This is a genomic window from Shewanella sp. NIFS-20-20, assembly GCF_019209865.1.
Taxonomy (GTDB): Bacteria; Pseudomonadota; Gammaproteobacteria; order Enterobacterales; family Shewanellaceae; genus Shewanella.
Genome location: NZ_JAHUTT010000035.1, coordinates 1 through 41,600 on the forward strand (window position 1 = coordinate 1; position 41,600 = coordinate 41,600).

At 46.1% G+C, this 41,600-nt stretch carries 33 protein-coding genes and 4 tRNA genes; 25 read left to right on the forward strand and 12 right to left on the reverse strand.

What is annotated here, in order from left to right:
• Window positions 1-155: 155 nt before the first annotated feature.
• A complete protein-coding gene (pyk, locus tag KU855_RS11790) occupies window positions 156-1,595 on the reverse strand; it encodes a pyruvate kinase (RefSeq protein ID WP_218530488.1) in 1,440 nt (479 codons plus the stop codon).
• A gap of 251 nt (window positions 1,596-1,846) precedes the next feature.
• Complete coding sequence (locus KU855_RS11795) at window positions 1,847-2,701, reverse strand: MurR/RpiR family transcriptional regulator (protein WP_218530489.1); 855 nt, start codon at window positions 2,699-2,701, stop codon at window positions 1,847-1,849.
• 316 nt (window positions 2,702-3,017) lie between these two features.
• On the opposite strand from KU855_RS11795, the gene zwf reads away from it, so the two are divergent.
• The 4 genes from zwf to KU855_RS11815 are packed head-to-tail and all read left to right on the forward strand — an operon-like array spanning window position 3,018 to window position 7,694.
• A complete protein-coding gene (zwf, locus tag KU855_RS11800; protein WP_218530490.1) occupies window positions 3,018-4,484 on the forward strand; it encodes a glucose-6-phosphate dehydrogenase in 1,467 nt (488 codons plus the stop codon).
• A 7-nt stretch (window positions 4,485-4,491) separates the two neighbouring features.
• Window positions 4,492-5,196 carry a 6-phosphogluconolactonase gene (gene pgl, locus KU855_RS11805; RefSeq protein ID WP_218530491.1) on the forward strand — a complete coding sequence of 235 codons (705 nt, stop codon included), beginning with the start codon at window positions 4,492-4,494 and terminating at the stop codon, window positions 5,194-5,196.
• Window positions 5,197-5,206: 10 nt separating this feature from the next.
• Entirely contained in the window at window positions 5,207-7,033 is a 1,827-nt protein-coding gene (gene edd, locus KU855_RS11810) for a phosphogluconate dehydratase (protein WP_218530492.1), read from the forward strand.
• A 19-nt stretch (window positions 7,034-7,052) separates the two neighbouring features.
• Window positions 7,053-7,694 carry a bifunctional 4-hydroxy-2-oxoglutarate aldolase/2-dehydro-3-deoxy-phosphogluconate aldolase gene (locus KU855_RS11815; RefSeq protein WP_218530493.1) on the forward strand — a complete coding sequence of 214 codons (642 nt, stop codon included), beginning with the start codon at window positions 7,053-7,055 and terminating at the stop codon, window positions 7,692-7,694.
• A gap of 231 nt (window positions 7,695-7,925) precedes the next feature.
• Here KU855_RS11815 and gap read toward each other — a convergent pair whose 3' ends face one another.
• Both gap and KU855_RS11825 read right to left on the reverse strand, forming a co-directional pair.
• A complete protein-coding gene (gap, locus tag KU855_RS11820; protein ID WP_218530494.1) occupies window positions 7,926-8,936 on the reverse strand; it encodes a type I glyceraldehyde-3-phosphate dehydrogenase in 1,011 nt (336 codons plus the stop codon).
• Between the two features lie 178 nt (window positions 8,937-9,114).
• Window positions 9,115-9,954: a DUF2989 domain-containing protein gene (locus KU855_RS11825; protein ID WP_218530495.1), complete on the reverse strand. Its 840-nt coding sequence runs from the start codon at window positions 9,952-9,954 to the stop codon at window positions 9,115-9,117.
• A gap of 243 nt (window positions 9,955-10,197) precedes the next feature.
• Between KU855_RS11825 and KU855_RS11830 the strand changes: the two genes are divergently transcribed.
• The 4 genes from KU855_RS11830 to KU855_RS11845 all read left to right on the forward strand — a co-directional run bounded on the left by KU855_RS11830 (window position 10,198) and on the right by KU855_RS11845 (window position 12,117).
• Window positions 10,198-11,640 (forward strand): glyceraldehyde-3-phosphate dehydrogenase, encoded by a 1,443-nt coding sequence (locus KU855_RS11830; RefSeq protein ID WP_218530496.1) that lies wholly within the window; start codon window positions 10,198-10,200, stop codon window positions 11,638-11,640.
• Window positions 11,641-11,819: 179 nt separating this feature from the next.
• Window positions 11,820-11,895 (forward strand) — tRNA-Gly (locus tag KU855_RS11835).
• A 22-nt stretch (window positions 11,896-11,917) separates the two neighbouring features.
• Window positions 11,918-11,991, forward strand: a tRNA-Cys gene (locus tag KU855_RS11840).
• Window positions 11,992-12,031: 40 nt separating this feature from the next.
• Window positions 12,032-12,117 (forward strand) — tRNA-Leu (locus KU855_RS11845).
• A gap of 107 nt (window positions 12,118-12,224) precedes the next feature.
• Here the strand turns inward: KU855_RS11845 and rnhA are convergent.
• Entirely contained in the window at window positions 12,225-12,695 is a 471-nt protein-coding gene (rnhA, locus tag KU855_RS11850; RefSeq protein WP_218530497.1) for a ribonuclease HI, read from the reverse strand.
• A 69-nt stretch (window positions 12,696-12,764) separates the two neighbouring features.
• Between rnhA and dnaQ the strand changes: the two genes are divergently transcribed.
• The 3 genes from dnaQ to KU855_RS11865 all read left to right on the forward strand — a co-directional run bounded on the left by dnaQ (window position 12,765) and on the right by KU855_RS11865 (window position 15,011).
• Window positions 12,765-13,493 carry a DNA polymerase III subunit epsilon gene (gene dnaQ, locus KU855_RS11855; RefSeq protein ID WP_218530498.1) on the forward strand — a complete coding sequence of 243 codons (729 nt, stop codon included), beginning with the start codon at window positions 12,765-12,767 and terminating at the stop codon, window positions 13,491-13,493.
• A 1-nt stretch (window position 13,494) separates the two neighbouring features.
• Window positions 13,495-14,835, forward strand: a complete 1,341-nt coding sequence (locus KU855_RS11860) for a TIGR03503 family protein (RefSeq protein ID WP_218530499.1) — start codon at window positions 13,495-13,497, stop codon at window positions 14,833-14,835.
• Window positions 14,836-14,934: 99 nt separating this feature from the next.
• A tRNA-Asp gene (locus tag KU855_RS11865) sits at window positions 14,935-15,011 on the forward strand.
• Between the two features lie 198 nt (window positions 15,012-15,209).
• On the opposite strand, the gene KU855_RS11870 is transcribed toward KU855_RS11865, so the two are convergent.
• Entirely contained in the window at window positions 15,210-16,583 is a 1,374-nt protein-coding gene (locus KU855_RS11870) for an L-cystine transporter (protein WP_218530500.1), read from the reverse strand.
• A gap of 588 nt (window positions 16,584-17,171) precedes the next feature.
• Window positions 17,172-18,389 (reverse strand): multidrug efflux MFS transporter EmrD, encoded by a 1,218-nt coding sequence (gene emrD, locus KU855_RS11875; protein ID WP_218530501.1) that lies wholly within the window; start codon window positions 18,387-18,389, stop codon window positions 17,172-17,174.
• Window positions 18,390-18,711: 322 nt separating this feature from the next.
• Between emrD and KU855_RS11880 the strand changes: the two genes are divergently transcribed.
• The 4 genes from KU855_RS11880 (at window position 18,712) to KU855_RS11895 (ending at window position 23,905) form a co-directional block, all read left to right on the forward strand.
• Window positions 18,712-19,470 carry a tRNA-uridine aminocarboxypropyltransferase gene (locus tag KU855_RS11880; protein ID WP_218530502.1) on the forward strand — a complete coding sequence of 253 codons (759 nt, stop codon included), beginning with the start codon at window positions 18,712-18,714 and terminating at the stop codon, window positions 19,468-19,470.
• 228 nt (window positions 19,471-19,698) lie between these two features.
• Window positions 19,699-21,324 carry a BCCT family transporter gene (locus KU855_RS11885; protein ID WP_218530519.1) on the forward strand — a complete coding sequence of 542 codons (1,626 nt, stop codon included), beginning with the start codon at window positions 19,699-19,701 and terminating at the stop codon, window positions 21,322-21,324.
• On the forward strand, window positions 21,321-23,201 hold the full coding sequence (locus KU855_RS11890) for a putative nucleotidyltransferase substrate binding domain-containing protein (protein ID WP_218530503.1): 1,881 nt from the start codon (window positions 21,321-21,323) through the stop codon (window positions 23,199-23,201). The genes KU855_RS11885 and KU855_RS11890 overlap by 4 nt, the downstream gene beginning before the upstream one ends.
• A gap of 5 nt (window positions 23,202-23,206) precedes the next feature.
• Window positions 23,207-23,905, forward strand: a complete 699-nt coding sequence (locus KU855_RS11895) for a 3'-5' exonuclease (protein WP_218530504.1) — start codon at window positions 23,207-23,209, stop codon at window positions 23,903-23,905.
• Here KU855_RS11895 and KU855_RS11900 read toward each other — a convergent pair.
• Window positions 23,902-24,489, reverse strand: a complete 588-nt coding sequence (locus tag KU855_RS11900) for a hypothetical protein (RefSeq protein WP_218530505.1) — start codon at window positions 24,487-24,489, stop codon at window positions 23,902-23,904. The two genes, KU855_RS11895 and KU855_RS11900, sit on opposite strands and share 4 nt — an antisense overlap.
• Before the next feature lie 194 nt (window positions 24,490-24,683).
• On the opposite strand from KU855_RS11900, the gene KU855_RS11905 reads away from it, so the two are divergent.
• The 3 genes from KU855_RS11905 (at window position 24,684) to KU855_RS11915 (ending at window position 26,375) form a co-directional block, all read left to right on the forward strand.
• Window positions 24,684-25,178, forward strand: a complete 495-nt coding sequence (locus KU855_RS11905; protein ID WP_218530506.1) for a hypothetical protein — start codon at window positions 24,684-24,686, stop codon at window positions 25,176-25,178.
• 90 nt (window positions 25,179-25,268) lie between these two features.
• Window positions 25,269-25,616 carry a hypothetical protein gene (locus KU855_RS11910; protein ID WP_218530507.1) on the forward strand — a complete coding sequence of 116 codons (348 nt, stop codon included), beginning with the start codon at window positions 25,269-25,271 and terminating at the stop codon, window positions 25,614-25,616.
• A 66-nt stretch (window positions 25,617-25,682) separates the two neighbouring features.
• Window positions 25,683-26,375, forward strand: a complete 693-nt coding sequence (locus tag KU855_RS11915; RefSeq protein WP_218530508.1) for an SDR family oxidoreductase — start codon at window positions 25,683-25,685, stop codon at window positions 26,373-26,375.
• Between the two features lie 70 nt (window positions 26,376-26,445).
• Here KU855_RS11915 and KU855_RS11920 read toward each other — a convergent pair whose 3' ends face one another.
• The gene (locus tag KU855_RS11920; protein ID WP_218530509.1) at window positions 26,446-27,129 is read right to left on the reverse strand and encodes a tRNA/rRNA methyltransferase; all 684 of its coding nucleotides are present in this window, start codon (window positions 27,127-27,129) and stop codon (window positions 26,446-26,448) included.
• Between the two features lie 316 nt (window positions 27,130-27,445).
• Here KU855_RS11920 and KU855_RS11925 point away from each other — a divergent pair, with 316 nt between their 5' ends.
• Together KU855_RS11925 and KU855_RS11930 are read left to right on the forward strand one after the other, a co-directional pair.
• Window positions 27,446-29,065 (forward strand): phosphoethanolamine transferase, encoded by a 1,620-nt coding sequence (locus KU855_RS11925; RefSeq protein WP_256261002.1) that lies wholly within the window; start codon window positions 27,446-27,448, stop codon window positions 29,063-29,065.
• 38 nt (window positions 29,066-29,103) lie between these two features.
• Window positions 29,104-30,153 carry a GGDEF domain-containing protein gene (locus KU855_RS11930; protein WP_218530510.1) on the forward strand — a complete coding sequence of 350 codons (1,050 nt, stop codon included), beginning with the start codon at window positions 29,104-29,106 and terminating at the stop codon, window positions 30,151-30,153.
• Window positions 30,154-30,246: 93 nt separating this feature from the next.
• Here KU855_RS11930 and KU855_RS11935 read toward each other — a convergent pair whose 3' ends face one another.
• A complete protein-coding gene (locus KU855_RS11935) occupies window positions 30,247-32,937 on the reverse strand; it encodes a bifunctional acetate--CoA ligase family protein/GNAT family N-acetyltransferase (protein WP_218530511.1) in 2,691 nt (896 codons plus the stop codon).
• A gap of 177 nt (window positions 32,938-33,114) precedes the next feature.
• Between KU855_RS11935 and clcA the strand changes: the two genes are divergently transcribed.
• On the forward strand, window positions 33,115-34,524 hold the full coding sequence (clcA, locus tag KU855_RS11940; protein ID WP_218530512.1) for a H(+)/Cl(-) exchange transporter ClcA: 1,410 nt from the start codon (window positions 33,115-33,117) through the stop codon (window positions 34,522-34,524).
• Window positions 34,525-34,632: 108 nt separating this feature from the next.
• On the opposite strand, the gene KU855_RS11945 is transcribed toward clcA, so the two are convergent.
• Entirely contained in the window at window positions 34,633-37,446 is a 2,814-nt protein-coding gene (locus KU855_RS11945) for a methyl-accepting chemotaxis protein (protein ID WP_218530513.1), read from the reverse strand.
• A gap of 364 nt (window positions 37,447-37,810) precedes the next feature.
• A complete protein-coding gene (locus KU855_RS11950) occupies window positions 37,811-39,055 on the reverse strand; it encodes an ABC transporter substrate-binding protein (RefSeq protein WP_218530514.1) in 1,245 nt (414 codons plus the stop codon).
• A gap of 358 nt (window positions 39,056-39,413) precedes the next feature.
• Here KU855_RS11950 and KU855_RS11955 point away from each other — a divergent pair, with 358 nt between their 5' ends.
• The 4 genes from KU855_RS11955 (at window position 39,414) to KU855_RS11970 (ending at window position 41,456) form a co-directional block, all read left to right on the forward strand.
• On the forward strand, window positions 39,414-39,695 hold the full coding sequence (locus KU855_RS11955; RefSeq protein ID WP_218530515.1) for a chemotaxis protein: 282 nt from the start codon (window positions 39,414-39,416) through the stop codon (window positions 39,693-39,695).
• A 58-nt stretch (window positions 39,696-39,753) separates the two neighbouring features.
• Window positions 39,754-40,761: a putative metalloprotease CJM1_0395 family protein gene (locus tag KU855_RS11960; RefSeq protein ID WP_218530516.1), complete on the forward strand. Its 1,008-nt coding sequence runs from the start codon at window positions 39,754-39,756 to the stop codon at window positions 40,759-40,761.
• A 115-nt stretch (window positions 40,762-40,876) separates the two neighbouring features.
• Window positions 40,877-41,212, forward strand: coding sequence for an FKBP-type peptidyl-prolyl cis-trans isomerase (locus KU855_RS11965; protein WP_218530517.1), 336 nt, complete (start codon window positions 40,877-40,879; stop codon window positions 41,210-41,212).
• A gap of 85 nt (window positions 41,213-41,297) precedes the next feature.
• On the forward strand, window positions 41,298-41,456 hold the full coding sequence (locus tag KU855_RS11970) for a hypothetical protein (RefSeq protein ID WP_218530518.1): 159 nt from the start codon (window positions 41,298-41,300) through the stop codon (window positions 41,454-41,456).
• The last annotated feature ends 144 nt before the right edge of the window (window positions 41,457-41,600 follow it).

The following is a 41,600-nucleotide window of genomic DNA, read 5'->3' on the forward strand; positions in this document are numbered from 1 at the left end:
ATGCGAGACAGTTCAAGCTTGATGGGAAACGGGATAGGGCCTATCCACGTGCGTTAAAAATGAGTAAAAACAAGTATCCCATTAAGTCTAAGAAAAATGCCGTTCACACTAAGTGAACGGCATTAGCAATTAGCGGGTTTTTTATTGAGGCAAAATTAGGCAACGATTAACACTTTACAGGTGTTGGTGCCACCCACGGTTTCCATGGCATCGCCTTTAGTCAGCAATACCATATCACCAGAGGTTAAATAGCCTGCGGCGGTTAGTTGCTCTAACGCGACACGGTGCACTTGACCATCTGTGGTGGTTGTGGAATCAAAATACACGGGTTGCACACCGCGATACAGCGCCATTTTAGCTAAGGTCGTTTCATGACGGGACAAGCCAAAAATAGGCAAGGAAGAACTGATCCGCGACATGAGCAGGGGGGTGGCACCAGACTCGGTCAGTGCGATAATCGCTTTTACACCTTCTAAATGGTTGGCCGCGTACATGGTAGATAACGCGATGGTTTCTTCGATTGAGGTAAAGCGCGAATCTAAACGATGCTTAGATACTTTCACGCTTGGATGCGCTTCAGCCCCTAAACAGACGTTGGCCATGGCTTTGACGGTTTCTTCAGGAAAATCACCCGCCGCAGTTTCTGCCGATAACATCACGGCATCGGTACCATCGAGTACGGCGTTGGCCACATCCATGACTTCAGCACGGGTTGGCATCGGACTTGTGATCATCGATTCCATCATTTGCGTGGCAGTGATCACAATTTTATTGAGCTGACGTGAACGGCTGATCAATTTCTTTTGGACGGCGACTAATGCCGCATCACCAATTTCAACCCCTAAGTCACCCCGTGCCACCATAACGGCATCAGAGGCTAAAATCACATCATCCATGGCTTCATCGGTCGCCACGGCTTCGGCACGTTCAACCTTGGCAACAATCAGGGCATTACTGCCCGCTTCTTGTGCTAAACGGCGCGCATAATCTAAATCTGCACCACTGCGAGGGAACGATACCGCTAAGTAATCGACTTTGATGAGTGCCGCGGTTTTAATGTCGGCAATGTCTTTTTCGGTTAATGCCGCGGCTGACAAACCGCCGCCTTTTTTGTTGATCCCTTTATTGTTTGATAAAGGACCGGCAACGACTACGCGAGTATGAACTTGGCGACCTATGACTTGCTCAACACATAGCTGAACTCGGCCATCATCTAACATTAAAATGTCACCAATGTTGACGTCATCAGGAAGGGCTTTGTAATCAATACCGACTTGATGCTCGTCACCCAAACCTTTGGCTAGTTCCGCATCCAGTACAAACTTATGCCCAATCGGTAAATAGACTTTTTGATTGTCTTTAAAGGTAGAAACTCGGATTTTAGGGCCTTGTAAGTCACCAAGAATAGCAACATGGACACCTAATTCACGGGCAATGGCACGCACTTGATCAGCGCGTAGCTGATGATCTTCAGCTGAACCGTGGGAAAAATTCATACGTACAACATTTGCCCCCGCGGCGATAATACGACGTAGGTTATCATCGCGATCGGTCGCAGGGCCTAGGGTAGTCACAATTTTAGTTCTGCGGAACATAATACACTCCGTTGGTTTCTGAAACGGGTAAAGCATCTTGAGTCAATAGTATCAGACTAGTGGCTTAAATGTAGTAAAATTACATATAAATTATGCCACTAAAAAAATTGTATTTTGTGAGATAGCACTAATTTTAGTCACTTTGGTAAGAAAGCCTAACGTTAACTGGCTGCGCCATCAGCTTTCTTACAAAAAAAACCGCAAACTGTGTTTGCGGCATTTAATTTCAGTAATGATCTCAATGTGATGCTTTATAGATGATGGTCAATATGAATGCGAGATTCTTTCAGCGCTTCTTTCACTCGCTTTAAGCTATCACGGAATCTTGGGCCGCGACGTAAGGTGAATCCGGTGGCTAATACATCGACCACGACCAATTGGGCTAAGCGCGAGGCCATTGGCAGATACATATCAGTATCCTCTGGCACTTCTAAGGTCACCGGCAGGGTACATTCATTGGCTAATGGCGAGTTTCGGGTAGTAATGGCAATCACGGCGGCGCCATTTTCACGGGCTAACTTGGCCATATCCACTAAGGAGCGTGTGCGGCCTGTGTGTGAAATTAACACCACGACATCGCCTTCGGTACTATTAATACAGCTCATGCGTTGCATTAACACATCATCAAAACACAAGACGGGGACATTAAATCGGAAAAATTTGTTTTGGGCATCGTGTGCCACCGAGGCTGACGCCCCCAGACCGAAGAAGGAAATCTTTTTGGCTTGGGTTAAGATATCGACCGCTTTATTGATGGCGGCAATATCAATGCTTTGACGAGCGGTATCTAAGGAGGCCATGGATGATTCGAAGATTTTTGTGGTGTAAGACTCGGGCGAATCATCTTCTTCTACATGACGGCTGACATAAGGAGTACCATTAGCCAAGCTTTGCGCTAAATGAAGTTTAAAGTCAGGGAATCCTTTAGTGTCTAAACGGCGACAGAAACGGTTAACTGTGGGCTCACTGACATCGGCCATCTTAGCTAAGGTTGCTATGCTGGAGTGAATAGCGGTTTGCGGAGAAGCGAGAATCACTTCTGCGACTTTACGTTCTGATTTGCTAAAATGACTGAGGTTTTTTTGAACCTTTTCTAGTGTATTCATGAGCCTGTATCCGCTTGAATTTCATTTATGTAATTTTATTTTTTGAAGGCGATCAAAATTGGCACAAATAATTTGTTTTACTTTCAGAACAGCAAGTTTGCCAATTCATTGTAATCGCCGATAAGGGCTTGCTTACTCAGGGAGTTAGCAAAGAAAATCATAACAGATAACTATCACGGCTGACCAGTTGCTCTGTGTTAGAATATTTAAAAAATCTTGGTGCAAATACTAAATTCTGTTGTTATATTACAACAAAACAGTGGGTTTCCTCACAGTTTGATCAGGGAACTCGGTGACTTAAGGAGAGTTTGTAGCAATGAGCAAAACGACATCCACCAAAGCCTGTGACTTTGTCCTGTTTGGTACTAAAGGTGATTTAGCTCGACGTAAGCTGTTACCGTCTTTATATCAACTCGATAAAGCTAACCTATTAGATCCAAACACGCGGATTATTGGGGTTGCTAAAGACGATTTCAGTCACGACGACTTTATCGCATTGGTCAATACGGCGTTGACCACCTTCGTCAAAGATAGCTTGTGTGATGATACGCTGGCACGCTTTATTAAACGTTGTCATTATATTGGTACTAATTTTACAGATTCCGCCGGTTACCAAGCATTCCATCAACTGCTTCACCCCGACCATGTCATGGTGAATTACTTTGCTACCCCTCCTGCAATTTTTGGCGATATCTGTCGCGCCTTATATGACCAACAACTGATCAAGCCTGATACCCGAGTCGTGCTGGAAAAACCCATTGGCTCAGATTTAGCCTCATCGAAAGTCATTAATGACCAAGTGTCGGCTTACTTCAATGAAAATCAGGTGTACCGCATTGATCACTATTTAGGCAAGGAAACCGTACAAAACCTGATTGCCTTGCGTTTTGCTAACTCCTTATTTGCGTCTAAGTGGGATAACCGCACCATCGACCATGTCCAGATCACTGTGGCTGAAGAAGTCGGCATTGAAGGTCGCTGGGGCTACTTTGATAAAGCGGGTCAAATGCGGGATATGATCCAAAACCACTTATTACAAGTGTTGACATTAGTCGCCATGGATCCGCCGGTGAATTTGGATGCTGATTCTATTCGTGACGAAAAAGTTAAAGTGCTCAAGTCATTGCGACCCATCAACGCCGATAATGTATATGAAAACACCGTGCGTGGTCAGTACACGGCTGGATTCTTAAAAGGCTCACCAGTGCCAGGCTATCTTGAAGAAGAAGATGCCAACATTCACTCAAACACTGAAAGCTTCGTGGCCTTACGTGTCGATATTGATAACTGGCGTTGGGCTGGCGTGCCTTTTTACCTGCGTAGTGGCAAGCGCATGCCATTTAAGAGCTCTGAAATTGTGGTGTATTTTAAAAATCCGCCCCACAATTTGTATCGCGCCAGCTGCCGCAACCTGCCACCGAATAAACTCACTATTCGGTTGCAGCCCCATGAAGGGGTTGAGATCCAGATGATGAATAAGGTTCCTGGGCTTGAGCAATCAACGCGCTTGCAAACCACTAAATTAGACTTAAGCTTCACCGATACTTTTAAAAACGAACGTATTGCCGATGCTTACGAGCGTTTATTACTTGAAGCCATGTTGGGCAATCAGGCGCTATTTGTGCGACGTGACGAGGTTGAACAAGCATGGAAATGGGTCGATGGCATTATCCAAGCTTGGGAAATGAGCAATGAACGACCTAAATCCTATCCAGCAGGTACGTGGGGCCCAGTGGCCTCGGTGGCACTAATCACCAAAGACGGCCGGTCTTGGGACGAGTGAGGCAGACATGATCTCAGAAACAGTGTTTAAATCGTTTGACTCAACCACTGACCTTGAAGTGCAATTAGCTGAACGCATTGCTGATCAATTGCAACAAGCGGTGGATAGTCGTGGTCGAGCAAGTTTGGTGGTGTCTGGTGGCTCTACGCCGTTGAAACTGTTCCAACTGCTTAGTCAAAAAGCCATCGATTGGAGTGATGTCTACATTACTCTTGCCGATGAGCGCTGGGTCGAGCTGTACGATAGAGACTCAAATGAAGCCTTAGTGCGTGCCAATTTACTCCAAGGCTTAGCCGCCAATGCTAAGTTTTGTGGCCTAAAGAATATGTATGCGACCCCCGAAGAAGGCGCGCCGATGGTGAGCGGTTCGCTGGCGCATTTTCCGCGGCCGTTTGATGTTGTCATATTAGGGATGGGCAATGATGGCCATACCTGTTCTTGGTTTCCTTGCGCGGATGTAAATCAGTTACAACGGGCATTGGATACCCAAGAGCTATGTTGCGCGGTAACCCCGACGACAGCGCCTCATGCGCGGATAACCCTCTCGCGCTCTGCCATATTACACAGCCGCCAAATCTATTTACATTTGGTGGGTGATAGCAAACTTTCAGTGTATCGCCAAGCGCTCAGCGGTGACGATATTCACGCCATGCCAATTCGCGCAGTGTTGGCACAACACAAGACTCCAGTAGATGTCTACTGGAGTGCTTAAGGAGGCAAGAATGCACTCAGTAGTAACCGCGGTCACCGATAGAATTATCGCCCGTAGTCGAACAAGTCGTGAGCTTTATTTACGGGCGTTAGATGAGGCCAGAGCCAATGGTGTTCATCGTTCAAGCTTAAGCTGCGGTAATTTAGCTCATGGATTTGCCGCCTGTAGTCCAGCGGACAAAAACAGTTTACAGCAGTTCACTAAGGCCAACATCGGCATCATTACTGCTTACAATGATATGTTGTCGGCTCATCAACCGTACGCCGATTACCCTGCCTTATTAAAGGCCGCTTGTCATGAGATTGGCAGTGTGGCACAGGTGGCTGGTGGGGTTCCTGCCATGTGTGATGGTGTGACCCAGGGTCAACCCGGCATGGAGTTAAGCCTGCTCAGCCGTGAAGTCATTGCGATGGCGACCGCGGTGGGCTTGTCTCACAATATGTTCGATGGCGCTTTATTACTAGGCATTTGCGATAAAATTGTGCCTGGATTATTAATCGGCGCACTGAGCTTTGGTCATTTACCGACTTTATTTGTACCGGCAGGACCAATGCGTTCTGGGATCCCTAATAAAGAAAAAGCCCGTGTTAGACAATTATTTGCACAAGGTAAGGTCTCTCGTGATGCGCTGTTAGAGGCCGAATCTAAGAGTTATCATAGTGCCGGGACTTGTACTTTTTATGGAACAGCCAACTCTAACCAGTTAATGCTGGAAGTGATGGGCTTACAGTTACCTGGCTCTTCATTCGTGAATCCCGATGATCCATTACGCGAAGCACTTAATAAAGCGGCGGCGCGCCAAGTCTGTCGTCTGACTGAAATGGGCACTCAATATACCCCGATAGGGCAAGTCGTGAGTGAGAAGTCGATTGTTAACGGTATTGTTGCTTTATTAGCGACCGGTGGCTCGACTAACCTCACCATGCATATGGTTGCCGCAGCTAGAGCCGCGGGCATCATTATCAATTGGGATGATTTCTCTGAATTGTCCGATGCTGTGCCTTTACTGGCTAAAGTTTATCCTAATGGTCAGGCTGATATTAATCATTTCCATGCCGCCGGTGGTATGGCGTTGTTAATCCAACAGCTGCTGGATGCCGGTTTACTCCATGAAGATGTGATGACGGTGGCCGGGTTTGGCTTGCAACGTTACACCATGGAACCCAAGATCATTGATGGCGAATTAATTTGGGTTGATGGTCCTAAAACTTCCATCGATCCTGAGGTCATCACCAGCATCGACAAACCATTTCAAGAGAATGGTGGCTTAAAACTGATGAAAGGTAATCTCGGCCGAGCGGTGATCAAAGTGTCGGCGGTGTCACCTCAACATCGTGTAGTCGAAGCGCCTGCGGTGGTGATCGACGATCAAAATCAATTGGACGCTATCTTCCAAGCCGGTGAACTCAATAAAGATTGTGTTGTGGTAGTTCGAGGTCAAGGGCCGAAAGCGAACGGGATGCCAGAGTTACACAAACTGACACCTATCTTAGGTACCCTCCAAGATCAGGGCTATCGCGTCGCCTTATTAACCGATGGCCGTATGTCTGGTGCCTCAGGCAAAGTCCCTGCCGCTATCCATCTGACACCTGAAGCACTCGATGGCGGCCTGATTAGCAAAATTCACAACGGCGATTTGATCCGCGTCGATGCCCATAGCGGTGAATTGACACTCTTGGTTGATAATGACGAGTTAACCGCTCGCCAGACGGTGTTGCCATCGACACGTGACGCTAGCTTTGGCATGGGGCGTGAGTTATTTGGTGCCCTTAGAAGCCAGTTATCCAGCCCAGAAACCGGTGCGAGAAGTACTCAAGCCATCGACGAAAAGTATTAATTCCAGAGGAAATAAAGCAATGCCAGTCAACAATTGGACTTTACAACCACAGGATGTCTTTTCACGTAGCCCGATAGTACCTGTGATGGTCATTAATAATATTGAGCACGCAGTACCGTTAGCGAAAGCGTTGGTGGCGGGGGGAATTAGCGTGCTTGAAGTCACTTTACGCACGGCGTGTTCGCTTGAAGCCATTCGCCAAATCGCTACCGAAGTCCCCGAAGCCTTAGTTGGTGCGGGCACCATTTTAACCGAAGAGCAATTACAACAAGCGGTTGATGCGGGAGCACAATTTGCTATCACGCCTGGGGCAACACCGGCGTTACTCAAAGCCGCGATGGCAGGCACTGTTCCACTGATCCCTGGGGTTGCGAGTATCTCAGAGGTGATGGTTGGTATGGATTTGGGCTATACCCATTTTAAGTTCTTCCCCGCTGAAGCGTCTGGCGGTGTTAATGCCTTAAAAGCCTTTGCCGGCCCCTTAGCCGACATTCGTTTTTGCCCAACCGGTGGGATCACCCCGAGTAGCTATCGTGACTATTTAGCCTTGGCCAATGTTGATTGTATCGGTGGCAGCTGGATTGCCCCGACCGATGCAATGGATGCTGGCGATTGGCAGCGGATCACTGATTTATGTAAAAGCGCGCTTGCTGGGCTATAAATTCAGTTAACCGAGATAAAAATACCGCCAATTGGCGGTATTTTTGTAGGGTAATTAAACGCAACTTAGTGGTGGCCCCGACGTTACAGGCCGCTTAGTTTGGCTGGCGATGAGTCTATTGATAGGCAGTATTAGTCAGTCACTCCCACGAGATCTCATGCTATTGACTTGTGGATAGCAGAGACAAAAAAACCTGCCGAAGCAGGTTTTTATTATTGATGCCAACTGGGATTACTTGGCATTCATCAAAGCAACGGCGTTGTCCAGCATACGATTGCTGAAACCCCATTCATTGTCATACCAAGCCATGACCTTGACTAAACGACCACGAACGCGGGTTTGAGTCGCATCGAAATTCGAAGAGTAGGGATTATGGTTGAAGTCGATAGACACTAAGGGTTCTTTGTTGATAGCCAAGGCTTCTGACAATGGGAATTGCGCTGCCGCTTTTTCGACGATGGCATTGACTTCTTCAATGGTGGTATCACGCGAGGCGATAAACGACAGATCCACTAACGACACATTCACGGTAGGAACGCGCACGGCTAAACCATCGAATTTACCTTGCAATTCTGGCACTACGAGGCCAACGGCTGCTGCCGCGCCAGTTTGGGTTGGGATCATTGACATGGCGGCTGCACGGGCACGACGCAAATCGGTATGGTACACATCCGAAAGACGCTGATCGTTAGTGTAAGCATGGATGGTGGTCATCAAGCCTGACTCAATACCAATGGCATCATTTAACGGCTTAGCAAAAGGCGCTAAACAGTTAGTGGTACAAGAGGCATTAGAAATAACCGTCATATCAGCGGTCAACACGTCTTGGTTAACACCATAAACCACAGTCGCATCCACATTCTTACCGGGTGCAGAAATAATGACTTTTTTTGCACCGGCATTTAAGTGAGGTTGAACCGCTTCTTTTGAAGTGAAAATACCGGTACATTCAAAGACTACATCCACATTGAGTTCGGCCCAAGGTAAGTTAGCCGGATCACGCTCTTGGAATGTCAGAATTTTATCCTGATTAACATAAATGGCTTCGGCATCATGCTCCACTTTAGCGTTAAAGCGACCATGAACAGAGTCATACTTAGTGAGGTGGGCGTTAATCGAAGCGTCGCCAAGATCGTTGATGGCAACAATTTGAATTGGATAATCTTTTTCGCTTTCGTATAAAGCACGCAGGACATTACGGCCGATACGGCCATAGCCGTTAATTGCAACGCGGATAGTCATCTCATATCCCTCTGGTGATTGGAAAAAACATCTGGTTGTAAACTTACCAAATTGAGGGCGGTGGTCAAGCTAATTGTCGGTGTTCGTCGCGATAATTCACCAATATAAGTAATTTTTTTACAAAAAGTTGACTAACAACAAGTATCGTCGTGCTGGGAAGGAAATTGAAGGGAGTCATTTAAGGGGCGGGGGTTTGGCTTTCTAATTCACGTCTGAGCGTACTGGCGGGATAATCGCCATCGTTGAGCAAGGTGGCCAACTGCGCCGCTTTCATATTTAACCGCTTAATATCAATAGGGTTATCGCCAAGTATGGCTAGTAATTGGGATTCATTGACATCGAGTTCACTAAAATACGTGTGGGTACGAATAAATAAATAGTTTGCCTCGCGATTATTCAGGCGCTGATTGCTGTTGGCTAATCCGAGTAACCAGCTAGGGTTAAAATCTTGGGGTTCCGACTGGGCGAGGGCGGCTAAATACAATGTCGTGGCACGAGCTGGGTCAAATTTCTCATAATATGCGCCGAGCGCAGCCACCAAGATGGCATTTGGCAAGCCCCGTTGCTGATATTGTTGTTCGAGACGATCAAATGCAGCCTTATCGCCGAATCGCAACCAATGATAATAGCTAAGGTAGGGGTCACTATTGTCTCGGGTGGTGCTTTGTAATTCAGCAAGGGTTTGTGAGCTATCGACAAAGGCCTTAGTGCGCTCTTGAGTGCGCTCAGGTGTCATGATGTGTTCGACATTGGCGAAGATTTCAAGGCAGCGATTATAGCCCTCTAGCGCCAATAACAACTGAAATTGTTGTTCACCCGCCACCGACACCTGCTCGATTAACGCCAATCGTTGGTCGATAAGTACGCGCCTTTCCAGCTTACACCAAGAATCTTGATGTAAGTCATGACAAATTTGAGGATTATTCTTACACAATTTGGCCAGGCCTTCGGGTCTATCACAAGCACTTAGGCAAACTAAGGTCAAGATTGGTGTAAACATTACAAAATATGGCTTCAAACCCGCATCCTTTCGGTGTTTTTTACTTGTAAAATTACATATTTAGCAAAAATATGGTGCTGGATTGCTTAGGCTAATTTCATTACACTATCGCCGACCAACAACGAGCTATATCAGCGATTTAACCATCTCTGTACCCTAGCCAAATGCACTATGCATACTAATTAAGTATTGGTCTCTTCTTTTTGTTACTCAAGCCTTTCTGTTAAGAAAGATGAAAAAGTGAGATTAAAGGATCTGTAAATGAGCGCTGATAAACATCTACAAAGCTGGCAAGAACGTTTTGAATTGGCTGAGGCCATGCAACCCCTGTTAGGTAAACTCTATCGTAACCAAGGGGTCGAGGTAGTGGTCTATGGCCGTCCTTTATTAGGTGCTTCTACCATTGACATTATTAAAGCGCATCGTCTAGTTCGCCGCCATGTGGGCGATAAATTGCGTTTACGTGAAAGCTTTCCTTTCCTCGAGGCCTTAAGCAAACTGGATGTGAAGCACTGTAAAGTTGATATTGGCAAACTGGCAGTAAAATATTGGCGTAATCATAGTGATGTGACTGAACTTCAAACCTACATGGCGTCAGAGTTAAACGATGTGATTAGCCAAAGCGGTGACAATGAGCCAAGAGATGTGGTCTTGTATGGTTTTGGTCGTATTGGCCGCTTATTGGCGCGCTTACTGATTGAACGCAGTGGTAGCAGTAACCTACTGCGCCTGCGTGCCATTGTCCTGCGCGGTGGTCGTAAAGGTGATTTAGAGAAGCGTGCAAGTTTGCTCCGTCGTGACTCGGTACATGGTCCATTTAACGGTTCTGTCGAAGTCGATGAAGAAAACAATGCGCTGATTGCCAATGGTACCTATATCCAAGTTATTTATGCCAATGGTCCTAGTGAAGTTGATTACACCAAATACGGCATCGAGCGCGCATTGGTGGTTGATAACACCGGTATTTGGAAAGATGAAGCCGGCCTTGGTCAGCATTTAGCGTGTCCTGGTGTGGAAAAAGCCTTGTTAACGGCTCCTGCTAAGGGCGACATTAAGAACATCGTATTTGGTGTCAATGAACAAGATATTTTAGATAGCGATATGATAGTGTCAGCTGCGAGCTGTACTACCAATGCCATTACCCCGGTGTTGAAAGCTATCAATGATCAATTTGGTATTGAAAATGGTCATGTTGAAACCATTCATTCATATACCAACGATCAAAATCTGATTGATAACTATCACAGTGCTGATCGTCGTGGTCGCAGTGCGCCATTAAACATGGTCATTACTGAGACCGGTGCCGCAAAAGCCGTGGCGAAAGCCTTGCCCGTATTGAAAGGTCGTTTAACGGGTAACGCCATCCGTGTACCGACCCCGAATGTATCGATGGCGATATTAAGTTTGAACTTAGCGAGTGAAGTGTCTAAAGACAGTATCAATGACTATATTCGCCATGTTGCCTTACATTCGAGCTTACAAAATCAAATTGATTACACCGAATCGACTGAGATTGTGTCTAGTGATCTCGTGGGTTCACGATATGCCGGTGTTTTTGATTCGCAAGCGACCATTGCTGAAGAAAAACGTGCCACCTTATATGTTTGGTATGACAATGAATTTGGTTATAGTTGCCAGGTGGTAGGGGTTATGCAGAAGATGTTAGGTCTGCAATATCCATCCTTGCCACTGGGTGATAATTAATTATCTTGATAAAAAAGGCGCGAAAGCGCCTTTTTTGTTGGAATAAACAGCGCCTTGATGGTTTAATAGTCGCTTGATTCGAATTTATAATTTTATTGCCTTTTTGCGATTGACTGGCGAGGGGATTCAGGTAGAATGCGTCTCGTAGTCAAGGGGAAGCTCCTGATTAACAAGTGAATGCGGCATTAGCTCAGTTGGTAGAGCGATACCTTGCCAAGGTATAGGTCATCGGTTCGAACCCGATATGCCGCTCCAATCTTTGATTGGTTCACATTATGGCGCGATGGCAGAATGGCTATGCTGCGGATTGCAAATCCGTCGATCTCGGTTCGACTCCGGGTCGCGCCTCCACACTGTTTTAGATTGAATGCTGATGCGTTGAATCGAAAATGCCCGAGTGGTGGAATCGGTAGACACAAGGGATTTAAAATCCCTCGCTGAATAAGCGTGCCAGTTCAAGTCTGGCCTCGGGTACCATCTTTAGATGACAAAAAAGCCTCAACGAAAGTTGGGGCTTTTTTGTTTGTAAAGATTTCGCGGCATTAAATAAGCGACATGAGCCGCTTATTCAACGTGATAATGAATTAAGGCTGATAGCCCTCATCAATATCGCTAGGCGCCGCTTCGGCAGCTTGACGAGCGAGCAAGTCACAACGCTCGTTTTCAGGATGACCGGCGTGACCTTTAACCCATTGCCAATCGATTTCATGTTGTTGACGCGCGGCATCAAGGCGCAGCCATAAGTCGACATTTTTGACCGGCGCCTTGCTGGCGGTTTTCCAGCCTTTGGCTTTCCACCCGTGGATCCACTGGGTGATCCCTTGGCGCATGTACTGGCTATCACTGGTCAGTACTATGGTACAAGGCTCTTTCAGCGCTTCGAGTGCCACGATGGGAGCCAGCAACTCCATGCGGTTATTGGTGGTTAATTGAAAGCCATGAGACAGTTCTTTGAGGTGTTGGTTAAATTTCATCACCACACCATAACCACCAGGCCCTGGGTTACCGAGGCAAGAACCGTCAGTAAAAATATGAACAAGTTTTCGTTGAGGCATCAGCTTGCTATTATGGGAAATCTTGTTTTCGATTATAACCCTATCCCTTGTAAGAGGCTGCAAGTTATTATGAATATTATCTCCAGCGCCAGTCGCCAAATTATTCTCGATACCGAAACAACGGGTATGAATCAGGGCAGTGGTCCGATTTATAAAGGTCACCGTGTCATCGAGATTGGTGGCGTAGAAATGATCAATCGTAAACTCACGGGGCGCCATTACCATCAATACATCAATCCTCAGCAATTAATTGACGCCGAAGCTATCGGTGTTCACGGCATTACAGATGCTTTTGTGGCAGATAAGCCGACGTTTGCGCAAATTGCGCAAAGTTTTCTAGATTTTGTCGATGGCGCTGAAATTGTTGCCCACAACGCTCCCTTTGATATTAGCTTCTTAGATCATGAATTGGGGATGTTGAACCCGCAAGGTCCGCAACTGGCCGAGATCTGCGGTGTACTTGATTCTTTAGATATCGCTAAGTTTTTACACCCAGGCCAAAAAAATAACCTTGATGCATTATGTAAACGTTATCATATAGATAACAGTCGTCGTGATTTACACGGCGCGTTACTCGATGCTGAAATTCTTGCCGATGTTTATCTGGCGATGACCGGTGGACAAACAAAACTGGAATTATCGAGTGAAGAGGCGGGGCAAGAACGAGGGGATGTGATGCGTTTGGCACAAAACCGTAATGCGCTTAAAGTTATTCGAGCCAATGCCGATGTTATGAGTATTCATGAGTCTCGACTTGACCTAGTGGCCAAATCAGGGAAGTGCCTCTGGAGAGGATAACTTGCATAAATATAGAGTTAGAAGGTGGGCGCTTGCTTCTCTACTGTACTTAGGGTGTTTGCCGTTAAGTGCTACGGACGCGCCAACTGCCAGTGACGCCGACGACAGTGCACCGTTGAGCCTGATAGCGCCCAGTGCTATTGCCGAACTTAAGCACAGGTTTCGTATTGATTATATGGTCGAGAGCATCACCATATTGATAAAGCGTCAATATGAGACGAGTCCAGTGGTATTAATTTTACCCGATGGCACAAAGTGGTATTCCAATCGGCACCCAGAGACAGTGCAGTGGGTTGATGGTATCGCCAGCGATATCATCACTATCCATAACCCTATGCCGGGTCCCTGGCAAATCCTTGGACAATTGGCCCCAGGCTCCACTATCGAAAAATTATCTGAGCTCTCAGTAGAAATCGACCCCTTACCCGCCCCCATATATCAAGGTGAGCGCATTAAAGTCAGCGCCAGACTGTTGTCGGGCGAGAAGTTAATGTCGATGCCTGGGATGGATTATTTGATCGACTGGCAAGGCAAACTGATCAGTAATCAGCGACCTGGCGATGAAAATTTTGCCGTAGGCAGCTACAAAGCCGGTCGCTATTTCGATAACGGCGAAATGCTCGATGAGCGTCCTGATGATGGTATTTTTACCGGTAATCTCAATCTAAATCGTCCGTGGGGCCATTATACCTTTCAAGTATTAGCCAAGAATCGGGTGTTTGAGCGCGAATTCAATATTCCAATTGAGTTGCTACCTCAACCAATTAAAGTGAGTATTATTGAACCCTTGGATCTCATTCAAGGCCCATGGCGGGTCAATATCGAGGTTGATGATCAGCATGTTCGGGCCCCTGATTCTCATGTCGAGCTCACCGTCGTTGGCCCAACGGATCAATGGCCATTGCCGTTAGTCGTGCTTGTGCCCGGCACTAACATTATTGATTTACCGCCACTCGCCGACGCTGGCGGTTATCGGATTGAAGGCTCCATAGCATCAACAACCGTTGCTGGTCGTGAGATAGTGCTATCGTTAGACGACTTATTTTTTAATATTCCACTGCCTCCGCCGGTTGAACCAAGCCCTGCTGAACTGGCTAAGCAAGCGGCAGAAGTCGCGGATGCGCAAACCATCGCTGCCCGTAGTGATGCCCAGTTTTGGATTATCACCATTAATGTGACCTTGTTACTCCTTGGGTTAGTCGGGCTGTTAATCTGGCGAAAACGGCAAACGATGGCGCAAGCGATGGCATTAGCTGAAAGTCGTATGTTGGCTCAACAACAAGTTAAACCTAATACTAAACCCGCGACGGTGGATCTTAACGCCGAAGGCGCCTCGAGCTAATTGAATGACACTGGGTTGTATAAAAAATAGCTAAGCAGTTATTTTGATGATAAAAAAGTGTTGACCAGCACCATGGTTGTTAATAATATAGCCGCCATTGGAGCGGTAGTTCAGTTGGTTAGAATACCGGCCTGTCACGCCGGGGGTCGCGGGTTCGAGTCCCGTCCGCTCCGCCAATATTTAAAAAGCCCAAACGATATTCGTTTGGGCTTTTTGCTATGTGCGCCCAAACCTTGTCGCTTTCACGCTCATTTGATCCAACCCTGATCTGCGCAGCTAAACGTGCAGCAGTGAGGTGCATTAGCCGCTTAATATGCAACAAGGCCATACATCAATGTATGGCCTTTTTTGTACCAACTCACTTACGGGCAATACTAGCTCACGCTTTTATTTGCCGTGATGTCACTCTCCGTGGGCTCGGCGCTTAGGCCTAGCACTCGACTGGTGACCGTACCTGATGTCATTGCACCACTGACATTGATAGCGGTGCGGCCCATATCTATCAAGGGTTCAATCGAAATCAACAAGCCTGCGAGTGCAACCGGCATGCCTAATGTCGAAAGGACAATAATCGCGGCGAATGTGGCGCCGCCGCCAACCCCTGCAATCCCAAATGAACTGACCGTTACGACTAACACCAAGGTGGCGATAAACGATGGATCTAAGGGGTTAATACCTACGGAAGGGGCAATCATCACCGCTAGCATGGCTGGGTATAAACCGGCGCAACCATTTTGGCCCATAGTGGCACCAAATGATGCGGAAAAATTGGCCACCCCGGGATGATTTTTGAGCTTAGTGATCTGGGTTTCAATATTCAGTGGAATGGTGCCAGCAGATGATCGTGAAGTGAAAGCAAACATCAAGGCTGGCGCCGTCTTCACCAGATAATCCCAAGGCTTGACGCCGACTAGAGCAACCAAGAGTAAATGCATCGCTAAAATCACCAACAAACCCACGTAAGAGGCGATGACAAAGTTTAATAAGGTATGGATGGCGGCGAGATCTGAGCTGGCCAGCACTTTGGCCATTAACGCCAACACACCATAAGGTGTTAACGCCAGAACTTTACGGACTAAGATGGTGATCAGTCCTTGGGCGACTTCCATAAAATGGGTAAAACTATTGCCAAGCTCAGGTTTTTTCTGGGTTAGGGTTACCGCTGACAAGCCAATGAAAATAGAAAAAATAACCACGGCAATGGTGGATGTCGGACGGCTGCCGGCGAGATCTGCAAAGGGATTGGCCGGGAAAAAGCTAATGATCATGTCGGCAATCGACAGGGTAGAGACTGAAGCCAGACGGTCTTCGAGGGCGTTGCCTCGAGCCAATTCTTGCGTGCCTTGTACAATATCATCAGCACTGAGATTAAACAGGCTGGCAATGGCAATGCCGATGAGCGCTGACACCGCGGTGGTACCTAACAAGATCCCAATACTCAATCCCGATATTTTGCCTAGAGACGAGGCGTTTTGTACTTTTAAGATAGCGCCAATAATCGACACTAATATTAAGGGCATAATGATCATCTTCAGCAAGCTAACATAGCCTGCAGCAATGATATTTATGTACTCAATGGCTTGCGAGGCAACGTCTGGACTGACAAGTGCCTGCATCGAGGCACCATAGACGACACCAAAGAGTAAGCCTACGAAAACAGATTTTGATAAGGAGTCACTGCGGCGGTGATACCATGCCAATAACGCAAGCAGTGCTAAAAAGAGCACTAAGCTGAAGATGAGAGTCATAAAACGTTCCTTCAAAAACAGACCAGCCCAACTATAGTTTTTTTGTGTCAACAGGGCTGGTTTTATCAGTAATTAACCGCATCATAACACGGGTTTTGCAACGGGGTGGAAGCTAGATTACACGCGTCACAATCGGTTGATGATATTTAAGGTTTGTATTCATCTTGCTAGATGTGATGGCCATTATAAATTACCAAAGCTGCTAAGGCTTATAGCTAAAGGTTATATAATATGATCAAAGCGGCCGTTGTTGATATTTTGTTGTTGGATTGTCAGCTGAGTAATTGTTGGGCGTGATTGTTACTCTTGTTTGCCAGAGGTGCTTAACGATAATGTGTATTTTATTTTAAACAAAAACAAGAGTTTAAACTGTTATTCGTGAGAGGGGGACGAGCGCGAGAAAGCGTTATTCTAGCCGCTAGCGATTATTTGATGCCACCTTGTTGCGCCAAGGTTGCAATGGCGCTTCGTTCATCGAATCAACCGAGGCGTGCGATCGCATGGTTTTTGACCAGACTGCCCGCCGGCAATAACTGAGCTGGCAAGTAAAGAGGGCATTGTCAGCTCATCATGGCTTAATACTTGTCGCTATAGCGGGTTCGCGCCAGTCACGCCTTTGTCTTGTTCGCAATGTTTTACCCAAGACAGCGCTATGATAACCACCATCACCATGGCTGCACATAGTAGGCCAATACTTAACTGACCGTGCATTGGCACCAGTGACATGATCAATGCCGCCATGCCGGCACCAAAGTTCTGTAAGCCGCCAAGTAAGGCACCGGCAATCCCAGCTTGACGAGGAAATGGCTCTAACGCCGCCGTTGTTAAGGTCGGGAATAAAACCCCAGCACCGCAGAAAAACAGAGTCGAGCCCACTAACAAGCTCCAACCAATGACCCAACCGGATAAGCCGGGGATCAATAAAAATAACGCGCCAGCACCTAAGAGGGCGATGCCACGATTAGTGAGCTTTCGCATAGATTGGGTTTTTGAAGCCATCAAGGCACCAATGAGGTAGCCGGGGATTGGCGCGACAAAATACACGCTGACCCAAAATGGCGTCATCTGTAGCGATTGGCCATATAACACGCCTGCAATAGCTTCAAAGGCGGCTATCCCAGCAAATGTGGCTACCAGAGACAGGACATAACCGCAAAAGGCCTTACTCCTCAGGACAATGGCATATGAGGCCAACACAGGACGTCGTTCACGCCTTGCTAATGGTAATGAGTCTTTGAACGCCAACAGTATGACTAACCAGACACAAGTACCAAATCCTGCTAGGAAGTAATAGACCCCATGCCAGCCAAAATGTGCACTCGTAACCGAACCGATAAAGGGAGCCACTAACGGCAGAAACACGACCGCCATGGATACATAACTATTGAATTGCTGTAAGGGTTTGCCAAAGTAATGATCTCTAGGAATGCTACGGCTTAACGCACCTGCTGCCGCGGTTCCCATGCCTTGCAAGGTGCTAGCAACAATTAACTGGGCAAATTGATTACTGTTAGCGGCGATAATCGCCCCGAGAATAAACAGCGCAATACCAAACAATAATGGCACTTTACGGCCGATGCGATCGGAGATTGGGCCGTAAATAAATTGGCATAAGCCATAGGCTAGAAGGTAGCTCGCCATGATCGCCTGCAGGCCAGAAGCGCCAATGTGTAAGCTATCACCTATGACTGGCAGCGCCGGTACAAAGATAGTCTGGGCCATTTGACCACAGGCAATCATTAACACCAGAACCATCAAAAGTTGCCCCATAAATGCGGGTGAGGTTGATGACTGAGGTGAGGGCATAACGGCTCCGAATAAGGGGAATGAATACAATACAGGGCGCGCATTTTACCCCCCAAAAAATGAAGTGCAAGGGCTTAACTTCATCTTGTCTAAGTATTTTTTTTACTAGTCTTGTTGGGTTTTTAAGGCTAGATCTGAGCGTAAATCTATCCTGACAAATCGTAATGTGTTGGTGATAAATGTTACTGCGGCGAGGCGCTAGGTGTCCTGGGTGTGACAAGGCTGTTGCTATTGCTGCGGGCGAGGTGTTTGGGGCGGCAGAGCTTGTCGTTACTGATCATAACAAGTACACTCTGGCCAATTTTTCTTGCCCCGAATGACTATGTCTAGCCCCTTGCAACCCCATGCGGTACATCGACTGCATCAATACCGTTTATCTTTAGCAACTAAAGCATTTGCTGCGAGAGGTCATAAGTTGATCCGTTGCCCGCTATGTTTGTTATCTCAAACATTGTGTACTTGCAGCCAACGTAAACAGCTCAAGACGCAATCGGCCTTCTTATTACTTATGTATGATGGTGAGGTATTAAAGCCCACTAACTCAGGGCGGCTGATTGCTGATCTTATACCGCAAACCCATGCTTTTTTATGGTCAAGAACCGATGTCGATGCTGAGATGTTGGCAATACTCGCCGATCCACAATATCAACCTTTTGTGGTGTTTCCTGGCAGCTATGCCGACGCGGGCCAAACGATAGTTAACCAAATTGACATGCAATCGCTGGCGGGCAAGCGACCGCTGTTTATTATGTTGGATGGCAGTTGGCGAGAAGCGGTAAAAATGTTTCGTAAAAGTCCTTATTTACAGGGCTTACCTATGCTGTCATTTGATGCCACTCAACTGGCGCGATACGCATTGCGTAAAGGCCAGCATGATTTTCAATTTGGCACGGCCGAAGTGGCAGTTATGGCATTAGACGCGATGGCTGAACACCTAAATTCACAGGCACTCAATGCGTGGTTTGAATTATTTGTTGAAGCATCATTGCTGGGACGAAACCGCCGCCCGAAAGATAGCCTTATTCCCATTGCGAAATATATTGAACACTTTAATGATTGCTATCAAGCGACGTTGAGCTGATCCTTGAAACGCTATTGTTGAAACTTGTTTAATTGTACCGCGAACTTGCACTGGCGTGTTGAGCTAGGGTTGTGGAAATGTTGGGCTGGCGATTGGGGGGTAGTGATCCATTTCACAGTAAGGCTGGGATATTTGATGTAAACTAACTGATTACTTACGACAAGCTATCAACAAGCTTGTTGATAACGAGAGGAGTTGTTTTTGTCTGACAAAAGCCTTGAAGAGATCATGTCACCGGATGGTGAAGTCAATCCCATCGATACCGATTACCGTGTGGGCCAAGATAATATTGCGTTAAGTATTGGTCCATTTGGTCTCGATTTTCATAATCGTGTATTTATTATCTCCACCTTACTCAGTTTAGTGGTTGTCATCATCACATTGATGTTTCAACAAACGGTTGAACCCGCATTTACCGCAATTAAACAATGGATTACCTCATCGTTAGATTGGTTTTTCCTGTCGACGGCTAACATCATTTTACTCGTGTGCCTCAGCTTAGTCTTGTCTCCTTTGGGGCGGGTCCGTATTGGTGGCACCCAAGCCACGCCGGATTATGGCTATATTCCCTGGTTTAGTATGCTATTTGCCGCTGGAATGGGCATTGGCTTGATGTTCTTTGGTGTGGCTGAACCCATCAGTCATTACAGTGCCGCGGTCGGTGGACCCATTATCGATCACGGCTTACGTGTCGATATGGCGCCTATGCTGGGCGCGCTCAATGATCCTAGCAGTGCTCAAGATATTGCGATGGCATCAACCATATTGCACTGGGGTTTACATCCTTGGGCGATTTATTCAATGCTGGGCCTAAGCCTTGCTATTTTCAGTTTTAACAAAGGCTTGCCTCTCACTGTTCGTTCAATTTTCTACCCGTTATTAGGGGAGCGGATCTGGGGCTGGCCTGGTCACATCATTGATATTCTTGCGGTTGTTGCCACCTTATTTGGCTTAGCTACCTCGTTAGGTTTTGGTGCATCACAAGCGGCGGCAGGCTTAAATTATTTGTTCGGTGTCCCCCTCGGTACCGAGACACAAATCATCTTAGTCTTCTTTATCACCGCGATGGCTTTGATATCGGTATGGGCGGGGTTAAACGCCGGGGTCAAACGATTATCCGAAATCAACATGGGCCTAGCCGCCTTATTGCTGCTATTTGTGGTGTTTGTGGGTCCTACGTTGGCCATTATCACTGGCTTTGCTGATAATTTGCTGTCTTATTTAAGGTATCTCCCTGAGTTATCAATGCCTTTTAACCGTGAAGATAGCGGTTTTACTGAAGCATGGACTGCCTTCTATTGGGCGTGGTGGATTTCATGGTCGCCGTTTGTTGCCATGTTTATTGCACGAGTGTCTCGTGGCCGGAGCGTACGTGAGTTTGTGACATGTGTGTTGCTTATCCCATCCACAGCGTGTGTGCTGTGGATGACAGTGTTTGGCAATACCGCGATAGATATGGTCGTTAATCAAGGTTATCAAGCGCTCATTGATGCTGAGTTACCATTGAAGCTATTCACCTTATTGCATGCCATGCCGTTATCCAGTATTACCTCATTTATTGGTATCGTATTAGTGGTCATTTTCTTTGTGACCTCCGCAGATTCGGGCTCATTAGTGATAGACACTATCGCTGCTGGTGGAAAAACTGATGCGCCTCGGGCACAACGAGTCTATTGGTGTAGCTTCCAAGGAATCGTTGCTATCGTATTGATTTTAGGTGGTGGTCTCACGGGATTACAAGCGATGACCGTGTCGGCAGGCTTACCTTTTGCCCTGATCTTATTGGTGGCTTGTGTGTCACTGATCAAAGGCTTGCTGTCTGAACCGCGACCTAAACATAAGGACATGGCGTGAGTATTGAGATTAGCGAGGTTATGGACTTCATTCGGCAATATCCGCCTTTTGAGTCCTTACCTGCAGAAGTGATTGCCGATATCTCACACCATATTGAGGTGCAATATGTGCGTCAGGGCGCGCAAATATTGGCGCTTGATGACGACATTCATCACTTATACATGGTGCGTTCTGGCGTTGTCGAAATACATCGCGCCAGTGGTCAATTACAACATCGGCTTGCCGCAGGCGAATTATTCGGTCAGATGGGCTTATTACTCAACAATAAGGTAAGGCTACCGGCTAGGGCGCAAGAAGATTGCCTGCTTTATTGTATCAGTGAAACCATGTTTCATTTCTTGATCAAACACTATGTTGATTTTGCTAACTTTGTAGAGATCGAGAGTCGAGTGCGATTGCAGCAGGCCGTTTCGACGCTGGAGGATAATACCTTTACCGGAGTGAAGGTCAGCAGTCTAATCTCACGTGAGCTGGTCACCTTAGCAAAATCTTGTACTATCGCCTGCGCTGCTCAAATTATGGCGACTGAGGATGTATCTTGCTTATTGATCACCGATCCTGACAAACCGATCAGTGGCTTTGATGATGAAGATCAAGTGGTGGGGATGATCACTGATAAAGATTTTCGTACTAAGGTGGTGGCCGCAGGGCTCGATATCGAACGACCGGTCGAAGACATCATGACCACGGGGATCATTCAAGTCGACAGTAATGCTTACGTATTTGAAGCCATGTTAATCATGCTCAAGAACAAGTTGCACCATATTCCAATTGTTAAAGGTAAACGTAGTATTGGGGTCATTGCGATGTCAGATTTACTGCGTTACGAATCTCATTCGAGTTTATTATTGGTACGTGCCATTTGGCAGCAAACCACTGTTCAAGATGTTGCTGCGTTACGCTCGCAAATTTTAGATTGCTTCACCCGCTTGGTTGAGCAAGATGCTAATTCCCACATGATAGGTAGTGCGATGGCGGTGATTGGCCGCAATATGATCCAAAAACTTATCGAATTGTTCGAGCAATCTCAAGGGCCTGCGCCATTACCTTTTGCGTTTATGATTTTAGGCTCTATGGCGCGTGACGAGCAATTACCAGTAACAGATCAAGATCATGCCATCATTTTAGATGACGCTGTCACTGAGTCAGACATGGGCTATTATAGGGCACTGGCGGTGTTTGTTAGTGATGGCTTAGCCGCAGCCGGTATTGCATATTGTCAAGGCGGGATCATGGCCACTAATCCACAATGGCAAATGACATTAGCGCAGTGGGAGCAATGTTTTGGTCAGTGGATTGATAATCCCAATCATCGTTCACTCCTCGATGCTAATATTTTCTTTGATTTAGACTGTGTCTATGGCCGTCAAGATTGGGTCGAGCAATTAACCAGTGTTATTAATCGCCGCGCGAAACGAAATAACCGATTTTTAGCCGCGATGGCGCATAATGCCTTAAATCGCACGCCACCTTTGGGATTTTTCAAAGGGTTTGTGATGGAGCAAGATGGTCGTCAACGTAATGTTATCAACCTAAAGCGGCGGGGAACGGCACCTTTGGCAGACCTGATCCGAGTACATGCCTTGGCGGTAGGATCCCGCGCGCAGAACTCTTTTGACCGCTTAGATGACATTATCAGTGCGGGTATTTTACCCAAGGGGCGGGGTGAAGACTTACGGGCTGCCATGGAGTGCATCTCGTTAGTGAGGATCCGCCAGCAAGCGTTAGCCATCAAAGCCAATGAACAACCCAATAACGATGTCTTACCCGATAATTTATCCGACTTTGAACGTCGAACCTTAAGAGACGCTTTCCAAGTATTATCCCATGCGCAAAAATTTCTTAAGTTTCGCTATCAGCCGAATCGGAGTGCATAACCGCGATGACCAGCACCATTAATGCGTGGTCGCAATACTATCAGGCTCGTCATCAACGGGCACAAAACCCCGTCATAAAAGCTTTTTTTGGCCACGGTTGTGTGGCGCCTCTGACACCGCTATCCGAGGTTGAATTTGTGGCCATGGATTTTGAAACTACCGGCCTTGATCCTGCCATTGACGATATTATCAGTATCGGGATAGTTCCATTTTCATTAGGTACAATCCCACTATCGACGAGCCAACATTGGCTATTAAAGCCTCAAGCGGTGTTAGATGAAGGCTCGGTTATCATCCACGGTATTACCCATAGCCATATTGATAATGCCCCTGATCTACAGGAAGTCTATTCACAATTACTCAAGGCCATTCGCGGCAAAATTGTGGTGGTGCATTACCGCCCGATTGAACGGGAATTTTTGGATAATGCCCTAAAAACACGGTTGGGGGAGGGAGTACGCTTTCCTCTGATCGATACCATGGAAATAGAACACCGAGTTCATGGACGATCAAAACCATGGTGGCAGTTTTGGCCAGTGAGCACCCCATCGCTGCGATTAATCGATAGTCGTGAACGTTATCATCTGCCTCGATATCAGCAGCATCATGCATTAACTGATGCGTTGGCCACCGCTGAGTTATTTCAAGCTCAAATCGCGTGGCATTATCAAACCACGACCCCGCTTAATACCCTCTGGTGTTAACAGCCTTTATCGAAGATTAAGGTATCAAACTTGGCACTGGCTTGGGCGGTGGCTTTAGTTTGCGCATAAATTAACATGCAAGTTTGCCACCAAGCGTTATCTTTCATTTCATTGGGAAATATCACGATGTGGGCGGTATCGTCAACGCCTGAAATTGCTAAGGTCATATTATCTGCCAATGGCACAAAACATACTTGATTGGCGCGGGTAAGATCGTCGCAACTTGGATTGGCACTCCGATAGTCATTAAAGCCACCAGCAGGAATGCCCATGGCGTCTAACATTGTGTTTGGGGTTGGGTCACCTCGATAAAATGCCATCTGACGCCCATCAAGACTCAGTGCACCCGTGCCATCAGGGAGGTTTGCTATGTTTGCCTCTTCGGTTAACAGGGCATAGGTTGATACAAACACTTGTTGATATTCTAATAAAATCTCTTGGCGACTTTTATGCCATACCAACAAGTAAAACAGCGCTGAAAATAGGATCATTACTGCAAGTAATGGGACGATTAAGCGTGCGATTTGGTGTTGCCTTGCGAGCTCCATAATGACCCCTTGATAAGAATACTGGCTTGAAAGCATAGGCAATCTTTTGGTTGTCTAGCAAATTTTATCACAAGATAATCCATGGTGTTGGCATGTTGGCATGTTGGCATGTTGGCATGTTGGAATAAATTCAGGTCACAATGACGGTCATTTAATAAAGGATGATTGATTAATATAGGCTAAAGGATCATAATTTTGCTTTTAATGGTGTAACCATACAAAAGGTGATTATGGAATGGCAATATTTGGGTGCAGCACCTAAAGCAGGCAGAAAATTATTATTGATCCAAGAGGATGAAATCCCGTTAGTGATGCCATTATTGTATCGCTACATGACCAAGGAGTATTTACGCCGTAAACCTGATTGGTTCCAGTGCCGTCTAGCGCCAGAGCAATCCTTAAGTCAGCAAGCGCTATTTATTGAACTGAATCAACATATGCGTCTATTGCTTGAGCACAGACGTCAACGAAATGCAGAACAATTGCAACAGGCATTGATTTTGACTAATCAAGGGATTAATCAGTTTTTCAGTGATCTTGGCTGGCGGATGGTGCGTAGGGAATTTTCCCAGATAAAAAAACGTCAGAAAAAAGGCCATATTGAGGTCAGTAAGGACATTATCGAACGGCTTAGATTGTATATGGCCCAGCATCAATTCGATAGTTTTGATGATGCCATTGATAACCTATTGTGTATTGAATTAGAAGAAAATTTCTCAGAATAGATGGCAGATACACATGGCAGGTTTATACTGTGTTAATTGATTGTAATTAATCAATGCTCATTAATTGTTCATGACTACAAGGAGTTAACTATGCCAACAGAAGCATTCAAGGATGACAAACATCAGGGGCAATTGTCTGTTCTTTGTCGAGTCGAGCCCGGTTGCCTAGGTCCCAATGGTTTAGATCACATTGAAGAGTTTTGCTTACTGGCCAATCGCGCGATCCCGCAGATGAGTTCTGGTTTTGCTTTGTGGCAGTTTACCCCACGTTACGACAAATCCTTGCCTGAATTGCAATACTTACTCAATGATAAGGTCCTGACTCAAGTTCAGGCCGAGCGATATTTAGAGTTAAATCATTACGAACTCGATGAATTCGAAGAAAAATTACATGAACGTTTATCAAAATTAATCAATCAGTATTTAGCTAGGCAGTAATAACTTGGCGTTAAGGCTAATTTAGTTCATGCTAATCTCTTTGGCTGAAGTAAGGTCATTATGAACATGGCAACTCGTCACCTGCTAATTACTGGTGCCAATCGGGGAATAGGCCTAGGGTTAGTTCGCCTATATTTACGTGCCGGTTGGCAGGTAACTGCCGCATGTCGCTCACCTGAGCGGGCTCAGCAGTTACTCGAATTGACCCAAGATTATCCGTTGGAGATAGTTGAACTGGATGTTCAGTGTCATCAAGCAATTATCCAACTCGCCAACGATATCCAAACCCCCATTCATTTACTGATTAATAATGCCGGATACTATGGGCCCAAGTCGGCCGCTTTCGGTGATACGGATGCTGAACAATGGATGCAAGTGTTTGGCGTGAATGTCATTGCGGTGCAAAAAATGGCAGAAGCTTTCTTGGAGCATTTACAAGCGGCTAACGGCGCGATTATTGCGAATATCTCTTCAAAAATGGGGAGCATGACAGACAATCAAGGGGGAGGAAGCTATTTATATCGCTCATCTAAGGCGGCACTTAATGCGGTCGTTAAAAGCCAATCAATAGATTTAGCCCCTGCCAAGATAGCTTCTTTGGCGATTCATCCCGGCTGGGTGCAAACTGAGATGGGGGGGCCTAATGCATTGATTACCGTCGAGCAAAGCAGTGCTGGGATAAAGCAATTACTCGATGGCTATCATGAGCAAATGAATGGCGGCTTCTTTGATTATCAAGGCGCGGCCATTGCTTGGTGAACCGTCAATTGTCACCAATGCACAGGGGCATCAATACTGCCCCTTGTTAGTCACTGACGCCAGCAGGGTATTAGTCTTTATCAATCTTTTTCAATACATCATTTAACAGTTGATGAGTCATATTGACGTCACGTTGATCTAGGCTAGTTAAATGTTCGAGCCACCAGCGATGTAACTTATCCTGTGTCGTCACGTTGAGCTTATCTAACAGTAACTCCCCCTTATTCTTCAAGGCTTGAATACTGCCCTGGCTTGCGGGGGACGATTGTAGGCCAATGGTGCGACTCACCTGACTCAATGCATAACTATACACCATAACGGCTTGCGCCAGATTTAACGAGGGATAGTCGTTGGCTAGGGGCACGTAGGAGTAACGATCACATATTTGGAGCTCTTGGTTGGTTAACCCTGAGGACTCACGGCCGAATACTAAGGCGACATCCATTGCGCTGCTATGTTGCAGTTCCTCAGCTAATTGCTCAGGCGTCACATAAGTTCGGCTTTGACCACGCTCACGAGCGGTGGTGGCTACCATTAAGTCAAATTGCGGTCTCAATGCTGCTAATGTGGGGGCGGTTTCAATGCGGGTTAAGATGTCCGTCGCTCCGTGAGCAAGCCATTGTGCTTCCGGGGCTAAATGCTGTTCAGAGTTGACAATGACTAGCCGAGTAAATCCCATGGTTTTGATGGCGCGGGCGGCGGCTCCTATATTGGTCGCTCTAGCTGGCTCTACTAAGACAATTGTAAGGTTCATCGAGTCACTTCCGAAAAATTGGTTATTGTAAGCGATGTAACAGCAAGGCATAAGTGCTTTAACACCCTTGATGACCTATTTTGAATAATTAAAAACTTTATGCGGTGTATCAAATTGATACACAAGTATCACAATGTTAGAGTGTGATCGATCGCAGTAACATGATAGCCCTAAAGATGGTGGCAGTTTTTAGCTGAGATTAAACTTGCTTAAGTTTATGAGTTTTCGATAATTATTCATTGAACCTCGGCAGTAGTTTGCTTACATTAGCCGTGTTTCAAATTGTTAACATAACTAGCGGTAATCGGAGCACTTCTTGTCAAATAAAAAAATAATAATAACGCCAGTGGTATTTGTGGCAATGATCGCCGTATGGTACGTACTGGTTTTCAATTGGCCATTGTGGGAGTTTGTCGCCGCTGGCTTAAACAAACAAGGCGACTTTAGCCGAGTATTTGCCCTCACAATGCCGGTTTTTTTGTGGGCGGCACTCAGTTTTATTTTTAGTTTGATAAGTCCTGCGAAGCTGATTAAACCTCTATTTATCCCGCTTACTTTGTTGTCGTCAATTGTCTTTTTTGCTGGATGGAAATATGGTGTGGTATTTGATTACAGCATGATGGAGAACGTTTTCCAAACCCATCCTGCTGAAGCTTCAATGTACTTAAATTTTTCTGCGGTTTCAGCTTTTGCATTGAGCGGCGTGTTGCCAGCGTTAATTATTTGGAAACTACCAATAACCGCGCTGCCAATGGCCAAGGCAATCAAGCAGCGAGCGCTGTTTATGGTGGCGATGTTAGTGATTATTGGAGCGATAGTGGCGCTATTTATGCAAAATTATTTAGCGTTTGGCCGAAATAATGACGAAATTAAACGTATGGTGGTTCCAACTTATTTTATCGGGTCGTTAGTAAAGTATATCAATCGAACCTATGTTGAGACTCCGCTGCCTTACCAGCAATTGGGCCTAGATGCTCAGGTGACACTAAAAAAAGCCAAACCCAATTTAATGGTATTAGTGGTTGGAGAGACTGCCCGAGCCCAAAATTATGCCTATTATGGGTACGGTAAAAATACCAACCCTTACACTGAAAAATATCCTTTACAGGTTTTCGCCGATGTCAGCTCTTGTGGCACTGCGACAGCCGTCTCGTTGCCTTGTATGTTTTCTCGGTTTAATCGGGAACAATATGATCCGCGTCATGCCAAGGCGCAAGATAATCTAATCGATGTTTTACATCATGCAGGCATTGATGTGTTATGGCTCGATAATGATGGAGGCTGTAAGGGCGTGTGTGCCCGTGTGAAAACCATCAATATTGCCTTAGATAGCGAGCCCACACTTTGTAATGGCAGTCGTTGCTTAGATCAAGTGTTGGTCGACCAACTCCAGAGGTCATTGCTCGAGTTAACAGATGACAATACCTTAATTGTGTTACACATCATGGGCAGCCATGGACCCACTTATTACCAACGTTATCCCGAATCGATGCGACGTTTTAGTCCTGATTGTCAGCGGAGTGATATTCAAAATTGCTCTAAAGAAGCCTTAGTTAATACCTATGATAATAGCTTGGTCTATACCGACTATGTATTGAGTGAAGTCATCGCTAAACTTGAAACCGTGACGGATTTTGACACTGCCATGCTGTATATTTCAGATCACGGAGAATCCTTGGGAGAAATGGGTCTCTACTTGCATGGTACACCTTATTCGATGGCACCGAAGGAACAAACACATATTCCGATGCTCACTTGGTTTTCACCGGATTATTTAGCGCAGAATCATTTGTCATTGGCCTGTATTGAACAGCAAGCAGCACAGGGACATTATTCTCAAGACAATCTGTTTGATACGGTGTTAGGACTTTTAAATGTTAATACTCAAGAATATCGCCCAGATCAAGATATACTAAAGTTATGCCGCAAGGATTGAGTGCAATGACATCAACAACATTATAAGTAGTAGAGTTCATGGATAAGATAATAACTGCTAAAACAGATGCGACAGGTGTTGACCCTTCGACCAAATTATTACGTCTTGCTATTCCGCAAATGACTCGTTATGGCATTGCGGTGACACCGGACAATTACGCGGTATGGTATGAATATTTTAAAGGTGAAAACCGCAGTTTAGTGACGGCTGTAAATCATTACATCAACAATGAAATTCGTTTCACTGATAAAATTAATCAAGATTTATATCATCAATTTGTTGAGGCTAAACCGACGGTTGATTTAGTCAAATCTCATCTGGACACGGAACGGATTATCAGCAATCTGTTAGATACGATTGCCAGTATGAGTACTGATAGTTGCGAATTCTCTGGTGTGTTAACTACCTACAGTCATCGATTAAATACGTCGCCGACCATAGATTCATTAGGGCAATTAGTGACGGAGTTAAAAGCTCATGTGGATGAGATGATCACGTCAAACTCTAGCTTGGAGCAAAGTCTGGGGGCGATGCAAACTGAGCTTTCTTGCTTAAAATCTGAAATGAGCACACTTGAGCAAGCCAGTTTAACCGATGCCCTAACGTCACTGAAAAATCGACGGGCGTTTGACATGACGATATCCGCGCAAGTGGATTTCGTTAAGCAGGGCGGAGAACCATTTTGTTTGTTGATGATTGATATTGATCACTTCAAAAAAATTAATGATATTCATGGACATCAAGTGGGCGACAAGGTCTTGGCTTATGTTGCCAAAATGCTGACGAATGCAGTGAGAGGAGAAGACTTTGTCGGCCGATTTGGCGGTGAGGAGTTTGTGATTATTTTACCAAAGACAGATTATACCTCGGCATTAGTGGTGGCTGAAAACTTACGCAGTCGCATTAGTCACAAACAGCTAAGTATTGGGAAAGCCAAAGAGTCTATTGGTAAAGTGACCGTGTCTATTGGTGTGGCCACCGCAAACATTGCTGACGATAACGACAGCTGTATTGCTCGAGCGGATGCTGCCTTATATTCGGCCAAAGCCGCAGGGAGAAATTCCGTGGTGGGTGAGCAACGCCAGTGATCGAGCAATAACACGCTTACGACAGCCTACTGCGATGGGCTACTGAGTCATGATAAACGCCGCACGTTCAATGTAAACGACGGCGTTGTTTAGTTAATTGTCGATGGGATTCAATTTTTTATGCATAAAAATCAGTCGTTCTTCTAAATCAAAGGTGACACTAAAGCCCAAGGTCTTAGCTAAATTTGCCATGTTGCGATTTTCAATCATGGTATAGCCGCTCATGCTTTGGGTGCCTTTTTGGGTAAAGTACTCCATCAGCTTTTCCAGCAACATCCGACCTAGACCCAGTCCTTGATAGTCACTTCTGACGGCCATTGCAAATTCGGCATCGACATTGTCAGGATCGATTGAAGCTCTTACCGCACCTAAGGTTATTTCTTCATGGTTGGCGTCAGTATCAATTGCAATAAAGGCCATTTCTCGGGCGTAATCAATTTGAGTTAACACCGCCATTTCTTCATGCGTCATTGCCGCCCGCACTCCAAAATAACGTTTATACCTATCTTCAGCTGACAGTGAATTGTCAAATACCATATGTTTGGGCTCATCTTCAGGTAAAATCGGGCGCAACATGACCTCGCGGCCGTTTTTTAGGGTTTGCCATTGTTCGAGCTCTTTGGGGTAGGGTTGAATGGCTAAGGGATCTTGCGGGGTGTCTTCTTTAGGGTATAAGTGAATGATGACATCAAGCGCTGTAATTTTGGTGCCCGCGGCAAGTACGGGATTGATATCCAGTGCAGCGATTTCAGGGCAGTCAATAATAAGTTGCGAGATCTGAGTTAACAGAATACATAAGGCCGTCATGTCGAGCCCTAAGGGGAGGTGCCTGTCCCGTAATTTATTGGTTTTTAATGCTTGAATAATCATATAGCGGGCTAACGTCATATTCAGTGGTGGCAAGGCGACTGCGGCATCCCGAGTGGGTGACCATTCCGACCCCCCTTCACCGAGACAAATGGCCGGTCCAAACACCGGGTCGGTAATCACCGCCAGCCGTAATTCTTGCGCACCAGCGGTCAGTGCCATTTTTTGCACTAATAGCCCTTCAATTTCAGCATTAGGATCCATCGCATGCACTCTGGCTTGCATTGCTTGCGCTGCCTGACGAACTTCGGCTTTGGAGCTGAGATTTAACATCACGCCTTGTACGTCAGACTTATACATGATTTGCGGAGATTGCACCTTTAGTGCGACAGGAAAACCTATATCAGTGGCCAGGCGACAAGCTTGCTCAACGGATGCCGCTGGCAGGGTGGTGATGGTATTGAGACCATAGGCGGCAAGAATACCACTGGCATCATGAGTTTCTAGCACTAACTGACCTTGCGCTTGGGCCTGACTAATGATTTGTTTAGCTTTAATGCTATCGGTCGGGATGTGATCTGGGATTGAAGGAGGCACTTCTTGTAATAATTTTTGATTGCGACGTAATTCCACTAAATGCATTAACGAACCGACAGCGGCTTCAGGGGTGCGGTAACTGGGGATGCCTGCTTGGCTAAAAATCTTTCGCGCATGATAGGCGGCATCCTCACCTGACCAGTTGGTCAGTACACTGATTTTATGCCGATTAGGATGACTCTTGAGTAAGGTGACTATCCCATTAGCAATATTGGCGCTATCACCCAGGGCTGAGGGGGAGTGCAGCACTAATATGGCATCGGCAATATGTAAGTCCATGGCGACCTCGAGTGCCTTGACGTAGCGCTTGGCATCGGCATCACCGCCAATATCTATTGGGTTGTCACGGGACCAGTTAGCCGGTAAAAATGTATCAAGACGCTCAATACAGTCGGCCGATAGCCGCGCCGGCTTGCCGCCTTTAATGATAAGGCTGTCGAGGGCCAAAATACCGGGGCCACCACCATTACTGATAATGGCTAATCGTTCGCCTCGCAAGCGAGTTGGGTGCGCTAAGCTTTCCACCGCCGCAAATAATTCGGGCAAGTCCAACACCCGTAACATCCCGGCCCGACGAAAGGCGGCTTCATAGACGATATCGTATCCGGTTGGCCCCCCCGTATGACGTTTAGCCGCATGAGCCCCTTCGTGGCTGCGACCTGATTTAATCACTAAAATTGGCTTGTGTTTGGCGCATGCTCTAGCAGCCGACAAGAAATGTTGTTTATTGTTGATTGAGTCTATGTATAAGATCACCGCCTTGGTTTGCGCGTCCCGAGCGAGATAATCGAGTAACTCCCCAAAATCAATGTCTGCACTATCTCCAAGCGAGATAAAGGCACTGAAACCGATGTTTTTATGATTAGCCCAATCTAAGACCGTGGTGCAGAGCGCAGAGGATTGAGACACGAAAGCAATATTACCTGCCAAGGCTTGGGCATGAGTGACACTGGCATTAAGCCCGATTAATGGCAGGATAATACCTAGGCTATTTGGCCCGAGAATGCGCATATTAAAGCGTTTTGCTACGGCTAAAATGCCGCTTAGGGCTTGGCTATCTTGGTGATTGATATCGCTAGCCATGATAATGGCGGTTTTACAGCCAACCTGGGCCAAGGTTTCAATAAGGGCGGCCACCCGCGAGCCGCGGGTACAGACAATGGCTAGATCGGGAATGATAGGTAATGCGGTGATATTTGGGTACGCCAGTATGCCATGCACCGCCGTCGCCTTTGGGGTCACTGGCATGATGGGCCCGTTAAACGTGTTGGCTAATAAGTTTTTTATCACCAAATAGCCGGCACTGTCGCGACGATTGGATGCGCCAATGATGGCGACAGCATTGGGTTTAAACAGGCTGTGTAATGTCGGTTGACTCATAGTGTCTTCATCCCTTGAACCATGATAAATCAGTGTACCTGAGGCTAAGACTCTTGGACAGGTTCCAAGGAGCAAATTTCCCCCAAAGCCGCTGATAAATTAAGGCCTTTTAATCCGACTGTAGTGAGAAGCAATGCTATAGTTGTATGATTGCAAATCGCGCTAAAGGCCAGTCCATTGGATCAGGAAATCAAACTACGCGAACAGCCAACTAAAGTGGTTAGACGCTTCATAGCCAATCATAAGAATCCAGTCATTATTCTATTGTTGTCGGCTCTTGTCGGCACTGGCGCCGGCTTATTATCAACCTTATTTGATATTTGCATCGACTGGATTGATGAAACGCGCCATCATTTTCTTTCACAGCAAACAGGGTTGTGGTCTGATTTAAGCATAGGGCTTTTAGTTTGCATTTCGAGTGCGTTACTCACCATGATGGGATTTTGGTTAGTCTATCGCTTTGCCCCTGAGGCATCAGGTTCAGGTATCCCCGAAATTGAAGGCGCGCTAGATAATGTGCGACCGGTGCGCTGGTGGCGAGTTATTCCTGTGAAATTTTTTGGTGGCATCGGTACGATAGGGGCTGGGCTAGTGTTAGGACGTGAAGGACCTTCAGTACAAATGGGCGGTGCGGTCGGACGGATGTTATATGATATCTTTCGGCTAAAGGATGATGAAGGACGGCATACCTTAGTGGCCTCCGGTGCAGCGGGGGGACTGGCTGCTGCATTTAACGCGCCATTGGCTGGTATCATGTTTGTGATTGAAGAAATGCGGCCACAATTTCGCTATAACCTGGTTTCCGTCAAAGCCGTCATGATTTCGGCGGTGATGGCAACGATTGTTTATCGCAGCCTGCAAGGGCAAGAAGCGATGATTACGTTACCCACCTATGATGCGCCGCCGTTATTATCCCTCGCCTTATTTTTACTTTTGGGATTAATCTTTGGGGCTTTTGGTGTGCTCTTTAATCGTCTGGTCGTGGGTATGATGGATGGTTTTGAGCGCTGGCATCGTCACCAGCAACACCGGTTTTTATTGTTAGGTGCCGGCCTAGGTGGCTTTTTTGGATTGATGTTGTTGTGGTTACCTGACATTACCGGTGAAGGGGTCGAACTCATTCCTGCCGCCGCCCATGGCAATTACGCACTCGGGGCATTAGCCGGCTTGTTTGCCATTCGATTAATCACGACGTTGGCGTGTTTTAGCTCGGGAGCTCCTGGTGGGGTTTTTGCCCCTATGCTCGCCCTTGGCACCTTATTTGGTACCTTATTTGGTCTTGTATGCCAGCAGTTGTTTCCTTCATTGGCGCTAGACGCTGGGATGTTTGCGATTGCTGGTATGGGGGCGCTATTTGCCGCTACGGTGCGCGCGCCAATCACGGGCATATTACTGGTGATAGAACTCACCGAAAATTACGATTTAATTTTGCCGCTGATTATTACTTGTCTCGGCGCGACCATGATGGCGCAGTTTTTAGGGGGACAACCGATATATTCTCAGTTGCTAAAACGCACCTTAGCAAAACAAGCCGCTGAACCGGCAACGGCAAGTCCGGCAAACTCGAGCACAACATCGGCTAATTAAGCGTGTTTTTGGCGAGGTATTATGCGTTCTGTCCATGCTGAAGAGAACACGCGCCAGTGTATGAGATAATCAGGTTGGCTCAAGCAATTCAGAGGTTTGTCATCTGGATTATTTGAACTTTTTCTGTGGCAATGATTGTTCATTGAGTAAGAAAAATTCCACCATTTGGGTCATGTCCTCCGCTTGAGACAGTAAGGTTTCACTGGCCGTCGTGCCTTCTTCAACTAACGCGGCATTTTGTTGGGTCATATCATCCATACGGCAGATGGAGGCATTGACTTGCTCAATGCCCACACTTTGCTCCTGCGCGGCGATACTGATGTCATTCATTTTTTCGCGCACTTGTTCGACGGTTTGAACAATCTCTTTTAGTGTGCTGCCGGTTTCGGTCACCAGCACGGCTCCACTGGCCACTTTCTCATTACTGTTTCTGATGAGCTCTTTAATTTCTTTGGCCGCACTGGCTGAGCGTTGTGCCAGATTTCTCACTTCGCCAGCCACCACGGCAAAGCCTCGGCCTTGCTCACCGGCTCTCGCGGCTTCGACGGCTGCATTGAGCGCCAACAGATTGGTTTGGAATGCAATTTCATCAATGACGCTAATAATGTCTGATATTTTGTTACTGGCACTGGTGATCTCATTCATGGCGTTAATGCTGCGGTTAACCACTTCACCACCGATTTGCGCTTTTGCGCTGGCTTCAGCACTTAAGTCATTAGCTACCATGGCATTATCTGCACTGTGTCTGACGGTTGCGGTCATTTCTTCCATGCTGGCAGCCGTTGATTGTAATGAGCAAGCTTGCGCTTCAGTGCGCGTACTTAAATCCCGATTACCAGCGGTAATTTCATTGGATGAAAACGAAATGGTTTGCGCACTGATGCGGATGTCACGGATCACTTGAGTGAGCTTTTCAATGGTGCGGTTGGTATCTTCTTTTAAAATACTAAGACGTCCCTGATAATTTTGGGTGATCCTTGCGGTCAGATCCCCCCTGGCCATGGCACTTAAAATACGCTGCATGTCTTCAAGTGCATCTTCAATGGTGGTGGTCAATGTATTGAGCCCACTGGAAAGATTGAGGAAGAATCCTTCCTTATTCTCTAAGGTTAACCGTAACGAGAAGTCACCCTTAGCGGCGCACTCGACGACTTTATCAATTTCTTTTTCTATGGCTATCTCAGCGGTTCTGTCAGTCAGTTCCACGACGATACCAAGTCGGTTACCTTTATGATCAAGAATAGGGTTAACCGCTACACCGAAATGCTTATTCACCATTTGGAATTCGCTATAGTGGCTATGGGTGAGCTTATCTAATAGTTGACGTTGGTGTTGGGGGTGATTATGAAATAGGTCGATAGACTGACCAGTGACGTTATCTGCTTTAAAATTAGGAATATGCACCCTAATTTCTTCTTCAGCCTCCTCGATCATTTTATGGGCGGCGCGGTTGATATAGATAATTTTGTATTCATTATCGGCAATCATGGTGTTGGTTGAGACATTATCCAGTGCTTGGCGGACTCTGGCGTTTTCTTCACTGATTTGTTTTGCGTTATTTTCAACGACTTTACGTTCTTGCTCTAGAGTTTGTACATTATCGAGTGACGTATTGGTGGCTACTTTAATCGCCAGTAAATCGCCTTTGAAATCTGCATCAATCCGATGACTAAAGTCACCCTTGGCCAGCTTTTCCATCACCTTAGAAATTTCAGTCACAGCAGTTTCATTGGAAGATATTAAGCGATTAAATGCGGCGGCACATTGACCTATTTCATCTTTACTTTCCACAGGGATACGTACTGAGTAATTACTTTCATCAGCCACTTGTCGTAATGAATTGGATAGTCGGATAACCGGAGTCGTTAATGTGCGGGTAAAGCCATAGGCGAGCAGTAAGATGACAATGGTGGAAAAACCTAAAGTAAGCCAGACAATATTGCTGAGTTTGGATACGGGAGCAAAGGCTTCAACAGCATCGATTTCCGCGACTAAGGCCCACACTAAATCAACCACTTGCACCCAAGTGTACGCCGATAACACTTGGTTATTGTTATAATCAAATGTCACTTTGGAATTCGTTTGCATTTGTAAAGCGGCAACGGTCGAGGTGGTATTCACCGAGCCTTGTTCGGGGTTGGCGAAGGAGTTGATTACGCTGCGATGTTCAGGATCGGGAAATGAGTCTGAGCGCATTAATAAATCAGGGCCAACAAGATAGGTTTCACCAGTGGCTCCCATCCCATTGCGTTGCAACATAATGTTGTTGATGGCTTCAATCGAAATTTGAATCACGACCACAGCCTTAATGGTGCCATCGAGATCTTTAACCGGGGCTCCCATAAACGCGGCTGGTCGATTGTTGATGACGCTATAAGGCATAAAGTCTTGGAATTGAATGCTATCTCGCTCTAATACTTTCTGCCATATGGCAGTTAAGGGATGAGTGTTTTGGTCTTCTAACGATAAATTTATGCCTAAATCAGTTTCTCTATTGGCAGAATACAACACATGACCCATATCACTACTGATAATATAGACATCAGCATAACCAAATACGTTGACGTAATTGAGTAAATTGGTGCCATTTTCTTGCCATATTTCCTCATACTCATAGGTATCAATGGTGAAATTATCTTGTGGGCCGATTTCTTCATCGAGGGTGTAAAACGTTAATAGACGATTCATTTTGCGCACATCTTCACTGCCCGCAAGTAAGGTAATGTCGTTGATCACCCGATCAAAGTAAGCATCTATCTGAGTTTTTTTCACTTCCCGCATACTAATCAATTGGGCAAAGGCTTGCTTAGTGAGCGACGCCGTCGAGTTTTGCAAGGCTAAGGTGGCTATGACACCTAACGGCACTAAGCCAATTAGCAAGAAGATAATCAGTAGTTTTGTGCGTAATGATAAGTTTTTCAAGATGTTGCTCCTAGCATAAACAGATGCACATAACGCTATCTTATTGACCAATGTTGTGGCTTCACTTCGATTTCCCACAAGGGGATACTGGCCATTCGATAAGGTGAATATTCAACATGACTATTAACGGCAAAAACATTGTTGGGCGCGGGCACAAATAACATGTAAGAATTATCGTAAACATATTGCATAATATCTTTAGTTATCGCATTGAATTCAGGGGTGTTTACACTAGCTTTAAACATTTCATCGATATAATTATCTAGCCGAGTATCAGGGAAAATCGTGCTCCAACTACTGTGGGTTCGATATACAAGAAATGCTGACCATGGATGGTTGTAGTACCAATCATCATCGCCCCACACTAATAAATCCCATGATTTACTGTTTTGCCGGCGCGGGTTGCGAGCAACTGTTCAAAAATGACCTTTTCGCTCGAGGTAATATCAAATTCTAATTCGACGCCGACTTTACGTAAGTCTCTAGATACCCCTTTCCATAAGAACATATGCCTGTCTTGGGTGAGTACCTTGAGTTTGATACCCGCTAACGTTGTGGTGAGCTGGCTACGATTGTCAGCGGGGGCGACGACTTCAGAATATGGTCGTAGACTCGTGACCACCTCATTAACCCCGGGGAAATAGGGCGAAGCCAGCGTTGGCTTAACAACTCCTTCTCCTTCAAAGTATTTATCTAATAATTTTTGCTGATCAATGGCTTTGTTGATGGCAACTCGTACTTCTTTGTTGAGTAACGCTTGATTACCATTAATTAAATTAAAATGGATGGCAATGTTATTAGTTGATGGCGCCGACACTAAGTTAACAAATGGCGAGCTTTTAACGTCTTCTTTTGCAGAAAATGGGATCGGCATAATGTCGAGTTTATCGTCATTATCTAAGATCATTTGCAAGGCTTGCTTGTTATCAAGTTCAGTGAACAGCGTCACGGTCTCAATTTTGGGGAAATTAGTATCCCAGTAATTTGGATTGGCCTTTAACACCACCTTAGGAGTCTGTCTATCCCCCTCAACGTATCCTTCAACCAAAATGTATGGGCCTAGGCCATAAGGACCGGGCTCCGCTAAATTGGGGCAGGTGGCTTTACCATTCCAGCCGAATTTCTGCAGGTAATCTTGGGTGTAAAACTGGATCCAAATAATATCATTTAAAAATTGACCATATTTTTCATTGAGGTAAAACCGCACTGTGTAATCATCAATTTTCTCCGCACGATTTAATACCTTGTCAATTTTGGTGAACAAGAAGGGTTGTTTTAAAAAGTAATCGATGTTGTTGAGCACGGCATCGGCATTAAAGGGGCTGCCATCTTGAAATTTTACCCCGCGTCTTAGGCTAAATTCATAGGTTAAGTCGTCAAGTTGTCGATGGCTGGTGGCCATGTCATATTCCCAGCCTTGCAGGTTATTTGCCGGGCGGATTAACGCGCTGTTAATCGCATGAGAGGTATAGATATAGGGCAAACTTGGAATAAAGACTTTGAGGTGTGAACCGAGTATAGGTTTAGCATTGCCGATGCCACTAAGGCTGAGTGACAATAAGATGGAACAACCCAGTAGGATTGGCTTGCATAGATTGGCTATCGTCATAGTAAAATCCTTGCTGCGATAGGCACGCTAGTACCTTTAACTCCCTGTATCATTTGATTGTAGCTAATATCTTTTGATGTGCATTTTTCGAGGGAAAATAGCACAGTTGCATGAGTATTCATGCTTTTGCATAAAAGTCAGCAAAATCTCGGGGCTGATACAAAAAAATATGCAAAACAATGAATTGGTATGTGGCTGGTGGCATTGACTGGCATGGATGTCATCATGTACAAAAAATGTTTATCTCTCGCTGCTTTTAGACATAAATGATCTTAACTAGTGCTTGTCGCGCCATCAAAATTTGCCATAATGAAACTAAGTCGTACATTTTGTCTTCTGATTCTACCAAGGAGCGGTTATGCAAATTTCATCTGCAACACAGTCTGGTATATCGGGCTTACAAAATGCACAGTCCAGTTTGAACCAAGCGACAGTGGATGTCGCTAAACCACAACAACCTCCTGCCCAAGTCAATGCTGAATCGAGTGATAACCCGAATTCAACGACCCAAACGCAATCCCCGGATAAAGTGTCGGCATTAGTCGACGCTAAACAGGCCGCAAATCAAGGGCAAGCTGCCGCAGAGGTCATTGAGGCTGAGAATGAAGCCCTTGGTAGCATCATCAATATCTCAGTGTAATGTTTAGATTTGATCTTGAATTTTTTTGGCGAGGCACTGATGACATGGCCTATAGCGTATGACGATTCATCAACCCTTGTCGGCCTCAGCGCGGCCAGTACAAGGTGCTAGTGGTCATGCTTGGTTAGCTAATCAGCAAACGCCTAATGCGTCTGACACTAAGACCCATCCCTTAGGTGAACCGAGCCCCCACGCAGCAACACTAGCCCCCTATCAGCATGCGCCCGCGCGGATAAATACTCGAGCGCCCAGCCCTGTGGATAGCGAACAGGGCTGGGCGCCGCCGAGCCAGACCATCAATTTACGCTCGGGCGCCAGTAGCATCTCGGGCTTTTTAGCGAGTCGCACAAGTCAGCCATCGTCGTTACCAACGCAAGAGAATGGCGAGCAAGCGGGCCAGAGCGCCAGCGAAGCCTCCGCTAACCCCTTAGTCGCCAATGATGATCCTCAAACAAGCCCATCAGCAGAGACCAACCAAAGTGAAGCACAACGGATGGCGCAGGAAAATGGCGGCAAATCGGAGGCTGAATTACAGCTTGAACAAGTGGAATTATCAGAGTTACAACGTCGTGATCTTGAGGTTCGTCAGCATGAACAGGCCCATGCCGCTATCGGTGGTCAGTATGCTGGCTCGCCAAATTATCAATTTGAGCAAGGCAGTGATGGTCGTCGCTATGCCGTGGAGGGACATGTACAAATTGATGTTTCAGTCGTCAAATCAGATCCACAAGCCACCATTAAAAAAATGCAGCAAGTCCATGCAGCTGCGTTAGCACCGGTGGAACCGTCGATGGCCGATATACAAGTGGCCTCATTGGCATTAAGAAAAATGCAGCAAGCTCGGCAAGACTTAGCCAGTGAACGACAGCAGACGTTAGAGAGCGATCAGAGTACAGCCACAGTCACTGAGCAGAAGGGGGATATATCCCCCCCTCGTGCCAAACTGGCTGCAGAGAGTAACGAGACTGATGATTCCTCGCCATCGCACCCCCCCATAGACGGATCACACCAACGTAGGCTAAATGCTAACCTCACCGATCGTCGATTTGCCCAGTATTTCGGCTAATGCCGCCTCGATGCCGCTGACCCTAAATTACGCTGCATTGGCTGGCTTTAGCTAACAGGGCTAACTATGCTACTATCCGCGTTTTAATCCCATAGATAGTAGCGAGTGGATCAAGATGAGTGAATTAGTAGTTACCGATATCATTACTGGTGAAGGCAAGGCGGTCGTTAAAGGCGCATTAATTACTTTACATTATACAGGCACCTTGGATGACGGCACGGTATTTGATTCTTCTCATAAGCGTGGTCAGCCATTCCAATGCGTTATCGGAACGGGTCGAGTGATTAAAGGTTGGGATCAAGGGTTAATGGGAATGCAGGTGGGGGGGAAGCGGGTGTTAAATGTGCCGGCTCACTTAGCTTATGGTGAGCGTCAAATGGGGGCGTTAATCCCAGCTAATTCTAATCTAAATTTTGAAGTTGAATTATTTGAAGTATTAACCCGCGATTAATCGTTCGGTCTTTTAGTATCCCCCAGTGGGGGGCTCCCAAAGGGATTTTAGCTTAACGTTCTAATGTTTAAGCATATTTATTGTAATGGAAATAATTATTACATATCTAAATAACCGTTTTGGCGACGATCAATTATTTCACTGGGATCTCGCAGTTGGCTTGGTGTTATTGTCGATATTTGCGGGTTTGCTATATGTGGCAGCTAGCCTTGCACTGACCGTGATGGCGGGGCTGATGTCATAGAGAAAAGGGGCCATAGCGGCTAATGCCGTTCACTTAGTGTGAACGGCATTTTTCTTAGACTTAATGGGATACTTGTTTTTACTCATTTTTAACGCACGTGGATAGGCCCTATCCCGTTTCCCATCAAGCTTGAACTGTCTCGCA

Excerpts from the sequence above, each read along its gene's own strand:
- pyk (WP_218530488.1), bottom strand. The coding sequence starts at position 1,595 with ATGTTCCGCAGAACTAAAATTGTGACTACCCTAGGCCCTGCGACCGAT.
- KU855_RS11795 (WP_218530489.1), bottom strand. The coding sequence starts at position 2,701 with ATGAATACACTAGAAAAGGTTCAAAAAAACCTCAGTCATTTTAGCAAA.
- zwf (WP_218530490.1), top strand. The coding sequence starts at position 3,018 with ATGAGCAAAACGACATCCACCAAAGCCTGTGACTTTGTCCTGTTTGGT.
- pgl (WP_218530491.1), top strand. The coding sequence starts at position 4,492 with ATGATCTCAGAAACAGTGTTTAAATCGTTTGACTCAACCACTGACCTT.
- edd (WP_218530492.1), top strand. The coding sequence starts at position 5,207 with ATGCACTCAGTAGTAACCGCGGTCACCGATAGAATTATCGCCCGTAGT.
- KU855_RS11815 (WP_218530493.1), top strand. The coding sequence starts at position 7,053 with ATGCCAGTCAACAATTGGACTTTACAACCACAGGATGTCTTTTCACGT.
- gap (WP_218530494.1), bottom strand. The coding sequence starts at position 8,936 with ATGACTATCCGCGTTGCAATTAACGGCTATGGCCGTATCGGCCGTAAT.
- KU855_RS11830 (WP_218530496.1), top strand. The coding sequence starts at position 10,198 with ATGAGCGCTGATAAACATCTACAAAGCTGGCAAGAACGTTTTGAATTG.
- rnhA (WP_218530497.1), bottom strand. The coding sequence starts at position 12,695 with ATGCCTCAACGAAAACTTGTTCATATTTTTACTGACGGTTCTTGCCTC.
- dnaQ (WP_218530498.1), top strand. The coding sequence starts at position 12,765 with ATGAATATTATCTCCAGCGCCAGTCGCCAAATTATTCTCGATACCGAA.
- KU855_RS11870 (WP_218530500.1), bottom strand. The coding sequence starts at position 16,583 with ATGACTCTCATCTTCAGCTTAGTGCTCTTTTTAGCACTGCTTGCGTTA.
- emrD (WP_218530501.1), bottom strand. The coding sequence starts at position 18,389 with ATGCCCTCACCTCAGTCATCAACCTCACCCGCATTTATGGGGCAACTT.
- KU855_RS11880 (WP_218530502.1), top strand. The coding sequence starts at position 18,712 with ATGTCTAGCCCCTTGCAACCCCATGCGGTACATCGACTGCATCAATAC.
- KU855_RS11885 (WP_218530519.1), top strand. The coding sequence starts at position 19,699 with ATGTCACCGGATGGTGAAGTCAATCCCATCGATACCGATTACCGTGTG.
- KU855_RS11895 (WP_218530504.1), top strand. The coding sequence starts at position 23,207 with ATGACCAGCACCATTAATGCGTGGTCGCAATACTATCAGGCTCGTCAT.
- KU855_RS11900 (WP_218530505.1), bottom strand. The coding sequence starts at position 24,489 with ATGCTTTCAAGCCAGTATTCTTATCAAGGGGTCATTATGGAGCTCGCA.
- KU855_RS11905 (WP_218530506.1), top strand. The coding sequence starts at position 24,684 with ATGGAATGGCAATATTTGGGTGCAGCACCTAAAGCAGGCAGAAAATTA.
- KU855_RS11910 (WP_218530507.1), top strand. The coding sequence starts at position 25,269 with ATGCCAACAGAAGCATTCAAGGATGACAAACATCAGGGGCAATTGTCT.
- KU855_RS11915 (WP_218530508.1), top strand. The coding sequence starts at position 25,683 with ATGGCAACTCGTCACCTGCTAATTACTGGTGCCAATCGGGGAATAGGC.
- KU855_RS11920 (WP_218530509.1), bottom strand. The coding sequence starts at position 27,129 with ATGAACCTTACAATTGTCTTAGTAGAGCCAGCTAGAGCGACCAATATA.
- KU855_RS11930 (WP_218530510.1), top strand. The coding sequence starts at position 29,104 with ATGGATAAGATAATAACTGCTAAAACAGATGCGACAGGTGTTGACCCT.
- KU855_RS11935 (WP_218530511.1), bottom strand. The coding sequence starts at position 32,937 with ATGAGTCAACCGACATTACACAGCCTGTTTAAACCCAATGCTGTCGCC.
- KU855_RS11950 (WP_218530514.1), bottom strand. The coding sequence starts at position 39,055 with ATGACGATAGCCAATCTATGCAAGCCAATCCTACTGGGTTGTTCCATC.
- KU855_RS11955 (WP_218530515.1), top strand. The coding sequence starts at position 39,414 with ATGCAAATTTCATCTGCAACACAGTCTGGTATATCGGGCTTACAAAAT.
- KU855_RS11960 (WP_218530516.1), top strand. The coding sequence starts at position 39,754 with ATGACGATTCATCAACCCTTGTCGGCCTCAGCGCGGCCAGTACAAGGT.
- KU855_RS11965 (WP_218530517.1), top strand. The coding sequence starts at position 40,877 with ATGAGTGAATTAGTAGTTACCGATATCATTACTGGTGAAGGCAAGGCG.
- KU855_RS11970 (WP_218530518.1), top strand. The coding sequence starts at position 41,298 with ATGGAAATAATTATTACATATCTAAATAACCGTTTTGGCGACGATCAA.